Origin of the sequence: Micromonospora sagamiensis, from assembly GCF_014680085.1 — a bacterium.
Lineage (GTDB): Bacteria > Actinomycetota > Actinomycetes > Mycobacteriales > Micromonosporaceae > Micromonospora > Micromonospora inyonensis.
This window is the reverse complement of sequence record NZ_AP023438.1, coordinates 5,555,515-5,611,913: the sequence shown is the minus strand read 5'-3', so window position 1 is coordinate 5,611,913 and position 56,399 is coordinate 5,555,515. Positions and strand designations below refer to the sequence as shown.

54 protein-coding genes and 1 pseudogene (2 of these 55 only partly in view) are annotated in these 56,399 nt (G+C 72.4%); 22 read left to right on the top strand and 33 right to left on the bottom strand.

Annotation, left to right across the window (positions count from 1 at the left end):
• The 5 genes and pseudogenes from tatC to IGA62_RS24760 form a co-directional block, all read right to left on the bottom strand.
• Positions 1–755, bottom strand: partial view of a twin-arginine translocase subunit TatC gene (gene tatC / locus IGA62_RS24780; RefSeq protein ID WP_145818629.1) — the 5' portion only. Its footprint begins 196 nt before the window's first position; only the first 755 of its 951 coding nucleotides appear in the window; its start codon is at positions 753–755; the stop codon falls past the left edge of the window.
• Between the two features lie 18 nt (positions 756–773).
• The gene (gene tatA, locus IGA62_RS24775) at positions 774–1,106 is read right to left on the bottom strand and encodes a Sec-independent protein translocase subunit TatA (RefSeq protein WP_145818630.1); all 333 of its coding nucleotides are present in this window, start codon (positions 1,104–1,106) and stop codon (positions 774–776) included.
• A gap of 201 nt (positions 1,107–1,307) precedes the next feature.
• Entirely contained in the window at positions 1,308–1,556 is a 249-nt protein-coding gene (locus tag IGA62_RS24770; protein WP_091462472.1) for a hypothetical protein, read from the bottom strand.
• Between the two features lie 157 nt (positions 1,557–1,713).
• A pseudogene (locus IGA62_RS24765) lies at positions 1,714–2,721 on the bottom strand (helix-turn-helix transcriptional regulator); the annotation flags it as partial.
• Positions 2,718–3,713: a helix-turn-helix transcriptional regulator gene (locus IGA62_RS24760; protein ID WP_145818631.1), complete on the bottom strand. Its 996-nt coding sequence runs from the start codon at positions 3,711–3,713 to the stop codon at positions 2,718–2,720. The gene IGA62_RS24760 and the pseudogene IGA62_RS24765, both read right to left, overlap by 4 nt.
• Positions 3,714–3,911: 198 nt before the next feature.
• On the opposite strand from IGA62_RS24760, the gene IGA62_RS24755 reads away from it, so the two are divergent.
• Positions 3,912–4,898 (top strand): cation diffusion facilitator family transporter, encoded by a 987-nt coding sequence (locus IGA62_RS24755; RefSeq protein WP_145818632.1) that lies wholly within the window; start codon positions 3,912–3,914, stop codon positions 4,896–4,898.
• Between the two features lie 69 nt (positions 4,899–4,967).
• On the top strand, positions 4,968–6,050 hold the full coding sequence (locus IGA62_RS24750; protein ID WP_145818633.1) for a DUF3866 family protein: 1,083 nt from the start codon (positions 4,968–4,970) through the stop codon (positions 6,048–6,050).
• Positions 6,051–6,196: 146 nt separating this feature from the next.
• Here the strand turns inward: IGA62_RS24750 and IGA62_RS24745 are convergent, their stop codons facing one another.
• Positions 6,197–6,376: a hypothetical protein gene (locus IGA62_RS24745; RefSeq protein WP_145818634.1), complete on the bottom strand. Its 180-nt coding sequence runs from the start codon at positions 6,374–6,376 to the stop codon at positions 6,197–6,199.
• Positions 6,377–6,467: 91 nt separating this feature from the next.
• Positions 6,468–7,826: a Pup--protein ligase gene (pafA, locus tag IGA62_RS24740; protein WP_145818635.1), complete on the bottom strand. Its 1,359-nt coding sequence runs from the start codon at positions 7,824–7,826 to the stop codon at positions 6,468–6,470.
• Positions 7,827–7,993: 167 nt separating this feature from the next.
• Between pafA and rfbB the strand changes: the two genes are divergently transcribed.
• On the top strand, positions 7,994–8,971 hold the full coding sequence (gene rfbB, locus IGA62_RS24735; RefSeq protein ID WP_145818636.1) for a dTDP-glucose 4,6-dehydratase: 978 nt from the start codon (positions 7,994–7,996) through the stop codon (positions 8,969–8,971).
• A 118-nt stretch (positions 8,972–9,089) separates the two neighbouring features.
• Here rfbB and prcA read toward each other — a convergent pair whose 3' ends face one another.
• The 6 genes from prcA to arc form a co-directional block, all read right to left on the bottom strand.
• Positions 9,090–9,938 (bottom strand): proteasome subunit alpha, encoded by an 849-nt coding sequence (gene prcA / locus IGA62_RS24730; RefSeq protein ID WP_145818637.1) that lies wholly within the window; start codon positions 9,936–9,938, stop codon positions 9,090–9,092.
• A gap of 61 nt (positions 9,939–9,999) precedes the next feature.
• Positions 10,000–10,839 carry a proteasome subunit beta gene (gene prcB / locus IGA62_RS24725; RefSeq protein ID WP_145818638.1) on the bottom strand — a complete coding sequence of 280 codons (840 nt, stop codon included), beginning with the start codon at positions 10,837–10,839 and terminating at the stop codon, positions 10,000–10,002.
• Complete coding sequence (locus tag IGA62_RS24720; protein WP_145818639.1) at positions 10,758–11,429, bottom strand: endonuclease VII domain-containing protein; 672 nt, start codon at positions 11,427–11,429, stop codon at positions 10,758–10,760. The genes prcB and IGA62_RS24720 overlap by 82 nt, the downstream gene beginning before the upstream one ends.
• 5 nt (positions 11,430–11,434) lie before the next feature.
• The gene (locus IGA62_RS24715) at positions 11,435–11,650 is read right to left on the bottom strand and encodes a ubiquitin-like protein Pup (protein WP_145818640.1); all 216 of its coding nucleotides are present in this window, start codon (positions 11,648–11,650) and stop codon (positions 11,435–11,437) included.
• 93 nt (positions 11,651–11,743) lie between these two features.
• Entirely contained in the window at positions 11,744–13,261 is a 1,518-nt protein-coding gene (gene dop, locus IGA62_RS24710; RefSeq protein ID WP_145818641.1) for a depupylase/deamidase Dop, read from the bottom strand.
• Positions 13,262–13,435: 174 nt separating this feature from the next.
• Positions 13,436–15,217 (bottom strand): proteasome ATPase, encoded by a 1,782-nt coding sequence (arc, locus tag IGA62_RS24705; RefSeq protein ID WP_145818642.1) that lies wholly within the window; start codon positions 15,215–15,217, stop codon positions 13,436–13,438.
• A gap of 168 nt (positions 15,218–15,385) precedes the next feature.
• Between arc and IGA62_RS24700 the strand changes: the two genes are divergently transcribed.
• A complete protein-coding gene (locus IGA62_RS24700) occupies positions 15,386–15,673 on the top strand; it encodes a ferredoxin (protein WP_145818643.1) in 288 nt (95 codons plus the stop codon).
• 88 nt (positions 15,674–15,761) lie between these two features.
• Here the strand turns inward: IGA62_RS24700 and IGA62_RS24695 are convergent, their stop codons facing one another.
• The 3 genes from IGA62_RS24695 to IGA62_RS24685 are packed head-to-tail and all read right to left on the bottom strand — an operon-like array spanning position 15,762 to position 18,536.
• Positions 15,762–16,334, bottom strand: coding sequence for a hypothetical protein (locus IGA62_RS24695; protein ID WP_091462484.1), 573 nt, complete (start codon positions 16,332–16,334; stop codon positions 15,762–15,764).
• Positions 16,335–16,371: 37 nt separating this feature from the next.
• A complete protein-coding gene (locus tag IGA62_RS24690; protein WP_145818644.1) occupies positions 16,372–17,388 on the bottom strand; it encodes a tRNA (adenine-N1)-methyltransferase in 1,017 nt (338 codons plus the stop codon).
• Positions 17,385–18,536 (bottom strand): M50 family metallopeptidase, encoded by a 1,152-nt coding sequence (locus tag IGA62_RS24685; RefSeq protein WP_145818645.1) that lies wholly within the window; start codon positions 18,534–18,536, stop codon positions 17,385–17,387. The genes IGA62_RS24690 and IGA62_RS24685 overlap by 4 nt, the downstream gene beginning before the upstream one ends.
• 137 nt (positions 18,537–18,673) lie before the next feature.
• On the opposite strand from IGA62_RS24685, the gene IGA62_RS24680 reads away from it, so the two are divergent.
• The 5 genes from IGA62_RS24680 (at position 18,674) to IGA62_RS24660 (ending at position 25,189) form a co-directional block, all read left to right on the top strand.
• On the top strand, positions 18,674–19,591 hold the full coding sequence (locus tag IGA62_RS24680; RefSeq protein ID WP_091462486.1) for a RecB family exonuclease: 918 nt from the start codon (positions 18,674–18,676) through the stop codon (positions 19,589–19,591).
• Between the two features lie 88 nt (positions 19,592–19,679).
• Positions 19,680–20,900: a sensor histidine kinase gene (locus IGA62_RS30660; protein WP_145818646.1), complete on the top strand. Its 1,221-nt coding sequence runs from the start codon at positions 19,680–19,682 to the stop codon at positions 20,898–20,900.
• Complete coding sequence (locus IGA62_RS24670) at positions 20,897–21,577, top strand: response regulator (protein WP_145818647.1); 681 nt, start codon at positions 20,897–20,899, stop codon at positions 21,575–21,577. Before IGA62_RS30660 ends, IGA62_RS24670 begins: the two co-directional genes overlap by 4 nt.
• Positions 21,578–21,869: 292 nt before the next feature.
• On the top strand, positions 21,870–22,640 hold the full coding sequence (locus IGA62_RS24665; RefSeq protein WP_145818648.1) for an ABC transporter ATP-binding protein: 771 nt from the start codon (positions 21,870–21,872) through the stop codon (positions 22,638–22,640).
• Positions 22,640–25,189 (top strand): ABC transporter permease, encoded by a 2,550-nt coding sequence (locus IGA62_RS24660; protein WP_145818649.1) that lies wholly within the window; start codon positions 22,640–22,642, stop codon positions 25,187–25,189. Before IGA62_RS24665 ends, IGA62_RS24660 begins: the two co-directional genes overlap by 1 nt.
• Before the next feature lie 108 nt (positions 25,190–25,297).
• On the opposite strand, the gene IGA62_RS24655 is transcribed toward IGA62_RS24660, so the two are convergent.
• Both IGA62_RS24655 and IGA62_RS24650 read right to left on the bottom strand, forming a co-directional pair.
• Positions 25,298–25,951: an HAD family hydrolase gene (locus IGA62_RS24655; RefSeq protein ID WP_145818650.1), complete on the bottom strand. Its 654-nt coding sequence runs from the start codon at positions 25,949–25,951 to the stop codon at positions 25,298–25,300.
• A 122-nt stretch (positions 25,952–26,073) separates the two neighbouring features.
• Positions 26,074–27,009, bottom strand: coding sequence for a neutral zinc metallopeptidase (locus IGA62_RS24650; RefSeq protein ID WP_145818651.1), 936 nt, complete (start codon positions 27,007–27,009; stop codon positions 26,074–26,076).
• 78 nt (positions 27,010–27,087) lie between these two features.
• Here IGA62_RS24650 and IGA62_RS24645 point away from each other — a divergent pair, with 78 nt between their 5' ends.
• Positions 27,088–27,534, top strand: a complete 447-nt coding sequence (locus tag IGA62_RS24645) for a hypothetical protein (RefSeq protein ID WP_145818652.1) — start codon at positions 27,088–27,090, stop codon at positions 27,532–27,534.
• Positions 27,535–27,635: 101 nt separating this feature from the next.
• On the opposite strand, the gene IGA62_RS24640 is transcribed toward IGA62_RS24645, so the two are convergent.
• The 3 genes from IGA62_RS24640 to metH all read right to left on the bottom strand — a co-directional run bounded on the left by IGA62_RS24640 (position 27,636) and on the right by metH (position 33,933).
• The gene (locus IGA62_RS24640) at positions 27,636–28,334 is read right to left on the bottom strand and encodes a hypothetical protein (protein WP_145818653.1); all 699 of its coding nucleotides are present in this window, start codon (positions 28,332–28,334) and stop codon (positions 27,636–27,638) included.
• Positions 28,319–29,050, bottom strand: coding sequence for a hypothetical protein (locus tag IGA62_RS24635; RefSeq protein WP_145818654.1), 732 nt, complete (start codon positions 29,048–29,050; stop codon positions 28,319–28,321). Before IGA62_RS24635 ends, IGA62_RS24640 begins: the two co-directional genes overlap by 16 nt.
• A 1,379-nt stretch (positions 29,051–30,429) precedes the next feature.
• Positions 30,430–33,933: a methionine synthase gene (metH, locus tag IGA62_RS24630; RefSeq protein WP_145822027.1), complete on the bottom strand. Its 3,504-nt coding sequence runs from the start codon at positions 33,931–33,933 to the stop codon at positions 30,430–30,432.
• Between the two features lie 297 nt (positions 33,934–34,230).
• Here metH and IGA62_RS24625 point away from each other — a divergent pair, with 297 nt between their 5' ends.
• Entirely contained in the window at positions 34,231–35,100 is an 870-nt protein-coding gene (locus IGA62_RS24625; RefSeq protein ID WP_145818655.1) for a PAC2 family protein, read from the top strand.
• A gap of 175 nt (positions 35,101–35,275) precedes the next feature.
• On the opposite strand, the gene IGA62_RS24620 is transcribed toward IGA62_RS24625, so the two are convergent.
• Positions 35,276–35,794, bottom strand: coding sequence for a hypothetical protein (locus IGA62_RS24620; RefSeq protein ID WP_145818656.1), 519 nt, complete (start codon positions 35,792–35,794; stop codon positions 35,276–35,278).
• A gap of 164 nt (positions 35,795–35,958) precedes the next feature.
• Here IGA62_RS24620 and IGA62_RS24615 point away from each other — a divergent pair, with 164 nt between their 5' ends.
• The gene (locus IGA62_RS24615; RefSeq protein WP_145818657.1) at positions 35,959–36,750 is read left to right on the top strand and encodes a GntR family transcriptional regulator; all 792 of its coding nucleotides are present in this window, start codon (positions 35,959–35,961) and stop codon (positions 36,748–36,750) included.
• 50 nt (positions 36,751–36,800) lie between these two features.
• Here the strand turns inward: IGA62_RS24615 and mshC are convergent, their stop codons facing one another.
• The 4 genes from mshC to IGA62_RS24595 all read right to left on the bottom strand — a co-directional run bounded on the left by mshC (position 36,801) and on the right by IGA62_RS24595 (position 40,378).
• The gene (gene mshC / locus IGA62_RS24610; RefSeq protein ID WP_145818658.1) at positions 36,801–38,039 is read right to left on the bottom strand and encodes a cysteine--1-D-myo-inosityl 2-amino-2-deoxy-alpha-D-glucopyranoside ligase; all 1,239 of its coding nucleotides are present in this window, start codon (positions 38,037–38,039) and stop codon (positions 36,801–36,803) included.
• A gap of 125 nt (positions 38,040–38,164) precedes the next feature.
• Positions 38,165–38,983, bottom strand: coding sequence for an SCO1664 family protein (locus tag IGA62_RS24605; protein WP_145818659.1), 819 nt, complete (start codon positions 38,981–38,983; stop codon positions 38,165–38,167).
• Positions 38,980–39,567 (bottom strand): DUF3090 domain-containing protein, encoded by a 588-nt coding sequence (locus IGA62_RS24600; protein ID WP_145818660.1) that lies wholly within the window; start codon positions 39,565–39,567, stop codon positions 38,980–38,982. Before IGA62_RS24600 ends, IGA62_RS24605 begins: the two co-directional genes overlap by 4 nt.
• 106 nt (positions 39,568–39,673) lie before the next feature.
• The gene (locus tag IGA62_RS24595) at positions 39,674–40,378 is read right to left on the bottom strand and encodes a histidine phosphatase family protein (protein ID WP_145818661.1); all 705 of its coding nucleotides are present in this window, start codon (positions 40,376–40,378) and stop codon (positions 39,674–39,676) included.
• 494 nt (positions 40,379–40,872) lie between these two features.
• Here IGA62_RS24595 and IGA62_RS24590 point away from each other — a divergent pair, with 494 nt between their 5' ends.
• Complete coding sequence (locus IGA62_RS24590) at positions 40,873–41,478, top strand: hypothetical protein (protein WP_145818662.1); 606 nt, start codon at positions 40,873–40,875, stop codon at positions 41,476–41,478.
• 60 nt (positions 41,479–41,538) lie between these two features.
• Here IGA62_RS24590 and IGA62_RS24585 read toward each other — a convergent pair whose 3' ends face one another.
• Positions 41,539–42,375 (bottom strand): undecaprenyl-diphosphate phosphatase, encoded by an 837-nt coding sequence (locus IGA62_RS24585; RefSeq protein ID WP_145818663.1) that lies wholly within the window; start codon positions 42,373–42,375, stop codon positions 41,539–41,541.
• On the bottom strand, positions 42,372–43,424 hold the full coding sequence (locus IGA62_RS24580) for an LLM class F420-dependent oxidoreductase (protein WP_145818664.1): 1,053 nt from the start codon (positions 43,422–43,424) through the stop codon (positions 42,372–42,374). The genes IGA62_RS24585 and IGA62_RS24580 overlap by 4 nt, the downstream gene beginning before the upstream one ends.
• Before the next feature lie 181 nt (positions 43,425–43,605).
• On the opposite strand from IGA62_RS24580, the gene IGA62_RS24575 reads away from it, so the two are divergent.
• Together IGA62_RS24575 and IGA62_RS24570 are read left to right on the top strand one after the other, a co-directional pair.
• Positions 43,606–44,574: an aldo/keto reductase gene (locus tag IGA62_RS24575; RefSeq protein ID WP_091462503.1), complete on the top strand. Its 969-nt coding sequence runs from the start codon at positions 43,606–43,608 to the stop codon at positions 44,572–44,574.
• A gap of 132 nt (positions 44,575–44,706) precedes the next feature.
• Entirely contained in the window at positions 44,707–44,898 is a 192-nt protein-coding gene (locus IGA62_RS24570) for a DUF5703 family protein (protein ID WP_088984700.1), read from the top strand.
• Between the two features lie 78 nt (positions 44,899–44,976).
• On the opposite strand, the gene IGA62_RS24565 is transcribed toward IGA62_RS24570, so the two are convergent.
• Together IGA62_RS24565 and IGA62_RS24560 are read right to left on the bottom strand one after the other, a co-directional pair.
• Positions 44,977–45,636, bottom strand: coding sequence for a hypothetical protein (locus IGA62_RS24565; RefSeq protein ID WP_145818665.1), 660 nt, complete (start codon positions 45,634–45,636; stop codon positions 44,977–44,979).
• A 67-nt stretch (positions 45,637–45,703) separates the two neighbouring features.
• Positions 45,704–47,029 (bottom strand): M20/M25/M40 family metallo-hydrolase, encoded by a 1,326-nt coding sequence (locus IGA62_RS24560; protein WP_091462505.1) that lies wholly within the window; start codon positions 47,027–47,029, stop codon positions 45,704–45,706.
• Between the two features lie 214 nt (positions 47,030–47,243).
• Between IGA62_RS24560 and IGA62_RS24555 the strand changes: the two genes are divergently transcribed.
• From IGA62_RS24555 to IGA62_RS24545, 3 genes are all read left to right on the top strand, one after another.
• On the top strand, positions 47,244–47,846 hold the full coding sequence (locus IGA62_RS24555; RefSeq protein WP_145818666.1) for a hemerythrin domain-containing protein: 603 nt from the start codon (positions 47,244–47,246) through the stop codon (positions 47,844–47,846).
• 92 nt (positions 47,847–47,938) lie between these two features.
• Positions 47,939–48,910 carry a LysR family transcriptional regulator gene (locus IGA62_RS24550; protein ID WP_190289208.1) on the top strand — a complete coding sequence of 324 codons (972 nt, stop codon included), beginning with the start codon at positions 47,939–47,941 and terminating at the stop codon, positions 48,908–48,910.
• Between the two features lie 68 nt (positions 48,911–48,978).
• Positions 48,979–49,215 carry a hypothetical protein gene (locus IGA62_RS24545; protein ID WP_145818667.1) on the top strand — a complete coding sequence of 79 codons (237 nt, stop codon included), beginning with the start codon at positions 48,979–48,981 and terminating at the stop codon, positions 49,213–49,215.
• 23 nt (positions 49,216–49,238) lie between these two features.
• On the opposite strand, the gene IGA62_RS24540 is transcribed toward IGA62_RS24545, so the two are convergent.
• The 3 genes from IGA62_RS24540 to IGA62_RS24530 are packed head-to-tail and all read right to left on the bottom strand — an operon-like array spanning position 49,239 to position 52,331.
• On the bottom strand, positions 49,239–49,589 hold the full coding sequence (locus tag IGA62_RS24540; RefSeq protein WP_145818668.1) for a DUF3140 domain-containing protein: 351 nt from the start codon (positions 49,587–49,589) through the stop codon (positions 49,239–49,241).
• A complete protein-coding gene (locus IGA62_RS24535) occupies positions 49,589–49,750 on the bottom strand; it encodes a hypothetical protein (RefSeq protein WP_176738115.1) in 162 nt (53 codons plus the stop codon). The genes IGA62_RS24540 and IGA62_RS24535 overlap by 1 nt, the downstream gene beginning before the upstream one ends.
• A gap of 25 nt (positions 49,751–49,775) precedes the next feature.
• On the bottom strand, positions 49,776–52,331 hold the full coding sequence (locus tag IGA62_RS24530; protein WP_145818669.1) for an ATP-dependent Clp protease ATP-binding subunit: 2,556 nt from the start codon (positions 52,329–52,331) through the stop codon (positions 49,776–49,778).
• Positions 52,332–52,425: 94 nt separating this feature from the next.
• Between IGA62_RS24530 and IGA62_RS24525 the strand changes: the two genes are divergently transcribed.
• The 4 genes from IGA62_RS24525 to IGA62_RS24510 all read left to right on the top strand — a co-directional run.
• Entirely contained in the window at positions 52,426–52,866 is a 441-nt protein-coding gene (locus IGA62_RS24525) for an NYN domain-containing protein (RefSeq protein WP_232625134.1), read from the top strand.
• A gap of 133 nt (positions 52,867–52,999) precedes the next feature.
• Complete coding sequence (locus IGA62_RS24520; protein ID WP_091462511.1) at positions 53,000–53,260, top strand: hypothetical protein; 261 nt, start codon at positions 53,000–53,002, stop codon at positions 53,258–53,260.
• 4 nt (positions 53,261–53,264) lie between these two features.
• The gene (locus IGA62_RS24515) at positions 53,265–54,221 is read left to right on the top strand and encodes a hypothetical protein (protein ID WP_232624761.1); all 957 of its coding nucleotides are present in this window, start codon (positions 53,265–53,267) and stop codon (positions 54,219–54,221) included.
• Positions 54,214–56,399, top strand: the 5' portion of a protein-coding gene (locus tag IGA62_RS24510) for an FtsK/SpoIIIE domain-containing protein (RefSeq protein ID WP_145818670.1). The gene runs 499 nt beyond the window's last position; 2,186 of the gene's 2,685 nt are visible here — the first part of the coding sequence; it begins with the start codon at positions 54,214–54,216; its stop codon lies beyond the right edge, outside the window. The genes IGA62_RS24515 and IGA62_RS24510 overlap by 8 nt, the downstream gene beginning before the upstream one ends.

Here is a 56,399-nt window from a genome sequence, read left to right as displayed (position 1 = left end):
GCGACGCCGACCGCGGCGAAGTAGAGCGCGCAGAGGCAGAGGGCCAACGCGGTCATGCCGAACGGGTCCGGCGTGGGCGTGACGATCGCCGCGAAGGCGAAGAACACGAAGACCGCGATCCGCCACCAGCTGAGCAGCCGACGCGCACTGGCCAGGCCGACGAAGTTGAGCATCAACACGATCAGCGGGAACTCGAACGCCACCCCGAACAGCAGGATCAGGTTGGTGACGAAGGAGACGTACCGGGTGATGTCCAGGGTCGTCTGGATCTCGCTACCCGCGACGTTGAGCAGGAACTCCAGGCCCTTGGCGGTCACCAGGAAGGCCAACGCGGCACCGGCGGCGAAGAGCGGCGCGGCCAGACCGGTGAAGACGTACGCGTACCGCCGCTCGTGCCGGTGCAGGCCGGGAGCGATGAACGCCCACAGCTGGTAGAGCCAGACCGGCGCGGCGATGATCAGACCGACCCAGAGACCGATCTTCAGGTTGACCAGGAAGAGGTCCGCCGGCCCGAGCTGGACGAAGTCGCAGGTCGTCCCGGTGTCCCTGAACTTCGGCAGGTCGCAGTACGGCTTGCGGAGGATGCTCAGGACCGGCCCGGCCAGCCAGAGGCCGAAGCCGAAACCGACCAGGATCGCCAACGACGCCCGGAAGAGCCGGCTCCGCAGTTCGCGGATGTGCTCGACCAGCGTCATCGAGCCGTCGGCGGCCCGTTCGAAGTTGCTCGGACCGCGCTTGCGGAGGCCGAAGCGCACGGTTGTCCGGCCTTCCGGTCAGTTCTCGCGGACGCGCTGCACCGGGTCGACGACCGGAGGCGCGACCGGCTGCTGCGGAGCCTGGTACGGCTGGTTGGCGTACGGCGGCTGCTGCGGCTGCGCGTACGGCGCCTGCTGGGCGGCCTGCGGCGGCAGCGGCTGGTAACCGGCCTGGGCGTCGGCCTTCTCGGCCAGGTCGCGGTCGTCCTCGTGCAGGCTCTTGGTCTCCGCCTTGATGATGCGCAGCGAGCGGCCCAGGGAACGGGCCGCGTCGGGGAGCCGCTTCGCGCCGAAGAGCAGGATCAGCACGACCACGAGTACGGCGATGTGCCACGGTCGGAGGGCACCCATGGGAAGCTCCAGTCGCTCTGTGTGTCGGAGTGGTGTGTCGCAGCCCATCGTACGTGCGCCGAGAGCTTCCGCCACCCGCCGGCCCCGATGGCTGTGGACCCGGCCGGTGAAGTCTCGACCAACCTCCGGTGTCCCGTCAACCGTCCCGGGGAACCGTAACCGCAGCTCGCGACCGGCCGACGAGTGGGCGTCGAGCGAAGATCAACCGCCGCGCCGCGCCTTGATCAGCTCGAGTCGGTGCTGGGTGGTGGCGAGCTGCCGCTGCAACCCCTCGGCCCGCTCCTGGAGCACCTCGGCGGTCGACTGGAGCGTCTCCGCCTGCGCCTGCCGATCCTGCAGGGTCAACGCCGCCCGGCGCAGCCGGGGCAGACGGGCCAGCACCGGCCGGACGGCGAGGGCCAGCACGACCAGCGGGACGAGCACCACCGCGAGCACGATCCACTTCACCACGGCGGTCAGCCTACCGCCCGTCCGGGGCGCCCGCCGGGCCGGCCGAGCCGGACACCCCGGCCACCACTCCCGGTGCGGGAACCGCGACAGCCAGGCCCGACCCGTCGACCACCGGGGTCGGTTTCGCGTGGACGTCGTCGCCGTCGCCGGCGATCGCCCCGGCGGCGGGGCCGGCCGCCTCGTCCACCGGTGGTGTGGCGTACGCGTCGAGGGCGGCGAGCGCCTGGGCGCGCACCTGCTCGGCCAGCTGCGCCGGAGCCACCACGGTCACCTCCGGACCCAACCCGAGCACGAAGCGGCGGGCCCACCCCAGGTCGGTGACGCGCAGCGAGACCAGCCAGTGGTCCCCCTCACCCGCCTCCACCCGCTCACACGGGTAGTACTCGGTGATCCACCGCTCCCGACGGCCGATCCGCAGGGTGATCAGCGGCAGGTCCGCCGACGGGCGGAACACCCCGCCGGTGAGGTCGGACGGACGGGCCTGCGGCGGCACCGCCACCGGCTCGTCCAGCTCGGTGACCGCGTCGATCCGGTCGGCCCGGAACAGCCGGACCGCCTCCGCCCGCCGGCACCACGCCTCCACGTACGCCCGGCCACCCACCATCAGCATCCGCAGCGGGTCGACGATCCGCTCGGTGGTCTCGTCCCGGGCCGCGGTGTAGTAGGTGATCCGCAGCGCCCGGCCGCCCTCCACCGCGGCGCGCAGCGCCTCGACCCGCTCGCTGTCCCCCGGCAGCCGGACCGCCACCGGCGCGCCGACCGTGTCCCCGGCGGCGTTCTCGATCTTGGCGAGAGCCCGCTCGACCGCGTCCCGGTTGGCCACCCCCGGCGTCTCGGCGAGCATCCGCAGGGCCACCACCAGCGCCAACGCCTCGTCCGGCGTCAGCCGCAACGGCCGGTCGATGCCGGCGTCGTAGGTGATGGTCACCCGGTCGCCGTCGAAGGCCATGTCGATCAGGTCACCCGGACCGTAGCCGGGCAACCCGCACACCCAGAGCAGCTCCAGGTCCTCGCGGAGCTGCCGTTCGGTCACCCCGAGGTCCCCCGCCGCCTCGGCGATCTCGATGCCCGGCCGGGCCAGCAGGTACGGCACGAGGTTCAGCAGTCGGGCCAGCCGGTCGGCCGAGGCACGCGAACCGGTCGGGCGGGCGGTGGTACGACTCACCGGACACCTCCGCTCACCGCGACCTCGTCGTGCCGGGCCGCGATCTCCTTCAGTCGCTGGATGACCGCCTCCCGCACCTCCGGCGGGCCCAGCACCCGCACGTCCGGGCCGTACCCGACGAGTTGACCGGCCAACGACTCCGGGTCGGCGTACGGCAGGACCAGCCGGTCCCCGTCCGGCCCGGTGGTGCTCCCGACCGCCCAGCGGCGCAGCCCGGCGGCCCGGCCCGGGGCGACCAGCACGGTGGCCCGACCGGTCCGCTCCACCGGCCCGGACCAGCGGGCGACGTGGCTGATCAGGTCGACCTCCGGCGGGGTGTACGCGCCGGAGCGACCGGTCACCCGGACCGCGCCCACCACCCGGGAGAGCCGGAAGCAGCGGGTGGCCCGTCGGTCCAGGTCGTGGCCGACCACGTACCACCGGCCCCGCCAGCAGACCACGCCCCACGGTTGGAGGCGGCGGGTGGCGGGCGCGTCGCCGTCGGGAGTGCGGTAGTCGAAGCTGACCTCACGCCGGTCCCTGGCGGCGGCGGTCAGCGGCGCGAACGCCGGGTCCACCGTGACCATCGGCTCCAGGCCGAGGGTCGCCTGGGGGTCCACGTCCACACCGGCGGCGCGCAGCTTGGCCAGCCCCGACGAGGCGGCAGCGGCGAGCCCGGCGTGCTGCCACAGTCGTGCCGCGATGCCCACCGCGGCAGCCTCGTCCGGTTCGAGCGGGATGTCGGGCAGCGCGTACTCGCGATGGGCGATCCGGTAACCCGGCTCGGTGTCGAAGACACTGGCGGTGCCGGTCTCCAACGGCACGCCCAGCTCCCGCAGCTCGGCCTTGTCCCGCTCGAACTTGCGCTGGAACGCCTCGTGGTCACGGACGTCGTCCGGATCGTGCTCGTAGCCGGGCACGGTCGCGGCGATCTGCGCGGCGGTGAGGAACCGTCGCGTGGACAGCAGGCAGATCACCAGGTTGACCAGGCGTTCGGTACGGGTCCGCGACACGTGCAAGACGCTAGCAGCCCGGCGTGTGAGGAGACCGCGCACCCACGAGCGCGGCGCGCCACCACCGGCCACCCAACGCGGCGCCCCACCGGGTCCGGTGGTAGCAGGGGACCCCTCCTCATCAAAATGCGGTAGCAGGGGACCCCTGCTACCAGCCGGGGCGGGCGGACGAGCAGCCGCCGGTCATAGGGTGAGCCCATGGCGGAGGCCGCACCGAGGACCGAGAGCGTCGGCACGGTGGTCGTGGCCGGGGCCGCGAACCTCGCCATCGCCGTGGCCAAGCTGATCGCCGGCCTGCTCTCCGGCTCCGCCGCGATGCTCTCCGAGGCCGTCCACTCGGTCGCCGACACCACCACCGAGGTGCTGCTCTACGCCGCGCTGCGCCGGGGCGCGCGCCCCGCCGATCCCCGGCACCCCTTCGGGTACGGCAAGGAGAGCTACGTCTGGGCGCTGCTCGCCGCGCTGTTCACCTTCGTGGCCGGCGCCGGTTTCGCCGTCACCCACGGTGTCACCACCATCCTCGTCCACGAGCACAGCGGCGACTACCTCGCGTCGTACGTCGTGCTCGCCGTCTCGTTCGGCATCGAGTCGGTCTCGCTGGCCCGCGCAGTGCGCCAGGTCCGCCGGGAGTCGCGCCGCTGGCGCACCACCCCGCGCCGCTTCCTGCGGACGACCGCGGACACCACCGTCAAGGCGGTCTTCCTGGAGGACAGCGCCGCGCTCGTCGGGCTGCTGCTGGCCGCCGTCGGCGTGGCCCTGTCCCAACTGACCGGCGACGAGCTGTACGACGGGATCGCCTCGATCCTGATCGGTCTGCTGCTCCTGGTCGTCGCGGCCATCCTGGCGCACAGCAACGTCTCGCTGCTGGTCGGCCGGGCGGTGCCTGGACGGCTCCGCCGCGAGATCGAGGACGAACTCACCGACCTGCCCACCGTGCGGCGCATCGACACCCTGCTCACCATGCAACTCGGCCCGGACGACGTGCTGGTCGCCGCCAAGGTCGACTTCGCCGACGAGGCGACCGGCGCGGACATCGAGGCCGCCGCGGACGAGGCCGAACGGCGACTCATCGGCCGCCACCCCGGAATCCGGTACGTCTTCCTCGACCCGACCCGCTCGCGGCCCGGGTCGAGCGGCGACGCCCGGCACACCCAGGACCCGGGCGGTTCACCGCCCACCACGTGACCAGCGCCGGCACCCGACGGCGGGTACCCGGACGCGCACGGCCGGGTGGGCGCCGATAGCGTGCCGGTCATGGTGCGATGGCGGACGGGGACGGTCACGGCACTGCGACGCCGGTGGCACGGCGCGACGGAACTCGACGTGGTCCTGCCCGACGGGGCCACCATGCGGGCACTGGCCTACCCGGAACTGGTCGGCGAACCCGCGCCCGGCGACCGGGTGCTGCTCAACGCCGGAGCACTGCTGATGGGGCTCGGCACCGGCGGGTACGCGCTCGTCGTCGCCCTGCCCGACCGGCTGCCCGAGGACCCGCCGCAGGCCGCCACCCGCGACGCCGGGCACCTGGTCAAGGCCCGGTACACCCCGCTGCAACCGATCCTGCTCGGCGTCGACGAGGAGGCCTCCCCGCACCACGCGCTGCTCGCCGACGCCGACGACCTGGCCGGCATGCCGGTGGTCACCGCCGACCTGCACTCCGCGCTGCCGGCGATCCTGGCCGGTGTGCACGCCGACGCCCCCGACTGCCGCGTCGCCTACCTGCTCACCGACGGCGGCGCGTTGCCCGCCTGGTTCTCCCGCACCCTCGGCGGGCTGCGCGGGCACCTCGCCGGCACGGTCAGCGTCGGGCAGGCCTTCGGCGGCGACCTGGAGGCCAGCACCCTGCACACCGGGCTGCTGGCCGCCCGGCACGTCCTGCACGCCGACGTCGCCGTGGTCGCCCAGGGCCCGGGGAACCTCGGCACCGGCACCCGGTGGGGCTACTCCGGGGTGGCGGTCGGCGAGGCGGTCAACGCGGTCGCCGTCCTCGGCGGGCGGCCGGTCGGCTCCCTGCGGATCTCCGACGCCGACCCGCGCCCCCGGCACCGGGGCGTGTCCCACCACAGCCTCACCGCGTACGGGCGGGTCGCGCTCGCCCCGGCGGACCTGGTCGTCCCGGACGGCCTCGCCCCCGCCCTGGCCGCCGAGGTGGACACGGCGCTCGCGCCGCTGGCCGCGCGGCACCGGATCGTCCCGGTCGACACCGACGGGTTGGACGCCGCGCTGCGGGCCAGCGTCGTGCCGCTGTCGACGATGGGACGCGGACTGGACGCCGACCACGCGTACTTCCTGGCCGCCGCCGCAGCCGGCCGGCACGCCGCCCGCCTCGCCAGCTGACCCGCGGTACGGGCGCGTCGACCGCGTCCGGTCCCCACGCCGGACGGCTGGTCGCCGCAGGGGAACGGGCCGAGCGGCGGGTCGCCGCAGGGCAACAGGCCGGGTGGCGGGTCGCCGCAGGGCAACGGGCCGGACGGCGGGGCGGCTCAGGCCAGGAACACCAGGGCCAGCCAGCCGCCCACCAGCGCCACCAGGGCGAGAGTGAGCAACCAGGTCGGCACGGTGTACTCGCCGCGCCGATTCCGCGCGATCTCGTCACGGATCTTCTGCCGGCGCCGCTCGGCCCAGTTCAGGCGCTCGCGATCCGGCGGTGAGGAGTTGACCATAACCGGGCAAGCGTACCGGGGTGTCCGACGTGAGGGCCGGGCACCGGGCCGCACCCGCCGGAAGCTGGTACGGCCCGGGACACCCGTCCGGTCACATGCTCGCGATCAGCCGCTCCACCCGCTCGTCGTACGCGCGGAACGGGTCCTTGCAGAGCACCGTGCGCTGCGCCTGGTCGTTGAGCTTCAGGTGCACCCAGTCGACGGTGAAGTCCCGCCGCTTCTCCTGGGCATGGCGGATGAACTCGCCGCGCAGCCGGGCCCGCGTGGTCTGCGGCGGCGTCTCCTTCGCCTCGAAGATCTCCGGGTCGGTGGTCACCCGGTCGACCTGCCCCCGCCGCTCCAGCAGGGCGTAGAGGCCACGGCCACGGCGCAGGTCGTGGTACGCCAGGTCCATCTGCGCGACCCGCGGGTGCGACAGCGGCAGGTCGTGCTTGCGCTGGTACCGCTCGATCAGCCGGAGCTTCGTCACCCAGTCGATCTCCCGGGAGACGGGCTCCAGGTCACCGGTCTCCACCGCGTGCAACACCCGGCCCCACAACTCCACCACCCGCTTGGCGGTCTGGTCGCCGCCACGCCGCTCGACGAACTCCGTCGCCTTGGCGAGGTACTCCTGCTGGATCTCCAGGGCACTGATCTCCTTGCCGGAGGAGAGCCGTACCTTGCGCCGGCCGGTGATGTCGTGCGACACCTCGCGGATCGCCCGGATCGGGTTCTCCAGTGTGAGGTCCCGCATCACCACCCCGGCCTCGATCATCCGCAGCACGATGTCCGCCGAGCCGACCTTCAGCAGGGTCGTGACCTCGTTCATGTTCGAGTCACCGACGATCACGTGCAGCCGGCGGTACCGCTCGGCGTCGGCGTGCGGCTCGTCCCGGGTGTTGATGATCGGCCGACTCCGGGTGGTCGCCGACGAGACCCCCTCCCAGATGTGCTCGGCCCGCTGGGACAGGCAGTAGACCGCCCCGCGCGGAGTCTGGAGCACCTTCCCCGCCCCGCAGATCAGCTGCCGGGTGACCAGGAACGGGATCAGCACATCGGCGAGCCGCCCGAACTCGCCGTGCCGGGAGACCAGGTAGTTCTCGTGGCAGCCGTAGGAATTGCCGGCCGAGTCGGTGTTGTTCTTGAACAGGTAGATCTCGCCCGCGATGCCCTCGTCGTGCAGCCGCTTCTCCGCGTCGACCAGCAGACCCTCCAGGATCCGCTCGCCGGCCCGGTCGTGGGCGACCAGGTCGACCACCGAGTCGCACTCCGGCGTGGCGTACTCCGGGTGCGAACCGACATCGAGGTAGAGACGGGCACCGTTGCGAAGGAAGACGTTGCTCGACCGGCCCCACGACACCACCCGGCGGAAGAGGTAACGCGCGACCTCGTCAGGGGAGAGCCGCCGCTGGCCCCGGTACGTACAGGTGACGCCGTACTCGGTCTCGATACCGAAGATTCGCCGCTCCATGATGAGACATTAGCCCCCCGCGGCCCGGATTGGGCAGCGCTCGACGGCGGCGTTGTCGCACCCGGTCGTCGGGCCGCCACCATCCGCGCCGGTCACCGCCTCTCCGGTCACCCAGTCGGGACCGTCCGGGCCCGCCGGACGACGGTCGCGCGTAGAGTTGGCCAGCCGTGAGGATCCTCGTCACCGGCGGTGCCGGCTTCATCGGTTCGGCCTACGTACGGCGCCTGCTGCGAGGCACCGAACCGGAGGTCACCCCGACCGTCCTGACCGTCCTGGACAGCTTCACCTACGCCGGTACGCGGGGCGCGCTCGCCGCCGTCCGCACCGACCCCCGGCTGCGGGTGGTGCACGGCGACGTCCGGGACGCGGACCTCGTCGACGCCACCGTGGCCGGGCACGACCTGGTCGTGCACTTCGCCGCCGAGTCCCACGTGGACCGTTCCATCGTCGGGGCCGCCCCCTTCGTCAGCACCAACGTGCTCGGCACCCAGACCCTGCTCGACGCGGCGCTGCGGCACCGGGTCGACCGGTTCGTGCAGGTCTCCACCGACGAGGTCTACGGGTCCCTCGACACCGGCTCGTGGACCGAGACCGCACCGCTGGACCCGTCGTCGCCCTACTCCGCCTCCAAGGCGGCGGCGGACCTGCTGGCGCTGGCGTACCACCGCACCCATGGCCTGGACGTGGTGGTCACCCGCGGCTCGAACACCTACGGCCCGTACCAGCACCCGGAGAAGCTGATCCCGCTCTTCGTCACCAACCTCGTCGACGGACAGCCGGTGCCGCTCTACGGCGACGGCCGGAACGTCCGCGACTGGGTGCACGTCGACGACCACTGCCACGGCATCGTCCTGGCGCACCGGCACGGCCGCCCCGGGCGGATCTACCACCTCGCCGGCGGCACCGAACTGACCAACCGGGAACTCACCGGTCGGATCCTCACCGCCTGCGGGGCCGGCTGGGACCGGGTGCGCCAGGTCGCGGACCGCAAGGGCCACGACCTGCGCTACTCGCTCGACACCGCACGCAGCCGCCAGGAACTGGGGTACGCCCCCCGGGTCGACCTGACGGCCGGGCTGACCGCCACCATCGACTGGTACCGCTCGAACCGGGCCTGGTGGCGGCCCTTGAAGCACCGCCCCTGAGCGGACGTCGACACCGCACGCGGATCCGTCCCGCCCGGGACGGGCCGACCGCACGTGCGGGCCGGCAGCCGTCCGGTCAGCCTCTCGGCGACCCGGCCGGCTGCCGACCGTGGGCTACCTACGCCTCGGCCGAGCCGGTCGACTCCCCCGCAGCGGCCTCCGGGGCCTGCCCCTCCAGGTCAGCCGAACCGGCCGAGGTGGTCGGCTTCCCCGCCGGGGCCGACGGCGGCTTCGGCGTCTCCGCACGCGCCGACCCGGCCGGCTCCTCGCCACCGTCGAGCAGCGCGGTCAGCGCGGCCCCGGTGATCCGGCGGAAGGTCCGCCCGACCCGGCTGCGGTCCAGCACCGCCACCTCGAGCTGGTTCGCGGCGATGGTCCGTGCCGCGCCACCCTCGCCACCGACGGTGCCGAGCGCCTTCACCGCGATCTTGACCCCCTCGGCGAGCGACATGTCCGGCCGGTGCTCCGACTTGAGCACACCGGAGATCGCCTCGGCCTGGCCACCCATCGCCATCCGGCCGGGCTCGTCGTTCACCGATCCGTCGTAGGTGAGTCGGTAGAGCTCGTCCTGCTCGGCGGTGGCCCCGACCTCCGCCACGCAGATCTCCACCTCGAACGGCTTCGACTGCTCGGTGAAGATCGCGCCGAGGGTCTGGGCGAAGGCGTTCGCCAGGGCCCGGCCGGTCACGTCCCGCCGGTCGTAGCTGAGGCCGTTCAGGTCGGCCATCCGCACCCCGGCGCGCCGCAGGTTCTCGAACTCGTTGTACCGGCCGACCGCGGCGAAGCCGATCCGGTCGTAGATCTCACTGACCTTGTGCAGGGCGCTGGAGATGTTCTCCGCGACGAAGAGCACCCCGCCCGCATAGCTCAGGACCACCGCGCTGCGGCCCCGGGCGATGCCCTTACGGGCCAGCTCGGAACGGTCGCGCATGATCTGCTCGGGCGAGGCGTAGAACTGCATGGCCACGACGGCGGTTCTCCTTCAGGCGCTGTGCTGACGGCTTCTGGTTACTGCTGACGTGCCGGGGTCAGCCGCCCGGGTTCTCCATCCGGCCCGCCACGACGCTCTCCGCGAGGGCGGCGGTCTCCTCCGCGGTGAGCCGGTGCGTCCCCTCGGCCGTCGCGGTCATCACCACCGGGTAGATCCGGCGGGTCAGGTCCGGGCCACCGGTGGCGGTGTCGTCGTCGGCCGCGTCGTAGAGCGCCTCCACCGCGAGCCGGGTCGCGTCGGCGATGGAGAGACCGGGGCGGAACCGCTTCTTCAGGGCGGAGCGGGCGAAGATCGAACCCGAGCCGATGGCGTCGTACCCGGTCTCCTCGTAGGGGCCGCCGGTGACGTCGAAGCTGAAGATCCGACCGGCGCGGGCGGGATCCGGCGCGGCCAGGTCGAATCCGGCGAAGAGCGGGATCACCGCGAGACCCTGCATGGCCGCGCCCAGGTTGCCGCGGATCATCGCGGCGAGCCGGTTGGCCTTGCCGTCGAGCGAGAGCATCGCGCCCTCGATCTTCTCGTAGTGCTCCAGCTCCACCTGGAACAGTCGCATCAGCTCGATGCCGATGCCCGCGGTGCCGGCGATGCCCACCAACGAGTACGCGTCGGCCGGGTGCACCTTCTCGATGTCCCGTTGGGCGATCAGGTTGCCCATGGTGGCCCGCCGGTCGCCGGCCATCACCACGCCACCCTCGGCCGTGATGGCCACGATGGTCGTCGCGTGCGGCGCCAGGTCGGCGGCCATGCCCGGCGGCAGCGGCCGTCGACCGGGAAGCAGCTCCGGTGCCACCCGACTCAGGAACTGGGTGAAGGAGGACGTCCCCGCGTTGGTGAACACATCTGGTAGACGCCCGGATGGATCAAAACCCGCTGCCACGTGGTTCCTCTCAGGTACGTGATCGCCCCGGCCAGCCGTGACTGGTCGTCACGGAACTGACCAAGACCACCGTTGCAGTTGAAGCAGAGTATCCCGCGTACCCACCCGTTGCGGTGATCGTGGTCCACATGTTGCGGCTCGGAGGCACCGCAGATCGCACAGACCCCGCCCTGCTCGGCCAGAAGCTCGTCGAACTCCTTCTGCCCGATGCCGTACCGCCGCCGCAGGTGGTACTCGCGCGTCCCGCCGTAGAGCCGCTGTGCCGTCTCCTTACCGCGTGCGTTGTGGCACGGCTTGCAGTAGCTGTGCCGGCCACTGGCCTTGGTGGAGGTGGTGGGAAAGTCGTCCAGCGGCTTGATCTGCTCGCAGTCCGGACACCACTTCAGCCCGTCGCCCACCGGCGTCGACGACCTCCGCTGCGGCGCGATGCCGCGCTTACGACGACTCGCCTCCGACCGGGCCGCCGCACACGCCTTGCAGTAGAAGCCGAGGCCGTCGGCCCGACGGCGATTCCGGTGGAACTCGGTGAGAGGTAGCACCCGCCGGCACTGCGGGCACGGCTTGTCCGTCGCGCTCGGCGAATCGGACATATGCCCTATTCTCCGCCTTTCTGGACATAGCCCCTCACGAATTCCTCGGCGTTCTCCTCGAGGACGGAGTCGATCTCGTCGAGCAGGTCGTCGACGTCCTCGGTGATCTCGGCGTGCCGCTCGGCGACCTCCGGGTTGGCCTCGGTGGTGACGTCCTCGATCTCCTCGCCCTGGCGCCCCTTGCCCGACTGGGACTGACCGCCGCTGTCACGAGTAGCCATGTGGTGCCTCCTCCACGATCGCTTGCCAGAAACTTACCTCGCGGGAGCGACGAAAACCGGCCACGCGACCGGCTTTCGTCACCGACCGCCGACTCAGCCGCCGGTCAACGTCTCCAGCAGGTCCTTCGCGCTCTCGCAGCGGTCGAAGAGTTCGCCGACGTGTCGCCGCGTACCCCGCTCGGGCTCCATCATCGGCACCCGCACCAGCGACTCCCGACCGATGTCGAAGATCACCGAGTCCCAGCTCGCCGCGACCACCTCGGAGGGGTACTCGGCCAGGCAGCGTCCCCGGAAGTAGGCCCGGGTGTCCTCCGGCGGCTCGGTCATCGCCGTACGGGTCTCCTCGTCGGTCAGCAGCGTCTTCATCGCGCCACGGGACACCAGCCGGTGGTACAGGCCCTTCTCCGGGCGCACGTCGGAGTACTGGAGGTCGACCAGCTGGAGCTTGTGCGAGCCCCAGCCGAGCTTCTCCCGCTCCCGGTAACCCTCCAGCAGCCGCAGCTTCGCCACCCAGTCCAGCTCGTCGGCGCAGAGCATGACGTCGCGGCCCAGCCGGTCCAGCACGCTCTCCCAACGGGCCAGCACGTCGAGGGTCTGGGCATCGGCGTCGGTGCCGTACCGATCGTCCACGAAGGACCGCACCCGCTCGTAGTACGCCCACTGAAGGTCCAGGGCGGTCAGCCGGCGGCCGTCGCGCAGCCGCATCCGGTGGGTCAGGGACGGGTCGTGGCTGACCGCGCGCAGCTCGCTGACCGGGTCGGCGATGCCCAGGTCCGGGCCGAGGGCCTTCTCCTCGATCATGGTCAGGATCAGGGCGGTGGTGCCGACCTTGAGGTAGGTGGAGATCTCCGAGAGGTTGGCGTCGCCGATGATGACGTGCAGCCGGCGGTACTTGTCGGCGTCGGCGTGCGGCTCGTCCCGGGTGTTGATGATGGGCCGCTTCAGGGTGGTCTCCAGCCCCACCTCGACCTCGAAGAAGTCGGCCCGCTGGGAGATCTGGAAACCGCTCTGCCCGCCGTCCTGGCCGATGCCGACCCGGCCCGCGCCGCAGACGATCTGCCGGGTGACGAAGAACGGCGTCAGGTACGCCACGATGTCGGCGAAGGGCGTCTGCCGGCGCATGAGGTAGTTCTCGTGCGCGCCGTAGCTGGCGCCCTTGTTGTCGGTGTTGTTCTTGTAGAGGTGGATCGGGTGGGTGCCGGGGATGGTGGCCGCCCGGCGGGCCGCCTCGGCCATCACCCGCTCTCCCGCCTTGTCCCAGCGCACCACGTCACGCGGGTTGGTCACCTCGGGGGTGGAGTACTCGGGGTGGGCGTGGTCGACGTAGAGGCGGGCGCCGTTGGTCAGGATGACGTTGGCCAGGCCCAGGTCCTCGTCGGCGAGCGCCTCCGCCGGGTCGTAGGCGGCGCCGGAGTAGGTGAAGCCGCGGGCGTCGCGCAGCGGCGACTCCTCCTCGTAGTCCCAACGCGCCCGGCCGCCCCGGTTGAGCTCCGGGCGTGCTCCGTAGGCGTTGACCACCTGCGACGAGGTGACCATCGGGTTGGCCCCGGCCTGACCGGGAACGGAGATCCCGTACTCGACCTCGGTGCCCATGATCCGTCGTACGCTCATCGACCTACCCGCTTCGCTCGCCAACGTGCTCCGGTGTCACGTTGAGCGTAGTCCGCGTCACCCGGGAAGTGGGCGTGGCGCTTCGCCGGGTTGCGGCGTGGTCGATCTTTCCCGAGCGTCGGCCGGGAACAGCGGGAGCCCGCGGCGTGTCGCGCCGCGGGCTCCCCTGGTCGGTCAGAGGTACTGGCCGGTGTTGCTGGCGGTCTCGATGGACCGGCCGGACTCGGTGCCCTTGCCCCCGGAGACGAGCGTACGGATGTAGACGATCCGCTCGCCCTTCTTGCCGGAGATCCGGGCCCAGTCGTCCGGGTTGGTGGTGTTGGGGAGGTCCTCGTTCTCGCGGAACTCGTCGACGCAGGCGTCGAGGAGGTGCTGGAGCCGGAGCCCCTTGCGCCCGGAGGTGAGGAACTCCTTGATGGCCATCTTCTTGCCCCGGTCGACGATGTTCTGGATCATCGCGCCGGAGTTGAAGTCCTTGAAGTAGAGGACTTCCTTGTCGCCGTTGGCGTAGGTGACCTCGAGGAAGCGGTTCTCCTCGGTCTCCGAGTACATCCGCAGCACGACCGCGTCGATCATGGCCGCGACGGTCGCCTGGGGATCACCGCCGTGCTCGGCCAGGTCGTCCGGGTGCAGCGGCAGCCCGGAGAGGATGTACTTGGAGAAGATGTCCTTGGCCGCCTCGGCGTCCGGACGCTCGATCTTGATCTTCACGTCGAGCCGGCCGGGCCGCAGGATGGCCGGGTCGATCATGTCCTCCCGGTTGGAGGCGCCGATCACGATGACGTTCTCCAGCCCCTCGACGCCGTCGATCTCGCTGAGCAGCTGGGGAACGATGGTGTTCTCCACGTCGGAGGAGACACCGGAGCCCCGGGTCCGGAAGATCGAGTCCATCTCGTCGAAGAACACGATCACCGGGGTGCCCTCGCCGGCCTTCTCCCGCGCCCGCTGGAAGATCAGCCGGATGTGCCGCTCGGTCTCGCCGACGTACTTGTTGAGCAGCTCGGGGCCCTTGATGTTGAGGAAGAAGCTGGTGTGCCGCTCCTTGCCCTCCCGCTCGGCGATCTTCTTCGCCAGCGAGTTGGCCACCGCCTTGGCGATCAGCGTCTTTCCGCAGCCCGGCGGGCCGTAGAGCAGGATGCCCTTCGGCGGACGGAGCTGGTGCTCACGGAACAGGTCGGCGTGCAGGAAGGGCAGTTCCACCGCGTCGCGGATCTGCTCGATCTGCGACTGGAGACCCCCGATGTCGGTGTAGCCGACGTCGGGCACCTCCTCGAGGACCAGTTCCTCGACCTCACTCTTCGGGATCCGCTCGTACGCGTACGCCGAACGGGGCTCGATCATGAGTGAGTCACCGGCCCGGATCGACGAACCGATCAGGGTGTCCGCGAGGTGCACGATCCGCTCTTCGTCGGAGTGCGAGACCACCAGCGCCCGGTCACCCGGCTCGCCGGCGGGGCCCGCCAGCACCTCCTTGAGCATCACGACCTCGCCGACCCGCTCGTAGCCGAACGCGTCGACGATGTTCAACGCGTCGTTGAGCAGGACCTCCTGGCCGCGGCGGAGTTCGTCCGCGTCCAGTGAGGGTGAGACGGCCACCCGGAGCTTGCGACCGCCGGTGAAGATGTCCACCGTGCCGTCGTCGTGCCGGGCCAGGAAGACACCGTAACCGCTGGGCGGCTGCGCCAGCCGGTCGATCTCCTCCTTGAGCGTCACGATCTGCGCGCGAGCCTCCTTGAGGGTGCTCACGAGCCGTTCGTTGTTCTCGGTCAGCCGCGCCAACTGTGCCTGGGTGGCCGCCAGGCGCTCTTCGAGCTGCCGGACGTGTCGGGGGCTCTCGGTCAACTTGCGCCGCACCAGAGCGAGTTCCTCTTGGAGAAACGCGACCTGCGTGGAGAGATCGTGGGCCTCCTTCTCCCACCGTGCGGCGCGCGAATCCGCGTCGTCGCTGCGTGCCACGTCCCACCTCCCCGGGGGGCTTGAACGTTCTGCCCTAACACTAGCCGCTATGAGCCCGATTCGGTCCCACGCAACGCCCTGAACCTTGATCGCCGGGGACGCGGACGAGGTCGGTGGCGGACGTTCGGGTACCGTCGGGGACGGGAGCACGAGCGTGGGGGTGCAGCGATGGCGGAGGTCGCGACCGACCAGTTGCAGGTCTGGGTGGACCAGGACCTGTGTACGGGCGACGGGCTCTGCGTGCAGTACGCACCGGAGGTCTTCGAGTTCGACGTCGACGGCCTGGCGTACGTCAAGGGCATCGACGGCGAGCTGCGGATGGCTCCGGGCGCCCGCGTGGACGTCCCCGCCCACCTGCGCCTCGAGGTGATCGACTCGGCGAACGAGTGCCCTGGCGAGTGCATCCACGTCGTCCGGGACGACGGTGTCGAGGTGGCCGGCCCGGACGCCGACTGACCGGGTCCGGTCGTCGACCGACCGGACCGGCCGTCGAGCCGTTCTCCAGCGGGCCGCGAGTCGGCCTCCGCCGCCCCGCGAGTCGGGGTCAGAGGACCGGACGACCGACCACCGAGGCGACGAGCCGGGCGAACTCCTCCAGGCGGGCGATCTGCCCCGCCCCGCCGTCGTCGAGCGTCTTGCCGAACCGCAGCGCGTCGTGCCGGGGTGCCCCCACCACCTCGTCGCCGGGCGGCGCCTCGTCCATCGAGGTCAGCAGCAGGTAGACGTCGATGCTGTCGACCCGGATCTCGCCGTTGTCGGAGCGGGTGAGACGACGACGGCAGCCGACCTCGGTGACCGTGGAGACCGGCACCACCCGCAGGGACGAGGTCATCGAACCGGGCGGGCCCTCCCCCGGTGGGACGTCCTCGCCGTGCCACAGGATCAGCCGGCTGCCGTCGCAGACGACGACCTCCTGCCACACCCCGTTGACCTCGTTCACGAAGCGTTCCAGGGTGAAGCCCAGCACCGACGCGCCCCGCAGCACCCCGCCGAGCGCGTCCAGCGCCACGTCGGGGTCACGCAGGTAGGCACGCGCCGCCGATTCGAGATCCTGGTACGGCGACCAGTCCGGGAAGACCGCGGGCAGGTCACCGCCGCCGATGCCCGGCCGGCTCATCCCACCGCCTCCCACCGCTCGGGGTTCCCGTCCGCCGTCACGGGGCGTCCGTCTCCTCGCCGGGGACACCGTCCGGGTCGGCCGTCCGGGTCGACGCCAGTCGCGCCGCCTCGGCGTCGCGCAGCAGCTGCCGGCGCTGGACGTACGCCTCGGTGCCCTTGCTGGGCTTGCGTCGCCGGGGCGGCGCGGTGACGCCGGGGGCGAGCTTGCGGGCGGAGACCAGGAACGCGGTGTGCGCGATCATCCGGTGGTCGGGCCGGACGGCGAGCCCTTCGGCGTGCCAGTCGCGCACCAGCGACTCCCAGGCCCGTGGCTCGGTCCAGCCGCCGCGCTCGCGCAGCGCCTCGACCAGTTCGGAGAGCTGCGGGGTGGTGGCCACGTACCCGATCAGGACCCCGCCGGGGACGAGGGCCCGCTCGACCATGTCGAGCATCTCCCACGGGGCGAGCATGTCCAGGATGATCCGGTCGAAGCCGGTCTCCGGGCAGTCGGCGACGTCGCCGACGTGCAGCCGCCACGCCGGGTGCGGACCGTTGAAGAACGCCTCGACGTTGCGGCGGGCGATCTGGGCGAAGTCGTCGCGCATCTCGTAGGAGTGCAGCTCTCCCCCGGTGCCCACGGCCCGCAGCAGCGAGCAGCTCAGCGCGCCGGAACCCGCGCCGGCCTCGAGGACCTTCGCGCCGGGGAAGATGTCGCCCATCGCGACGATCTGCGCCGAGTCCTTCGGGTAGATGACCTGCGCGCCGCGCGGCATGGAGAGCACGTAGTCCGACAGCAGCGGACGCAGGGCGAGGAAGGCGGTGCCGCCGCCGGAGGTGGTCACCACGCTGCCGTCGGGCAGTCCGATCAGCGCGTCGTGTTCGAGGATGCCCCGGTGGGTGTGGAAGGCCTTGCCGGGTTCCAGGGTGACCGTGTGCATGCGCCCCTTCGGGTCGGTGAGCTGGACCCGGTCACCGGGGCGGAAGGGCCCGCGGTGCACGGGGGGCAGCGCCGGCGGGTCGACGGGCGCCGGGGTGCCGTGCTCGGCCGGGAGTGCGGTGGGGTGTGCGGTCACGTGTTCATCTTCCGTTTGGGTTCCAGGAGCTGCGCCAGATCCGCGATGTGCAGAACGCCGACGACATCTTCGCCTGACGTCACGACGTACTGTGCGCCCGGGTGGGTCTGCACGGCCTCCACCACGCGTTCTCCGTCGAGACCGACCGGCAGGGCGGGCACCGTGGCCAGTGACCGGGCCACCTCGTCGACCGCCAGCCAGGGTCGCCGCTCGGGTGGCACCGCCGCGACACGGGCCGGGTCGACCAGGGCGACCGGACGGCCGGCGGGGTCGGTGACGGCGAGCGCGGCGTCCGGCGGCCCGTTCTCGGTCCGACGGCGCTGCGCCTCGGCCAGCGGGGTGCCGCTGGGCACCCCGAGCAGCGGGCGGGCCAACCGGGACAGGTCGATCAGCGGGAACCGACGGCTCATCCGGGCGATCCGGATCGACTGGCCGGCACCCCGCCAGAGGGTCGCGGCGACCAGCAGCACCAGCGGCAGCGCCAGCGGTGCCAGCACGTCCCGCACGGTCAGCAGGGTGACCAGCGCCGCGGTGCCCAGGGCGACCGCCCGCCCGACCCAGCCGGCGATCTCGGTGGCGAGGTGCCGGTCGCGGGTGGCCGACCAGATCGCCGCCCGCAGCGCCCGCCCACCGTCGAGCGGCAGGCCGGGCAGGACGTTGAAGATCGCGACGACGACGTTGCTCACCGCGAGCTGGAAGGCGAGCTGGTGGAGCAGGGTACGGTCCGGCAGGGCGAGGGTGGCGGCCACGGCGGCGACGCCGAGCACCGCCGAGACCGCCGGGCCGGCGAGGGAGATCAGCAGGTCGACCCGGGGCGTCGGGGCGTCCCGTTCCATCTCGGTGTACCCGCCGAGCAGTTCCAGGGTGATCCCCCGCACGCCGATGCCGTACCGCCGGGCGGTCAGGGCGTGTCCGAGTTCGTGCAGCAGCACCGAGCCGAGCAGGGAGACCACGAATCCGACGCCGATGAGGTAGCCGGCGAGCGGGGAGAGGCCGAGCTGGCGGCGGGCGAACACCGCGTACAGGACCGTGACCAGCAGGGCCAGCAGGACCATCGACGTGTTGAGGTGCAGCGGCACCCCGAACACCCGGCCCACGGCCAGGCCGGGACGCCGGGCGGGCCGCCGCGGGCGGGGCTTCTCCTCCATCGGGTCGATGCTACGGACCCGGGCTGTACGTCTGCCCGGGTCGGTCCGGCGCGGCGTCGCCGCCGGCGCTTCGCCACCTCCCCACGTCGGAGCGGCGGGGGTGCCGGTGTCACACCGGTGCCCTAACCTTCCTGGGCATGACGGCGGAACCGGTGACAACGCAGCAGCAGACGGCTCCGGCGCAGGTGCCGCCGACGGTCCGGGCGTCGTTGTCGCCGTCCCGGGCGGCCGACTTCAAGACCTGCCCGCTGCTCTACCGCTTCCGCAGCATCGACCGGCTGCCGGAGCGCCCGTCGGTGGAGCAGGTCCGGGGCACGCTGGTGCACGCGGTGCTGGAGCGGCTGTTCGACCTGCCGGCCGCCGGCCGGACCCCGACCGCCGCCGGTGACCTGGTGGCCCCGCAGTGGGACCGGTTGGTCACCGAGCAGCCGGAGCTGGCCGGTCTCTTCCCCGGCGACGATCCGGCGGCTGTGGCCGAGTTCCTCCGCTCCGCCACCGCCCTGCTGGACGGCTACTTCACCGTCGAGGATCCGCGCCGGCTGGAGCCGGCCGAGCGGGAGAGCCTGATCTCCGCAGTGGTGGACGACGAGTTGCTGATCCGGGGCTACCTCGACCGGCTCGACGTGGCGCCGGACGGCGCGCTGCGGGTGGTCGACTACAAGACCGGTGGCGCGCCGCGCGAGGCGTTCGAGGCCCGGGCGCTGTTCCAGCTCAAGTTCTACGCCCTGGTGCTCTGGCGGACCCGGGGGGTGGTGCCTCGGGTGCTGCGCCTGCTCTACCTGCGCGACGCCGAGGTCTGCGACTACACCCCGGACGCCGAGGAGCTGGAGCGGTTCGAACGCACGGTGGTGGCCCTGTGGCGGGCGATCGAGCAGGCCACCGAGCGGCGGGACTTCCGGCCGAGGCCCAGCCGGCTCTGCGACTGGTGCAGTCACCAGGCGCACTGCCCCACCTTCGGCGGGACGCCGCCGCCCTTCCCGGAGTCGGCCGCGAGCGCCGACCCGCTGCGGGACGCCCGCTCCCGGCCGGCCCCGCCGCCCGGGGCGGACGAGTGAGAGGACGAGCCGTCCTCCTCCACGAGGATGAGGCAGGGTTCACCGTCGGCGACGACCCCCGCGTCCCGGCGGCGGCTAGCGTCGTGGTGTGACCGAGCTCCCCCACTGGCTGCGTCAGCGCCCGCTCACCGCGGATGTGCTGTTCGCCGTCGGCCTGGTGCTGTTGGAGGTCGTGTTCACGCTGCTCACGCCCCGGGAGTTCTGGCCCCGGCAACTGCCGGTGGCGATCGGCTGGAGCGTGCTCTGCGTCGCGCCGGTGGCGGTCCGCCGGATGGCGCCCTGGCTGGCGGTCGGTGCCGCGGTGCTGACCCTGCTCCTGCCGGCACTCCTCGGGTACGCCCCGGCCGCGCAGAGCATCACGTTCGTGGTGCTGACGTACACGATGGCGGCGAACCGTACGATCCGGCCGGCGGTCCTGGCCGCGCTGGCGCTCTGGCTGCCGGTCGCGGCGGTCAACGTGCTCTGGCCGCCGACGGGCGTGTTCGAGGTGAACCCCGCCTCCCTGGTGCTGAACAACCTGCTGGTGGGCCTGGTGTCGTTCTCGGTGGGCCGGGCGGTGCACGCCCGCCGGGCCTCCACCGAGGCGCTCCGGGAGCGGGCCCGGGTGGCGGAGGCGAACCAGCGGTCCCTGGCCGAGCAGGCGGTCGCCGACGAGCGGCGACGCATCGCCCGGGAGCTGCACGACGTGGTGGCCCACCACGTCAGCGTGATGGGGGTGCTCGCCACGGGCGCCCGTCGGGTGCTGCGCCGCGACCCGGACGCCGCCGACGAGGCCATCGCCACCATCGAGGACACCAGCCGGGCCACCCTGCGGGAGATGCGGCGGCTGCTGGACGTGCTGCGCACCGACGAGCCGGCCGCCGAACTGGCCCCGCAGCCCGGCCTGGCCGGCATCGAGTCGCTGGTCGAGCAGGTACGCGAGGCGGGACTGCCGGTGACGCTGACCGTGGAGGGCACCCCCGGCCCGCTGGAGGAGGGGGTGACCCTGACCGTCTACCGGATCGTGCAGGAGGCGCTGACCAACGCGCTCAAGCACGCCGGCCCGGCCACCGCGCAGGTCGCCCTGACCTTCGGCGACGTGTCGCTGGACGTGGAGATCACCGACACCGGCCGGGGCCCCGGGCGTGACGCACCCGACCGGATCGGACACGGGTTGGTCGGTATGCGCGAACGGGTCGGCCTCTACGGTGGGGTTCTGCGCACCGGCCGGCGTCCCGGCGGCGGTTACCGGGTCAGCGCGACGTTACCGATGGACCAGCTCGCCCCCGGCAGGGGCGTGGGCACCCGGCGCGGCAGGAGTGTGGCATGACCGAGGGTACGACGCGGCCGGTGCGGGTGCTGCTCGCCGACGACCAGCCGCTGCTGCGTACCGGCTTCCGGATGGTGCTGGGGGCGGAGGACGACCTGGACATCGTCGCCGAGGCCGGTGACGGTGTCGAGGCGGTGGACCTGTCCCGCCGGCTCCTGCCGGACGTGGTGCTGATGGACATCCGGATGCCCCGGATGGACGGGGTGGCGGCGACCCGCGCGATCGTCGACGCACGGCTGCCGGTGCGGGTGCTGATCCTGACCACCTTCGACCTCGACGAGTACGTGGTGGGGGCGTTGCGCGCCGGGGCCAGCGGTTTCCTCGCCAAGGACGTGCCGGCCGAGGATCTGGTCACCGCGATCCGGACGGTCGCGGCGGGCGAGGCGGTGGTGGCGCCCCGGATCCTCAAGCGGCTGCTGGACCGCTTCGCCGACCTGCTGCCCGACCCGTCGTCCACGCCACCGAAGGCGCTGGGCTCGCTGACCGACCGGGAACGGGAGGTGCTGGTGCAGGTCGCCCGGGGCCTGTCCAACGCCGAGATCGCGCGGGCGTTGTCGGTCAGCGAGACGACGATCAAGACCCATGTCGGGCACGTCCTGACCAAGCTCGGCCTGCGGGACCGGGTGCAGGCGGTGGTGCTGGCGTACGAGTCGGGGCTGGTCCGTCCCCGGGGCTGACCCTCACCGACCCGCTCTCCCGGTTTGCCCGGGTCACGTAGCGTGACGCACGGGAACGGCCCGTTGCGTCGTCTGTCCCGGACGTGACGTCGGCACCCGCCGCCGGCCACGGCCCGGGCGGCGTGACTCAGGGCTGACCCCGAGGACGGATGGGGGCCCACCCGCAGCCGAAAATCCGTTCCTGTTCCGCCTCCGGGCGGACGGATCGGCTCGGCCGGGCACCGAGGATGACACCATGCCGCACCGACCAGCGGGGGCGGTGCGGCGGCAGGAAGCTAATTGAGGGGGAACGGTGACCGTTACGGTGGACCGCCACGCGCAGGTCGCGGCCCGCGCCGATGAGGTGTGGAAGGTGTACGGCAGCGGCGAGGCCCAGGTCCTCGCGTTGCGCGGGGTCAACGTGGAGTTCGAACGTGGCCGCTTCACCGCGATCATGGGCCCGTCCGGTTCGGGCAAGTCGACGTTGATGCACTGCCTGGCCGGGCTGGACACGGTGACCCGGGGCACCGTGTCGATCGGGGACACCACGGTGACCGGGCTGAAGGACGCCGGGCTGACGAAACTCCGCCGCGACCAGGTCGGTTTCATCTTCCAGCAGTTCAACCTGCTGCCGACGCTGACCGCCAAGGAGAACATCCTGCTGCCGCTGTCGATCGCCGGGCGCAAACCCGATCCGGCCTGGTACGACACGGTGATCGACACGGTCGGCCTGCGGGACCGGCTGGACCACCGGCCGAGCCAGCTCTCCGGCGGCCAGCAGCAGCGGGTCGCCTGCGCCCGCGCCCTGGTCTCCCGCCCGGACGTGATCTTCGCCGACGAGCCGACCGGCAACCTGGACTCCCGCTCCGGCGCGGAGGTGCTCCGCTTCCTGCGCGAATCGGTCCGGGAGCACGGGCAGACCATCGTGATGGTCACCCACGACCCGACGGCCGCCGCGTACGCCGACCGGGTGGTTTTCCTCGCCGACGGGCAGATCGTCTCCGAACTGATCGAGCCGACCGCCGACACCGTGCTCGACACCATGAAGAAGCTGGACACCCCGGTGACCGAGGTGAGCAACTGATGTTCCGGGCGACGCTGAAGAGCCTGCTGGCCCGGAAGGTCCGCCTGCTGCTGTCCGGCCTGGCGGTGGTGCTGGGCGTCATGTTCGTCTCCGGCGCGTTCGTGCTCACCGACACCCTCGGCCGCTCGTTCGACGCGATCTTCGCCGACGCGTTCGAGGGAATCGACGTCAACGTCACCACCAAGCCGAAGATCGCGGCTGACGAGACCGAGGGCGAGCAGGTCGCGCCCCCGTTCCCGGCCGCCGTCCTGGAGAAGGTCGACGCGCTGCCCGGGGTGGCCGAGGCCACCGGTGTGGTCGCCGGGCAGGGTGCCCGCCTGATCGGCAGCAACGGCAAGGTGGTGCCCACCGTCGGCCCGCCGCAGCTGGGCGGCAACTGGCTCGGCGAGAGCGACCTGGTGCGGCTGCGCGAGGGACGCGAACCCCGCGCCGACGACGAGATCGTCATCAACGCGGCCCTCGCCGAGGCGGCGAAGGTGTCCGTCGGTGACCGGGTCGGGGTGCTCACCCTCGAACCGAAGCGCGAGTTCACCCTGGTCGGGGTCTTCGGCTACAGCGGCGACCGGGACAGCATCGGTGGCGCGCACGAGGTCATGTTCACCACGCCGGTGGCGCAGCGACTGATGCTCGGCCAGCCCGGCACGTACAGCAGCATCGCCGTCCGCGCCGACGACGGCGTACGCCCCGAGGCGCTGCGCGACGACGTGGCGGGTGTCCTCGGCGCCGAGTACGACGTGAAGACCGGCGAGCAGGCCTCCGAGGCCGCCTCGGCCGGGCTCAAGGAGGGGCTCTCCTTCTTCAACCAGATCCTGCTCGGCTTCGCCGGGGTGGCCCTGCTGGTCGGCACCTTCCTCATCCTCAACACGTTCTCGATCATCGTGGCGCAGCGCACCCGGGAACTGGCCCTGATGCGGGCGATCGGGGCGAGCAGCCGGCAGATCATCGGTTCGGTGGTCCTGGAGGCGATCGCGGTGGGGCTGCTCGCCTCGCTGCTGGGCCTCGCCGCCGGCATCGGTATCGGCGCGCTGCTGGCGTACGTCTTCGGGCAGTTCGCCGGCGGTCTCGCCCTGGCCGGACTGGCCGTGCCCCCGGCGGCGGTGATCAGCTCCTTCGCGGTGGGCATGCTGATCACGCTGGTGGCGGCGCTGCTGCCGGCGCTGCGGGCGTCCCGGATCCCGCCGATCGCGGCGATGCAGGACGTGGCCACCCCGGACCGGCCGCTGACCCGGGTCACCGTCTCCGGCGCGGTGGTCACCACGGTCGGCGCCGTCCTGCTCGCCCTGGGTCTGACCGACAACGCCGGTGGGAACACCCTGGCCGCCATCCTCGGCGGGGTGCTGTTCACCTTCGTCGGGGTGGCGCTGCTCACGCCGCTGATCAGCCGGCCGGTGGTCTCCCTGCTGGGCGCGATCTTCGCCTGGTCCGTGCCGGGCAAGCTGGGCCGGCTCAACTCCGGTCGCAACCCGCGCCGCACCGCCATCACCGCCGCCGCGCTGATGGTCGGCATCGCCCTGGTCACCGGGGTGACCGTGGTGCTCGACTCGGCGAAGTCCACGATCGCCGACCAGACGACGAACACCATCGACGCCGAGCTGACCATCTCCGGGGCGCAGACCGGCCCCCGCCAGCCGACGTTCGATCCGGCAGTGATCGACCAGGCCGCCGCGCTGCCCGGGGTCGGCACCGTCGTCGGGCTGTTCAACGACTTCGCCGAGGTCGACGGCGAGCGGCGCTACGTCAACGCCGCCACCGACCTGGCGGCGGCCGGACGGATCTACCACGCGAAGGCCACCTCCGGCACCCTCGCCACCCTCCGGCCCGACCAGATCGCGTTGAGCGAGCCGGTGGCGCGCAACCGCGGCAAGGCGGTCGGCGACACCCTCACCATCCAGTTCGCGCGGGGTGCCCGACACACCTACACGGTTGCCGCCATCGTGCCCGAGGACCGGCTGCCCGGCTCGTACGTGCTGCCCCGGGAGAGCGCAGCGGACTTCACCGTCCCGCAGCCGTACCTGGCGCTGGTGCAGCTCACCGACGGCACCAGTATCGGGCCGGTGCAGTCCCGGCTGGAGGAACTGGTCGCCGACAGCCCGGAGGTGTCGGTCGCCGACCGGGCCGCCTTCGTCGAGCAGCAGACCGGCCAGTTCGACCAACTCCTCACGATGATCCAGATCCTGCTGGCGCTGGCGATCGTGATCGCCGTGCTCGGGATCGTCAACACGCTGGCCCTGTCGGTGCTGGAACGCACCCGCGAACTCGGCCTGCTGCGGGCGATCGGGCTGCGGCGGTCCCAGACCATGCGGATGATCACCGTCGAGGCGGTGGTGATCTCGGTCTTCGGCGCGCTGCTCGGCGTGGTGGTCGGCTCCGGTCTCGGCGCCGCCGTGGTCCGGGCCCTGGAGGACGAGGGTTTCACCAAGCTGGTTCTGCCCTGGTCGCAGATGGGCGTGTTCCTGGGGCTCGCCGCGCTGATCGGGGTGATCGCCGCGGTCGTCCCGGCGACCCGCGCCGCCCGGATCAACGTCCTCGGCGCGATCGCGCACGACTGACGTGGTGGGTTGGTAGGTAGGAGGGGTCCCCTGTTACCGCTTTTTGAGGAGCAGGGGACCCCTCCTACCACCCGACGAGCAACAGCACGGCAAGCGGGCCGATCAGCGCTACCGGGCGGGTGGGACGGAGCGGAGCAGGGCGGCCAGCACCGCCAGGTCCACGCCGTCGAGGCTCTCCCGCAGGTGCACCCCGTCGACCACCTCAACCGGCACCTCGACCGGCACCGCCAGCACCGCCGCCCCGGCGGCCAACGCGCTGGCCACCCCGGCCGGCGAGTCCTCGATCGCCACGCACCGGTCGATCGGCACGCCGAGCAGCCGCGCCGCCGTCAGATACGGCTCGGGGTGCGGCTTCGTCGCCTCCACCTCGTCGCCACAGACCACCACGTCGAAGCTGTCCCGGCCGAGGGTGTCCAGGGCGATCTCCACCAGCCGCCGGCCACTGGAGGTGACCAGGGCGGTCGGCAGGCCCGCATCGCGGACCGCGCGAAGCAGGTCGGACGCACCGGGACGCCACCGCAGGCCGGTCCGGAACAACTCCACGATCCGGTCGTCGATCCACGCCGCGCTGGCCCGCGGGTCGCGCCACGGTTGCGCCAGGTCGGCGTGCAGGATCTCCATCGAGACGTCCATGCTGGTGCCCACCATGGCGAGCCGGGCCGCCTCGGAGAGCGTGCCCCCGTACTCGACGGCCAGCTCGTAGAGGGCGACGTCCCAGAGTTTCTCACTGTCGACGAGGGTGCCGTCCATGTCGAAGAGCACGGCGGCGGGTGGCTGGCTGCTCAGCGTATCCTCCCTGGGTACGGCGGTCCCGGCGATCCTCGCAGCCCCGCCCGCCGCCGGCGGCACCGGTCCCCGGCGGGGAGACGTGGGTCAACCGCCGGTCAGCCCAGACCGCAGGCGGAGAGGGTCTTCTCGTACCCGTTGAAGAACGCCTGGGTGCGCTGCTCGGCCGAGCCGTGCGAACCCTCGGCGAACCACGGCTGCCCCGACTGGTCACCCACCGCGAGCAGCCCCTCCCGGAACTCCTCCAGGTCACCCTCCTCCAGCGTCAGCACCTTCGCCTCGATGACGCCGCCCAGGTACGCCCCGGCCATGCAGTCGGCCTGGAGTTCCTGCTCGATCGTGTACTGGTAGCGGACGCGTAACCGGGTCTGGATGCCGTGCGCGTACTCGTGGCCGAGCAGGTAGTACAGGAACGCGTCACCGATCTGCCGGAACGCCGCCACCGCCCAGTTCACGTCGTAGGCGATGAAGTCCCCCGCCGAGCAGTACACCGCGTTGTTGCGCGGCAGCGCCTGCCCGCCGCAGGACACCTCGCCCTCCCGCTGGTACGGGATGATCCGCCGGATCGGCCGGAACCGCTCCCCGGAGGCCCGGAACTGCGCCGACCAGTACGTCTCGGCCGAACGGACCGCGTCGTCGATGTCCTTCTTGAACTCCTCGACGTTCGTCGGGGTGTCCGCCCGGGTGGTCCCGTCCTGCGCGGTCGTGCCCGGCTCCGGTGGCCCGCCGTCCCCGCCGTCGGTCACCGGGCCGACCGCGCAGGCCCCCGCCACGACCGCCGCCACCAGCAGCCCACCGATCCGCCCTGTGGAAATACGCTGCACGGTGCCCTCCCCAGCATCGGTGCCACGCCGCCAGCTGTACCCCCCACCCGCCTCGATGATGCACTCCACCGCCCGGAGGGCCCGGCTGTCTCGCGCCTGGGGATCTGGTCCGGAAGAGCAGTCCTGTGCACCCGTACCGGGCCGACGCGATCCAGGTCCAGAACCGGTCTCCAGCGGTGATGGAGGCGGTCTACCCAACCGGCGGGCCATACCGGCTCGGCCGGCTGGCCTCGTGTTCATAGACTCCCGGCTGTGCGAGTACTTCTTGCCATAGCAGGGGCGATCATCGTGCTGGCTGCGGCGGCGGTGGCCGGGGTGCGCTGGATGGCGGCCGGCGAGCCGGTTCCCATCGCGGCGCCGACGGGGGCGTCGACCGTGCTGCCCGAGGGCGGATACACAGTGGTCGTCGACAACCGGACGTCCGAGGTCTTCACCGATCTGCGCAACGATCGCGGTGTTCCGGAGGTGGAAACCTATGCCATGCCGCCCGCCACCACCTGGGATCAGGTCCGGTCCGGGATCGCCGGTCAGCTCGGCGGATGGAAACAGGTCGGGGACTGCGCCGACACGGGCGAGCGGCGGGTCACGTGCTCCTGGTCGGAGCCGACCCGCTGGTGGCCCCGCCTCGTGCGGATCGTCTTCCTCCGGCCGGCCGAGCCGGGTGGCGCCAATTCCTACGTGTGGCCCGACAGCACCTTCCTGGTGATCGGCTCCGCCCGCGGCGCCAACCGTTGACGGCCTGGATGAACGTCTCCTCCTCCGGACGCCGACCGCACCCGATCGACTCACCGACGTCCCGGTGTTCCAGCCGCACTCGCCGGGACTCGGCTGGAGTACTAGGCGCCCTCGCCGCAGTCCCCGACCGGGCTCTCCGCCGGCGCTGCCAGTCGCAACCGGTCGGCGTACGCAGTGACGTCGGCCCCTGTCAGCGTCAGACCACCGTCGCCGAGACGCCAGAACCGCCCGGTCTCCTCGAACTCCAGTACCACGGGGGTGTATCCCAGCCACTGCTCGCGCGCGTCGGCGAAACGCTCACCAACCGGAGAGGCGACCCGCATCGTCCGGACGACACAGGGCGGCACGTCCGCGATCCGGGCCTCGGCGACACGTCCGGACTCCAACGGCACCAGCAGACGCACCCGCCGAAGCGGAACGGGCGAACGGTTCTGCACGTGTACGTCCACACCGGCCGGTTTGACACTGCTGAAGTCGGTGCCGATCGTCGCCCAGAGGGCGACCCGGGAGCTGTACACCCGCCGCTCGCGCTCCTGGTTGACCCGGTTGAGGGCGATCTGCTGCTCGAGGAGGGTCTGCTGGTCGTCCCACGCCTCGGCGGTGTAGACCAGGGCGGTCCCGGACCCGATCAGCGCCAATAGGGAGAGGACCGCACCGACCAGCGCGGCCAGGGTCTGCCGCCGCGTGTACTTCAGATCCTCCTGCTCGTACGGAGAGCAGTCACCGGGACCGTCGTCACGCTTCGGGACGTACAACCCGGACGACGTACGCTGCCACTCGCGTCTCACCAGGTCGGGCATGACCGGACGAACTCGGTAGTCGTGACGTTCTCGTACACGTACCGGCCGGCCGAATCGACCTGCGACAGCCGCCGCCGGACGAGTCCGTACCGCTGCGCCTTGAGGCGCTGCACGTCGCCCTCGCTCAACCGGGAACGCATGCCAGGGCTCGGGCAGAGCGCGGTGGTGACCCGGAAGGGACCGTTCCGACGCCGCACGAGCTGGCTTCGGCTCTCCCCGCCGACCGAGTAGTCGATCGCGATGTCGAACTCGTACGCGAACCTGACCCCGCTCATGTCCATCTGAACGGTGGCCTGGTCCGTCGGCTCAACCTCGATCACGTCGTTGGTGAAGTACGGCTCGGTGCTGATCTCCCCGCTCGCGCTCCTGGTGTGGGCGACCGGTGCCGCGGCGTCCAGCGAGTAGACCAGGTCCACCAACCCACCGCCTTCGTTGCCCTCCAGGAACAGCAGGCCCTCGGGTGGACACACGATCCGCTTGTTGACGACCCGGATGTCGTGGATCGTGAGCCAGTTGGACCGACGGTTGTACAACGACAACTCGATGACGGCCCCGTCGTGGGAGAACGCGCCACCCTCGTCGAAGGCCCGAGCGAAGGAATCCGACGTGTCGGACGCCTCGGCGTCGCCGGTGAACTCCGGAAAGGACTTCACGGAGGCCGCCGGCAGCGCGATGTCCCACCCCGGACCGCCGCCCTGCTGACGGAGGATCCTCACCTTGAGGTCGCTTCCTCCGCCCTTCGCCGGGTTCGACAGCACACCGGCCTCGCAACGCTCGGGCGGACTCCCCGAAGCCGCCGGGGACCCGCCGGCCACCGAAGCCGACGAAGACGGGCTGCGCGACGGGGACGGCGCACCGGCACCACACGCCGCAGTCAGGACAGCGGACAGCGTGGTGGCCAACGTCGCGCGTCCGAGGGGAAGAACCCGCATCGACCACATCCTAGTGCGCGTCCGACCCGTCCCATCCGGCCTGTCGCGGTCCGGACACGCGGCCGAGGCCGTCACGCCGGCACCTTCCGCCCCTGTTGCCTGCCGGACCTACCTGGCGTTGAACTGGTTCCGGGTGCCAGGCGAACCGGTCAAAGGACACCGATCGACACTCTGAGCTGTGCAAACGTTAGGCATCGATCGCCGGTGGGCATCATCGGTCAGCGTTCCACAGCCTGGTGACGGCCTGGCTCCTCGCGCCCCCGGCGACCGAGACGGCCTGCTCATCTGGCTGAAAGGCGGCTTACCTGCTGAACCGATCCGGCAGCATCCCGGCTCGTCCGCGAGTGTCCGCCGTGATCGTCAACCAGGTTGTGACGCACCGACTCCGGGCCGATCCGAACAAGCGCCTACCATCCAGCCTCGCGGTGGAGGGTTTGTTCTGGGCCGTAGCGATCGCTCTACGGGCTGCTCGGTTGCCTCGCTCCCCGGGCCGTCCTTGCGGCATTGGCTACCGGGCTCAAGAGGTGACCACGGATAGGGTCAGACTTGCAGCGGTACTTGATGTAATCTCCCGCGACCTGCGCCGGGCTGCTCGGCAGGCCGGTTACGCCCAACCCCGGGCTCGAATCACTGGTGGCTGGTCGCTGACGCTTCACCCTGTCTGGTGCCCCGTAATCGCCCCAAGTCCGAGGACCGGAACCTCTTCCAGCGGCGGAAGCTCGCCCCGGCCGTCGCTCCACCTACACCACCCAGTATCGCCTCGTTGAAGGGCCCTGGCTGCTCGATGTATCCCAAGGCCACCGCGAGTCCGGTCCCTGCCGTGATCACGCCCATGATCAGTGAGGCGACGCAAAGGACAAGGCGGCCACGCATCTGACCAGTAGAGCAGAGCTCCACAACCCTCGCTTGTAAGTTCTGGGCGCTCCGTCTGGAGGATCCATCCACGTACGCGACCTCGGGCGAAGGTTCGGGTTCGGCCGCTGCCGGCTGTCCTTGTCCCAGCTCATTGCTGTCACCGTTGCTGTCGACAGCGACAGGAGACGCCAGGCGTGGCTGACCGATCGACGCCGCCTTCGGTCACGACCCGGAGCACCCCGACGGCCCGACCACGGCCTAGACGGGTGCCCGGGCAGTGTTTGCGCAGCTCAGACAGGGTTACGACGTCACTTGGCGTTGAAGTAGTTCGCCTCCGGGTGGTGCACCACGATCGCGTCGGTCGCCTGCTCCGGCTCCAACTGGAACTCCTCCGACAACCGCACCCCGATCCGTTCCGCCCCGAGCAGCTCCACGATCTTGGCCCGGTCCTCCAGGTCCGGGCAGGCCGGGTAGCCGAACGCGTACCGGCAACCCCGGTAGTCGCTGCGCAGCAGCCCGGCCAGGTCCGCCGGGTCGTCGTCGGCGACGGTACGCCCCGACGGCAGCGTCAGCTCGGACCGCACCCGCCGGTGCCAGTACTCGGCGAGGGCCTCGGTGAGCTGCACGGAGAGCCCGTGCACCTCCAGGTAGTCGCGGTACTCGTTGCGGGCGAACATCTTCGCCGTGTACTCGCTGATCGGCTGGCCGACGGTGACCAACTGCAACGCCACCACGTCCAACTGGTCGCCGTGCGGCTTGAAGAAGTCGGCCAGGCAGAGCCGCCGCTCCTGCCGCTGCCGGGGGAACGAGAACCGGGCCCGCTCGCTGTGGCCGTTCTCGTCCAGCACCACCAGGTCGTTGCCCTCGGCGTAGGCCGGGAAGTACCCGTACACCACCGCCGCCTCGAGGACCTTGTCGGCGGTCAGCCGGTCCAGCCAGTACCGCAGCCGGGGCCGCCCCTCGGTCTCCACCAACTCCTCGTACGACGGCCCGTCGCCGCCCCGGGAACCACGCAGCCCCCACTGGCCGAGGAACGTCGCCCGCTCGTCGAGCAGCGCCGCGTACTCGGCCAGCGGCAGGCCCTTGACCACCCGGGTGCCGAAGAACGGCGGGGCGGGCACCTCCACGTCGGTCGCCACGTCCGAGCGGACCGAGGCGTCGTCCAACTCCGGCAGCGACTCGGTGACCATCGCCCGCTGCCGCTCGCGGCGCGCCCGCCGGGCCGCCAGCGCCGCCTCCCGCTCCGGATCCACCACCGGCGCGCCACCGCGCTTGGCCGTCATCACCCGGTCCATCAGGGCCAGCCCCTCGAACGCGTCCCGGGCGTAGTACACGTCGCCGGGGAACATCGCCCGCAGGTCGTCCTCGACGTAGGCGCGGGTCAGCGCCGCGCCGCCCAGCAGCACCGGCCACCGCTCGGCCACGCCGCGGGCGGCCATCTCGGCGAGGTTCTCCTTCATGATGACGGTGCTCTTGACCAGCAGGCCGGACATGCCGATCGCGTCCGCCCGGTGCTGCTCGGCGGCCTCCAGGATCGCGTTGACCGGCTGCTTGATGCCGATGTTCACGACCTCGTAGCCGTTGTTCGACAGGATGATGTCGACCAGGTTCTTGCCGATGTCGTGCACGTCGCCCTTGACCGTGGCCAGCACGATCCGGCCCTTGCCGCCGTCGTCGGCCTTCTCCATGTGCGGTTCGAGGTACGCCACCGCGGTCTTCATCACCTCGGCGGACTGGAGCACGAACGGCAACTGCATCTGGCCGGAGCCGAACAGCTCACCGACCACCTTCATGCCGTCCAGCAGGATGTCGTTGATGATCAACAGGGGCGCCGTGCCGGCGGCCATCGCCGCCTCGAGGTCAGCCTCCAGGCCGTTGCGCTCGCCGTCGATGATCCGGCGCTTGAGCCGCTCCTCCAACGGCAGCGCGGCCAACTCCTCCGCCCGGGTCGCCCGCGCGGAGGCGGCGTCCACACCCTCGAAGAGGTCGATGAAACGCTGGAGCGGGTCGTACCCCTCACGACGGCGGTCGTAGACCATGTCGAGGGCGACCTCGCGCTGCTCCGCCGGGATCTTCGTCATCGGCAGGATCTTGCTGGCGTGCACGATCGCGCTGGTCAGCCCGGCCTCCACGCACTCGTGCAGGAAGACCGAGTTGAGCACCTGCCGGGCGGCCGGGTTCAGTCCGAAGGAGACGTTCGAGACGCCCAGAGTGAAGTTGATCCCCGGGTACCGCCGGGTGATCTCCCGGATCGCCTCGATGGTCTCGATCGCGTCGCGGCGGGTCTCCTCCTGGCCGGTGGAGATCGGGAAGGTCAGCGTGTCGACCATGATGTCCGGCAGCCGCATGCCCCAGCGGCCGGTCAGGTCGTCGATGATGCGGGAGGCGATGCGGACCTTGTCCGCCGCGGTGCGGGCCTGCCCCTCCTCGTCGATGCACATCACCACCACCGCGGCGCCGTGCTCCCTGATCACCGGCATCACCCGACCGAAGCGGGACTCCGGCCCGTCACCGTCCTCGTAGTTGACCGAATTGACCACGCACCGGCCGCCGAGCATCTCCAGCCCGGCCTCGATCACCTGCGGCTCGGTCGAGTCCAGCATGATCGGCAGGGTGGAGGCCGTGGCGAACCGCCCGGCCAGCTCCCGCATGTCCTGCGTACCGTCCCGGCCGACATAGTCCACACACAGGTCGAGCAGGTGCGAGCCGTCCCGGGCCTGACCCCGGGCGATCTCCACACAGGACTGCCAGTCCCCGGCGAGCATCGCCTCGCGGAACGCCTTGGAACCGTTGGCGTTGGTCCGCTCCCCCACCATCAGCACCGTGGCGTCCTGGGCGAAGGGCACGTTGTGGTAGATCGAGGAGACCCCCGGCTCCTGCACCGGCTGCCGGGGCGCAGGCCGGACGCCGTGCAGCCGCTCGGAGACCACCCGGATGTGCTCCGGCGTGGTGCCGCAGCAGCCACCGACGAGCGAGACGCCGTACTCGGTGACGAACCGCTCCAGCGCGTCGGCCAGCTCCTGCGGGGTGAGCGGGTAGACCGCCCCGTCGGCGGTCAGCTGGGGCAGGCCCGCGTTCGGCATCACCGACAGCGGCACCCGGGCGTGCTGGGAGAGGTAGCGCAGGTGCTCGCTCATCTCCGCCGGGCCGGTGGCGCAGTTCAGCCCGATCAGGTCGATGCCCAGCGGCTCCAGGGCGGTCAGCGCCGCACCGATCTCACTGCCCAGCAGCATCGTGCCGGTGGTCTCGACGGTGACGTGGCAGATCAGCGGTACCGTCGTCCCGGCCTCGGCCATCGCCCGACGGGAGCCGACCACGGCCGCCTTGACCTGCAACAGGTCCTGGCTGGTCTCCACGATCAGCGCGTCCGCACCACCGGCGATCAGACCGGCGGCGTTCTGCTGGTACGCGTCCCGCAACGTCGCGTACGCCGCGTGCCCCAGGGTCGGCAGCTTGGTGCCGGGCCCGATGGAACCGAGCACGAACCGGGGACGCTCCGGCGTGCTCCACGCGTCGGCCGCCTCCCGGGCGATCCGCGCGCCGGCCTCGGACAGCTCCCAGATGCGGTGCTGGATGTCGTACTCGCCGAGGTTCGCGAGGTTCGCACCGAAGGTGTTCGTCTCGACGCAGTCACTTCCGGCGGCGAGGTAGGCCTCGTGGACCGACCGCACCACGTCCGGCCTGGTCACGTTGAGGATCTCGTTGCAGCCTTCGTAGCTCTCGAAGTCGTCGAGAGTCAGGTCGGCCGCCTGGAGCATCGTCCCCATCGCGCCGTCGGCGACGAGGATCCGGTCTGACAGCGCATTCAGCAACGAGGTCCGCACACGTTCAGGTTAGTGCGGAATCTCGCGTCGTGGTGGAGCGGTACTCGTCGCTCCCACATTCTGCCGGAGACCGCCCGCACGGTCCGGCCCCGCACGGCCACCGACCGCATCCGGTACGCCGGGACGACCGGCCCGGGCCACCGACCGGCGCGGCCGACGGGCCGCATGCGGCGCCGGGACGTAGGCTGGCGACGTGAGGGACAACAGGGACGCCACCGCGCGGGGCCACCGCACCACCGTCCGTGGTGCCGGCGTCGGCCGGAACGAGCAGGGTGAGGTGACGGCGTGACCGAGTTCGACGGGCTGCCGGTGCTGCGCTCTCCGGTGGCCATCGCCGCCTTCGAGGGCTGGAACGACGCCGCGGACGCCTCCACCGCCGCGGTGGAGCACCTGGAGCAGGTCTGGCAGGCCCGTCAGGTCACCGAGATCGACCCGGAGGACTTCTACGACTTCCAGGTCAGCCGGCCGACGGTCACCATGGCCGACGGGGCCACCCGACGGGTCGAGTGGCCCACCACCCGGTTCATGGTGGCCAGCCCGGAGGGGACCGAACGGGACGTGGTGCTGATCCGGGGCATCGAGCCGAGCATGCGGTGGCGCACCTTCTGCGAGCAGGTGCTGGAGCTGTGCCACAGCCTGGAGGTCGAGCGGGTGGTGCTGCTCGGCGCGCTGCTGGCCGACGTTCCGTACACCCGGCCCCTGCCGATCAGCGGCAGCGCCTCGGACGCCGAGGCCGCCCAGCGCTACCAGCTCACCCCCACCCGGTACGACGGCCCGACCGGCATCGTCGGGGTGCTCCACGACGCCTGCACGCGGGCCGAGGTGGACGCGGTCTCGTTCTGGGTGCACGTGCCGCACTACGCCAACAACCCGCCCTGCCCGAAGGCCACCCTCGCCCTGCTGCACCGGGTCGAGGAGGTGCTCGACCTGCCGGTGCCCATGGCCGACCTGGCCGAGGAGGCCGCCGAGTGGGAGCAGCGGGTGCGCAGCGCCGCCGAGCAGGACGCCGAACTCGGTGAGTACGTCCGGGAGTTGGAGGAGCGGGTCGGCGACGCCGGCATCACCCCGCTGACCGGGGACGAGATCGCCCAGGAGTTCGAGAAGTACCTGCGTCGCCGGGGTGGTTCCGCCGGTCCCACCGCCGGGTCCTGGTAACCCCGGCACGCCGGCCCTCGGGGCCGCCGGATCGTCGCGGTCCGCCCTTCCGGCGTGTGGAGGCGGCTGGTGCAGCGGCCGGCGGGTCGCCCGGTCCCGGGACCGGGCGACCCGCCGTGGTCGTCGGTGGGCGGGGCCGACTCAGGTCCGCCGGCTCGCCCTGGTCAGCGACCGGTCACTTCAGGAACCACTCGTTGGTCTCGCGGTCGGTGCGCCCGTCGGTGTAGTCGGTGTAGATCCACACCCGCAGGAACGTCTGCCCGTGCCAGACCTCGGTGCGGGCCCAGACGTCCTTCGTCGCCCAACTGTGGTGGTACAACGCCCGCACCCATCCGTCGCCCATCGCCGTGGTGGTCCGCCAGCCCCAGTCACAGGCGGTCGGGCTGCACGCGCCGAACGGGCGGATGTCGAGCGTCGACGGCGGTCGGGTGCAGACCCCGGTCTCCGCGTCGCAGACCACCGTGTCGCTACAGGTGAAACGGATCTCCACCCGCACCACGCCGGAACTGGCGGCGTCGATGTTGGACCAGTTGCCCGTGATGGCGGGGGTGGAGCAGAGAGCCTGGGCCGGCGCTGCGGTGGTGACGTTGGCCACCACGGTCAGTCCCAGCGTCAGCGTCACGGCCGCGAGGATCGTCGCGACGATGCGGGTCAGCGGGCTGCGCCGGATCGCGCGTTCTCGGACAGCTGTCATCTCGTGCCGCCTTTTCGTCGATGAGGTGAATTGAGCGACACGGTAGGTGGCCCTCGCCACCTCGCCGTCCCTTTTGTCGGCTGCGCGATGGCGGAGGGGGTAGCCGTGACCACCCCGTGTAGGGCATCCTAGGAACCTAGCTGTCAATCGGTGGGAGGAAGGCCGTGCAGATCAACCCGGGAGCCGCCGAGTTCCCGCACCGCCAGATCGCCGACCAACTGAAGGCCCGGGTCCGGCGCGGCGACTGGGCACCGGGCGAGCGGCTGCCGTCCATCCCGGCCATCGCCGAGATGTTCGGGGTGGCGAAGCAGACCGTCCAGCGCGCCGTCGACCAGCTGCGGGTCGAGGGGGTCCTGATCACCAAACCCGGCTCGGGTACGTACGTCCGGGGCACCCGGCGGCGACTCAACCGGCTCTCCCGGGGCCGGTACGGCGGCTTCCGCGGCTATCACACCGACCTCGCCGCCCGGTACCGGCAGCAGCTGGTCGGAGTGGGACGCGCCCCCGCCCCGCCCGAGGTCGCCGACGCCTTCGGCGTGCCGGACGGCACCGAACTGCTCGTCCGGCGGCACCTGGTGCGCACCGAGGAGTCCCCGGTCGAGGTCGGCGCGTCCTGGTTCCTGCCGGCCGACACCGCCGGCACCTCCCTGGAGCGGGCCGAGGCGTTCGGCCGCCCGCTCTACCAGGAGGCGGAGGAGGCCATCGGCCGGCGGTACGTCACCGCCACCGACACGATCAGCGCCCGCCAGCCCAGCCGGGAGGAGGCGGAGACCCTCCAGATCCGGCCGGACACGCCGGTGCTGCACCTGCTGCACGTGGCGTACGACGGCGCGCGCAAGCCGATCGAGGTGGCGCAGGCCACCTGGCCGGGGCCGATGACCACGCTGACCGAGGAGTACCGGGTCCCCGGCCCGACGCCGGAACCCGACCCGGACCCGGGCCTCGTGCTCGGCTGACCGCCGGCCGGCCACCGCACACGGCGGCGGTGACCGTCCGGGTCAGTGGCTCAGAGGCGGATACCGAGCAGGGCGTCCACCGTCGTGGCGACCAGTGCCGGGGCGTCCGGGTCGTCCGCGGCGCCGGCCAGCGTCTCCTCGGCCCACCGGTCGACCAGCGCCAACGCGCCCGGGGTGTCCAGGTCGTCGGCGAGGCGTCGGCGTACCCCGGCCAGCAGCGCCACCCCGGACGGCCCGGCGGGGGCGACGGCGGCGCGCCGCCAGCGGGCCAGGCGCTCCCCGGCGGCGGTGAGCAGGTCGTCGGTCCAGGACCGGTCACTGCGGTAGTGCCCGGTCATCAGGGCCAGCCGCACCGCCATCGGGTCGACCCGGTCGGCCCGCAGCCGGGACACGAAGACCAGGTTGCCCCGGGACTTGGACATCTTCTCGCCGTCCAGGCCGATCATGCCGGCGTGCACGTAGTGGCTGGCGAACGGGGCCTGGCCGGTGAGCCGCTCGGCGTGCGCCGCCGAGCACTCGTGGTGCGGGAAGACCAGGTCGTTGCCGCCGCCCTGGACGTCGATCCGGTCACCGAGCAGGTTCAGGGCGATCACCGCGCACTCGATGTGCCAGCCGGGACGCCCCGGCCCCAGGTCGCCGCCCGGCCACGACGGCTCGTCGGGGCGCTCGCCGCGCCACAGCAGCGGGTCGAGGGGGTCGCGCTTGCCGGGGCGCTGCGGGTCGCCACCCCGCTCCGGGAAGATCTCCAGCATCTCCTCGCGGGAGAGGTTGGACTCGTAGCCGAACCGGGGCGTCGCGGCGATGTCGAAGTAGACGTCCCCGGTGCCGTCGTCGAGCCGGTACGCCGCGCCGTCCTTGAGCAGCAGCAGCACCCGGTCGGCGATGTCCGGGATCGACTCGACCGCGCCGACGTAGTGCGCCGGCGGGATGATCCGCAGCGCCTCCATGTCCTCGCGGAACAGGGCCGTCTCCCGCATGGCCAGGACCTTCCAGTCCTCGCCGTCGCGCTCGGCCCGCTCCAGCAGCGGATCGTCGATGTCGGTGACGTTCTGCACGTACCGGACCTCGCGGCCGGCGTCCCGCCACATCCGCTGGACGAGGTCGAACGTGATCATGGTCGCGGCGTGTCCGAGGTGGGTGGCGTCGTACGGTGTGATGCCGCAGACGTACATGGTCGCCGTACCCTCCGGATCACTCCGGTGTGCACCGCGACGCGCCGAGTCGAACAACGTCAGCGGCTCGCCCCTGCCCGGCAGCCGCGGCACCTCGTGCCCCGCCCATGACTCCATGCCCGCCAGCCTAACGAGCGTTACGACGGCGGGGACGCCCCGCGTTGGTGATCAACCCGACAGGCTCCCGGTGGGGTCGGGCCGGCGCGCTGAGGACGTGCCCGCGTCCGGAAAGGTCCCGCAGCTCAGATGGGGGGCCAGGGCACTGCGGGCCAGTCCTGCGACGGCAGGGGGAAACGGCCGGACTCCCGCAACGCGTCGATCCGGGCGGCGAGCCGGCGGATCTCGGTCAGCGTCAGGTGCGCGGCCAGGTCCTCGCCGAGCGGGCCGTCGACCTGGCCGGCGAGCGCGTCGAGCATCCGCACCGCGTCCTCCGGCAGCGGCCGGCCCGACCAGCCCCAGAGCACCGTGCGCAGCTTCTCGTCGACGTGGAAGGTCACCCCGTGGTCCACGCCGTGGATCCGGTCGTCCGGGCCGACCAGCACGTGCCCGCCCTTGCGGTCGGCGTTGTTGAGCACCGCGTCCAGCACCGCCAGCCGGGCCAGGCGCGGATCGTCGGCGTGCGCCAGCGCGTACGGCGTGCCGTCGTCGTCCCGGGCGGCGGCGATCGGGAACCAGCGCGGCGGCACCGTGTCCGCCGGCACGAACCCGACGAGTGGTTCGGCGTCGGACGGCTCGTCGATCCAGAGCTGACACGAGCCGGGGCCGAACGGCCCGTCCCGCAGCACCGTCGGCGGGACCAGGTCCCAGCCGGTGGCCCGGGAGACCAGGTACGCGGCGACCTCCCGGTCGGCGAGCGTGCCGTCCGGGAAGTCCCAGAGCGGGCGCTCGCCGCGGATCGGCTTGTAGACGCAGCGGACGGTCACCCCGTCCAGGGTGAGCGTGCCGCGCAGGGTGGTGTTGGAGGCGTCCACGAGCCGCCCCTCCAGGGCGAACTCACCCTCGCGGAGGAGCCGCAGTGCGGCGCTTTCCTCCTCGGAGGGCCGGGTGTCCGACAAGGTCACCGGTGGTAGCCGTTGTGCCGGGGGCAGAGGTGACCGGCGGGGTCGAGCGGCTGGCCGCAGAGCGGGCAGGGCTGCCGCCCGGCGTTGACCACCCGCCGGGCGCGTTCGATGAACCGGCGGGTCTCCTGCGGGGTCAGCCGCACCCGGAGCCGGTCCAGGTCCTCGTCCGGTTCGACCACGTCGTCGTCATCGTCATCGGCGTCGTCGTCCTCATCCAGCTCGACCTCGACCTCCGTCTCGCCCGCGGCGATCGCCTCGATCACCACGGTCGACGTGTCGACGTCGAACGCCAGGCCCAGGGTGCCGACCCGGAACTCCTCGTCCACCGGCGTGTCCAACGGGTCGTTGTCGGCCACACCGGTGGCCGGCAGCTCGGGCAGCTCGACGCCGAAGCGCCGCTGCGCCTCGGTGAGGAGTTCCTCCAGCTTCTCGGCCAGCAGGGAAACCTGGACCTTCTCCAGCGCGACACTGACCACCCGGCCAGCGCCGCGCGCCTGGAGGAAGAACGTCCGCTCCCCCGGCGGCCCCACGGTCCCAGCGACGAACCGCTCCGGCGGTTCGAAGGCGTGCACCTGGTGGGTCATACCCACGACCCTATCCGGCCGTGGGAACGGGCGTGCACCCCACCGACCCAGAATGGTCGTCCGGACCGACGGCTCGGCGTGCCGGCCGCCACCGGGCCGGAGGCGGTCACCGGCCGGCTCCCGCGCCCCCGCCCACCACGGCGTCCGAATCCGCCGCCCGGGAGGTACGGCGTCGCCGTTTGCGGGGCGCGGGGACGAGCCCGGCCAGGTCGCCGCCGGTGTCGTTGAGCCGCAGCAGGAACGGTCGGGTCGGGGTGTACCGGATCGCGGTCACCGACGCGGGGTCGGCGACGATCCGCTGGAACAGGTCCAGGTGCACGCCGAGCGCGTCCGCCACGATGGCCTTGATCACATCGCCGTGGCTGCACGCCAACCAGACCGCCTCCGGGCCGTGCTCGGCGGTGAGCCGGGCGTCCCAGGAGCGCACCGCCGCGACCGCGCGGGCCGCCATCGCGGCCATCGCCTCGCCCCCGGGGAACACCGCCGCGCTCGGGTGCTGCTGCACCACCGGCCAGAGGGGGTCCTTGGCCAGCTTCTTGAGCGGCTGTCCCTCCCACTCGCCGTATCCGCACTCGATCAATCCGTCCTCGACGGCCGGGGACGCCTCGGGCAGGGCCAGTTCCAGGGTCTGCCGGCAACGGACCAGAGGGCTGGTCACCACGGCGGCCAGCGGCAGGGCACGCAGCCGCTCGCCGACCGCGCGGGCCTGCGCCCGACCCGTCTCGTCCAGTTCGACCGGTTGCCGACCGGCCAGCCCTCCGTCGGCGTTCGCCGTCGTCCGGCCGTGTCGTAGAAGCAGAAGGGTCGCCACGCGACCACCCTATGGCCTGACGTCACCGGAGCACCCGCATGCGGGGTTCACCCCGGGCGGGGCCGGGCCCGCGTGGGGTTCACCCCGGGCGGGGCCGGGCTGGGCCCGCGTGCGGGAGTGGCGGTGGCGACATACGTGGCCTGCGTGGTCTGACCGTTTCCACGCCGTGGCCGGGCGTCCGGTTCGGGGGATATCGGGTGGTTCGCGCCCAGGGAATGGTGGGGGTGGGCGGGTGGTTGTACCGGGTCGACGGCCGAGGAGCCGCCCCGCTGCTGGTGGGGCTGGTATGCGGGCCCGGTCGGTGGAATGCCGGCGGGTGGCGGGTCGTTGTACATGGTTCACCGGCGTGGACGGGCGGCAGTTGAGCTTTCCGCCGGTGGTGAGTCTTTCCCCCTTGTTGTGTGGCGGGTGCCGTGACGGTGCTCGTACCCCCTGGCACTGTGTTGTTTCCCCCTGGGGTGCCGGGGTGTCGACCCCCTGATGGGAGTTCCCCCATGAACACGTTGAATCTGTCGATGCTGCGTAAGGGTGTGCTGGGTGTGGCCGGTGTGGCGTTCGCCGCCGGTGTGGTCGCCGGTCCGGTCGCCGCGGCGACGGTGGAGTCCCCGGCGCAGGCCGCTACTCCGGTGGCGGTGGCGGTGCAGGGCGACAAGCCCGACACGGGCAGGTTGATGCCGCATGGTGTGCGGGGTGAGCAGTCCCGGATCCCTCTGGATGCCGAGCAGACCGGCAACGTGAAGGCGATCATCGCGGCGACGAAGAAGGCCGGGATGGACGAGCGGGCCGCCGTGGTCGCGATCGCCACGAGCCTGCAGGAGTCGAAGCTGGAGAACCTGGGTCATCTGGGTGACCGCAACGACCACGACTCGCAGGGTCTGTTCCAGCAGCGCCCGTCGAGTGGGTGGGGCACGGTCGAGCAGATCACCGACCCCGAGTACTCCACGACGGCGTTCCTGAAGGGTCTGAAGCAGGTCGACGGGTGGCAGGACATGCCCCTGACGAAGGCCGCCCAGACCGTGCAGGTGTCGGCGTACCCGGACCACTACGCCCAGTGGGAGACCCAGGCCGCCGACCTGGTCGCCGAGCACTGGACCAGCTGACCCACACGTTGGGCCGGCACCCCGAACCCGGGGTGCCGGCCCACACGCGTCCCCGCCGGATCAGGTGGCCGAGATGGTGCCGGTCATCAGCAGCGCCAGCACGAGGGTGCCGAGGGCCACCCGGTAGAGGACGAACACGTACAGGGTGTGGTGCGCGACGTAGCGGAGCAACCAGGCGATCGCCGCGTACCCGATGGCGAAGGCGATCACGGTCGCCACCACCATCTGGGCCACGCTGGGGACCGAGGTCCCGGGTGCGGCCGGCTCGAAGACGTCACCCAGGCTGAACACGCCGGACATCACCACGGCCGGGATGGCCAGCAGGAACGAGTAGCGGGCCGCCGCCTCCCGGGTCAGGTTGAGCAACAGGCCGGCGGTGAGCGTACCGCCGGACCGGGAGACCCCCGGGATCAGCGCCATCGCCTGGGCGAAGCCCATCACGACACCGTCGGACATCCGGAAGTTCGCCAGGGTGCGGGTCTGCCGGCCCCAGTACTCGGCGAAGGCGAGCACGAACGCGAAGACGATGAGCGTGGTGGCCACCAGCCAGAGATTGCGCGCGGCGGTCTGGATCTGGTCCTTGAACAGGAAACCGAAGGCGCCGATCGGGATCGAGCCGACGATCACGTACCAGCCCATCCGGTAGTCGAGGCTGGAGCGGACCGACCTGTCGCGGATGCCGACCAGCCAGACCCGGGTGATCCGCCAGATGTCCTTGGCGAAGTAGATCAGCACGGCCGCCTCGGTGCCGAGCTGGGTCACCGCCGTGAACGACGCCCCGGCGTCCCGCTCGAAGAAGATCGCCGACGTGATCCGCAGGTGGCCGGACGAGCTGACCGGAAGAAACTCGGTGAGACCCTGGACGATGCCGAGAACGATCGCCTCGATCCAGCTCACTCGCCCACTCCCGCGAGTTCCAGCGCCTCGGCGCAGGTACGCAGGGTCTGCACCCCGCTCTCCCGGTCGGCGACGAAGAGGGTCAGCGACAGGGTGGTGACGCCGGCGGCGGCGTACTCGCGCATCCGCTCGGCGATGCGCTCCTTTCCGCCGAGCAGCGAGGTGCGGTCGATGAACTCCGTCGGCACCGCGGCGGCGGCGTCCCGCTGCCGCTTGGCGAGGTAGAGATCCTGCACCTCGCGGGCCGCGTCGCCGTAGCCCATCCGGGTGGCGAGCTGGTTGTAGAAGTTCTGCTGGCGGCTGCCCATGCCGCCGACGTAGAGCGCGGCGTAGAAGCGGACCAGCTCGGCACAGGCGGCGACGTCGTCACCGACCACCACCGGCACCGACGGTACGACGTCGAAGCCGGCCAGCTCCTTGCCGGCCTTCGCCCGGCCGGCGCGTACCGCCGCGAGCTGTTCCTCGGCGTACTCCGGCGCGTAGAAGACGGCCAGCCAGCCGTCGGCGATCTCCCCGGCCAGTTCCAGGTTCTTCGGGCCCACGGCGGCGAGGTAGATCGGGATGTGCTCGCGCGGCGGGCGGAAGCCGAGCCGGAGCGCCTTGCCGGGGCCGTCGGGCAGCGGGAGTGTGTAGTGGTCGCCGTCGTAGGCGACCTCCTTCCGGCCGATGGCGAGCTTGACGATGTCGACGTACTCGCGGGTCCGGGCGAGGGGCTTGGCGAACCGGACGCCGTGCCACCCCTCCGAGACCTGCGGGCCGGAGACCCCCAGGCCGAGCCGGAACCGGCCACCGGACAACGCGTCGATGGTGGCCGCGGTCATCGCGGTCGCCGCCGGGGTCCGCGCCGGGATCTGCATCACCGCGCTGCCCACGTCGATCCGTTCGGTCTGCCCGGCAATCCACGCCAGCATGCTCGGCGAGTCGGAGCCGTAGGCCTCCGCCGTCCACACCACCGAATAGCCGAGCCGGTCCGCCTCCTGGGCCAGAGCCAGGTGGTCTGCCGGCGTGCTCCACGCCGTCTGGTATCCGAGGCTGAGCCCGAGTCGCATGGTCCTCCCCCATCCCGCACCACGAGTCGCACCAGGTTACGCAATGCCGGCAACGGGACCGACCACCGCCTCGCTCCCATGGGAGCGCGCCCGGACGTACCCGGCACGCATGGCCGGGACGGTCGGAGAGTTGACGGAGGCGAGGATGTCGGTGCGCGCCGGTTCGAAATAAGGTTCATTCATGCAACAGCGACCGCTCGGCCGAAGCGGGCTGGCGGTTTCCCGGCTCGCGCTCGGCACCATGACCTGGGGTCGGGACACCGACGCCGACGATGCGGCCGCCCAACTGAAGGGCTACCTCGACGCGGGCGGCAACCTGGTCGACACCGCCGACGTCTACGGCGACGGGGACGCCGAGTCGGTGATCGGTTCGCTGCTGGGCACCCTCGTGCCCCGCGACGACCTGCTCATCGCGACCAAGGCCGGTCTGCGGCCGGGCACCCGCCGCCGGGACGGATCCCGGGGGCACCTGCTACGGACGTTGGACGCCTCGCTGCGCCGGCTCGGCACCGACCACGTCGACCTGTGGCAGGTGCACGGATACGACCCGGACACCCCACTGGAGGAGACGCTGTCGGCGCTCGACCACGCGGTCACCAGCGGGCGGGTCCGGTACGTGGGGGTGTCGAACTTCTCCGGCTGGCAGACCGCCCGGGCCGCCGCGTGGCAGGCGGCCTACCCCGGCCGCGCGCCGGTGGTCGCCGCGCAGGTCGAGTACTCGCTGCTGGAGCGGGGGGTCGAACGGGAGGTACTGCCGGCCTGCGCCGCCATGGGGCTCGGGGTGCTGCCCTGGTCGCCACTGGGCCGGGGGGTGCTCACCGGTAAGTACCGGCACGGCCGTCCGGCCGACTCGCGCGCCACCTCGTCGCACTTCGCTCCGTTCGTCGCGCCCTACCTGGAGCCGCGCTGCTCCAGCATCGTGGAGGCGGTGGCCACCGCCGCCGGCGGGCTCGGCGTGTCACCGCTGGAGGTGGCGCTGGCCTGGGTCCGGGACCGGCCCGGCGTGGTCGCGCCGATCCTCGGCGCGCGGACCGTCGGTCAGCTGCTCGGCGCGTTGCAGGTCGATCGGATCACCCTGCCGGAGGAGATCACCACGGCGCTCGACGACGTCTCGGCGGTCGAGGTCGGCTACCCGGAACGCGCCGGCTGACCGCCCCGGCCGGCCCGTCGGGCCAGGTCACCGGCCCGGCCGCGCAGGTGCCGTGGACGCGGCACCCGGCACGGTGGCGCGGCTGACCCGACGGGGTGGCGCCACGTCGCCGGGCTGGGCAGCATAGGCGGCATGGACTACGAGTACGCGCCGCTGCGGCTACCGCCGAACGTCGACCGGGTGACCGCCGCGGTGCAGCTGGCGATCCAGGCCGAGTACGCCGGCTGGGAGCTGGCCCGGGTACGGCTGTACCGGGACGGCACCCGGCAGGTGGTACTGCGTCGCCGTCGGGTCAACCAGCCACAGCCGGGCCTGTCCTACTGACGGCGCCGCCGACGGCGGACCCGTCCCGCACCGACGCCACGGGCCGTTCGGCTCGGCCCGTGGCGTCCGACGGGGCACTCAGTGCGTGTGCCCCAGTTCGTCCTCGTCCAGGTCGAGGAAGGGGTGTTCGTCGAGCCGGCCGACCAGGCGGTCGTCGGCAGCCGGCTGGAAGGGGCCGACCGGGTCGTCGTCGTCGAACGACTCCAGGTCGACCGGGGTGCCCACCTCGCTGACCATCACCACCCCGTCGAGCGGCTCCAGCTCGGGAACGTCCAGCGCGCTGAGCGAGCCGTCGCCGCTCTGCAGCAGCTCCAGCACCGCCTCGCCGACGCCCTCGACCGGGGCCGGCTCGTCGTCGGCCGGGGTGCCCTCCCGACGGGCCACCTCCGCGGCACGGATCAGCGCCGACACGCTCGGCACCCGGAAGTCGCGGCGCTGACGTACGGAGATCACCTGCGGGTGCGGGTCGGTGGGCTCGGCGCCCTCGCCGTCCGGGCCGAAGTGCGCGTCGGCCTCGTTCGGGTCGATCGACTCCACGTCCCACGGAGTGACCTCGCCGAAGGCGTCGAGGAGCTGCTCGTCGTAGGCGAAGGAGGCGTTGTTCAACTCGACGTACGCCTGCCAGACGTCGTCGTCGTCGACCCGGCCCTGGGCGGCGCGGACCGCGGCCAGGTGCCGGCGGGCCGCGTCGATCACCCGCTCGAGGGCAGCGTCCAGCTCAACGTGCTGGTCGGTCATGTGAGGAAGTCCCTTTCGCGATGGGGGGAAGAAGCCGTACCGGTGGCGCGTCGCGGCGCGGTGCCGGTCAGCAGGTGCGGAGGAACCGGTCGAGAACCCGCACGCCGAACTGTAGTCCGTCCACCGGAACCCGCTCGTCGATGCCGTGGAAGAGCGCGGAGAAATTCAGGTCGGGCGGCAGCCGGAGCGGGGCGAACCCGAAGCAGCGGATGCCGAGCTGGGCGAACGCCTTGGCGTCGGTGCCGCCGGAGAGCATGTACGGCACCGGCCGGGCCCCCGGGTCCTCGGCGCGCAGCGCGGCGGACATCGCCTCCACCAGCGCCCCGTCGAAGGTGGTCTCCAGGGCGGGCTGGCGCTGGATGTACTCGATGTCGATGCCCGGGCCGACCAGCTCGCGCAGCTGCTGTTCCAGCATCTCGGACTGGCCGGGCAGGCTGCGGCAGTCGATGGTGGCGGTGGCCCGGCCGGGGATGACGTTGTCCTTGTAGCCGGCGGCCAGCCGGGTCGGGTTGGCGGTGCTGCGGACGGTGGCGCCGATGATGTTGGCGATCGGGCCCAGCCGGGCGATCGCGGTCTCCGGGTCGTCCGGGTCGAGCTCGACGCCGAGCACCTCGGAGACCGCCTCCAGGAACGCCCGGACGGTCGGGGTGACGGTCAGCGGGAAACGGTGTCGACCGATCCGGGCGACCGCCTCGGCGAGCGCCGTGACCGCGTTGTCGTCGTGCACGAACGAGCCGTGCCCGGGACGCCCCTTGGCGTGCAGCCGCAGCCAGTCGATGCCCTTCTCGGCGGTCTCGATGAGGTAGAGCCGGGTGGCGTCGTCCACGGTGTAGGAGAAGCCCCCGACCTCGCCGACCGCCTCGGTGCAGCCGTCGAAGAGGTCCCGGTGGCGCTCGGCCAGGAAGTGCGCGCCGTAGTCGCTGCCCGCCTCCTCGTCGGCGGTGTAGCACAGCACGATGTCCCGGGGCGGCCGGACGCCGGTGCGCTGCCAGTGGCGGACCACGGCCAGCACCATCGCGTCGAAGTCCTTCATGTCGATCGCGCCGCGCCCCCACAGGTACCCGTCGCGGATCTCGCCGGAGAAGGGGTGCACCGACCACTCGTCGGCGTCGGCGGGGACGACGTCGAGGTGGCCGTGCACCAGCAGGGCGCCCCGCCCCGGGTCGGCGCCGGGGATCCGGGCGACCAGGTTGGCCCGGCCGGGGGCCGACTCCAGCAGGGTGGCGTCGACGCCGACCTCGGCCAGCTTCTCCGCGACGTACTCGGCCGCCTGCCGCTCGCCGGCGCTGGTGGCGTTGTCGCCGGTGTTGGTGGTGTCGATCCGCAGCAGGTCACGGCAGAGTGCCACGACCTCGTCGGTGGGCTCGGGCACGGCGGGTACGGGGTCGGTCATGGCGTTCTTCTTACCAGCCGCACCGCGCCCGCCACGAGACCCGTACGCGTCAGTGGGCCGGCCGTGAGCGGCGCGGGGCCGTCCACCCGCTCCCGTTTCGGAGGCGGGCCGGTTTCGGACGGCTGCCGGTCGGGTACCGCCGCTGGCGTCCCGTACCGCCCGGCGTCGGCGCCGCTCGCCGCCGGTCGGGTCCGCTCCGTGCGAGGAGGCACCCATGAGCGTCCCGCTGCCGCCGTTGCCGCCCGCCGAGGGTGACGAAGGGTACCGTCCCGGCGGCCGGAGCGTGGTCGACGTCGTCGACGAGGAACACCGGCGGCTCACCGCGCTGGTCGAGGAGCTGGCCGACCCGGCCACGGACGCCGACCGGCGACGCGCGGTGGCCGACGTGTTCACCGCCGAGGTGTCCCGGCACCTCTCCGGCGAGGAGCAGTACCTCTACCCGGCGCTGCGCGGCGCGCTGCCCGACGGCGCGGAACTGGCCGACCGCGACGTCGAGACCGACACGGCCCTGCGGCGGGCCGTCCGGGCGGCCGACCCGGAACACGCCGCCGACGTACGCCGCCGCTGGCGGCAGCACGTGGCGGCGGTGGAGCCGGCCCTGGGCCGGCTGCGCGGGGTGGCCACCGAGGAGGAGCTGATCCGGCTCGGCAACCGGTTCGCCATCGCCGAGGAGGCGGCCCCGACCCGTCCGCATTCCGGGACGCCGACCGCTCCACCGTGGAACCGGATCGTCGAGCCGGCGGTCGGGGTGGTCGACAAGATCCGCGACGCGGTCACCGGCCGCCCGACATATCCGGCCGACCTCGACCGGGATTGACCAGGCCCACTGCCCAGGTTCCGCCATCCATCGGAACTCTTCGAAACACGAAAGGTCTTCCGGAAGTCCCGACTCGGTCATACCGTCACGTCATGAACCTGGAGTTGCGACATCTCAGGGTGGTCTGCGCGATCGCGGAGACCGGCAGCGTGACCAAGGCGGCCTCGACCCTCGGACTGGCACAACCGGCGCTCACCGCGCAGCTCCAGCGCATCGAGCGGGCGCTCGGCGGTGCGTTGTTCGACCGCGACCGGCGCGGCGCCCGGCCGACCGCGCTGGGCGAGCTGGTGCTGGCCCGGGCCCGGGTGCTGCTGCCGGCGATGAAGGGCCTCCAGGACGAGGCGGCCCGGTTGGCCAGTGCCGGGGACGCGTTGAGCCGGTACCGGTTCGGCGGGGTGAACAGTCCGATCCTGGGCCGGCTGGTGCACCGCATCGCCGCCGAGCAGCCCGCCGCGCCGATCAGCACGTACGCCTCGTGGTCGGTCGACGAGCTGTCCCAGTTGGTCTTCAACGGCAGGCTGGACTACGTGCTGACCGGGGTGTGCGGCGACGCCGCGCCGTCGGCGGAGTTCGGGCTGAGCTGGCGGGAGGTGGCCGTCGACCCGGTCTTCGTGCTGCTGCCCGAGTCCCACCCGCTCGCCGACGGCGACGAGGTCCCGCTGGAGAAGCTGCGGCGCGAGCAGTGGGTGGCCGCGCCCGGCGACGGCTGCTTCGGCGACTGCTTCGCCGCCGCGTGCGCACGCGCCGGCTTCACCCCCCGCAAGGTGTACGAGACGGACGTGCGCGTCTGCATGGACCTGGTCGAGGCGGGCGTGGCGGTGGCGCTGTGCCAGGCCACCTTCCGGCCGGTGCCCGGCCTGGTGACCCGCCGGCTGGCCGGCAACCCGCTGCGCTGGCGGTTGCTGCTGGGCTGGCACCCGGAGTCCCCGGCGGCCCGGTTCGCCAAGGGGGTGCTGGCGACGGCGACGGCCGCGTACACCGACGCCCTCGCGCCGCACCCGGCGTACCTGGAGTGGCTGCTGGACAACCCCGAGTTCGGGGCGCGGCAGCGCACTCCGGTGTAGGCCGGGGTCGGGGCGGCGGAAGCCGGGCCGCCGGGTGCGAAGTCGCGGCGAACGGGTACAGGGTGGACATGACCGACACTGACCGCCCCGGCGACGACCGGGAGACCGCCCGCCGGGCCGCCGCCGCGCACACCGTCGCCGCCCGTGACGTGGAGTCGTTCCTGCGCACCCTGCCGGCCACCCCCGGTCCGGAGCACGTCGCCGAGTACGCCACCCTGCTCAGTCGCGAGGAGCGCGCCCGCGCCGACCGGCAGGCCGCGGTGGACGCGCTCGGCCTGACCGTGGCCAGCATCGAACCGGAGTGAACCCGGGTTGACCGGGGCCGTGGTCAGCGCTCCGCGAGCGGGTCGTGTCCCAGGTCGAGCAGGGCGTGCCGCCACCCGTCGTCGGCGTTGCCGCCGGCCGGCCGGTCCGAGGTCAGGGCGTCGATCCGGGCCACGGCGTCCTGCATGACCCGGATGTCCTCCCCGGTGAGGTCCACCTTGCGCTTGCGGAGCACGGCGAGGATGTGCCGGCCCGGCTCGGGCAGGTCCAGGTCGGGGTTCGGGCCGAACGCCTCCTCCCCCGAGCCACGGGTGAGCAGCCACTGCCGCAACTGCTCCGAGGGCATGTTCACCCGCGCGTGGAAGTCGTCCCAGAGCACTTCCACGTCCGCGTCGACTCGCGTCTCGCGTGCCATCACGCCTCCTCTGCAGGGCCGGGATCGGCCGGTCGCACGTTCTCCGGCAGGGCCGCGGGCCCCTCCGGCGGCACCTGGACCCGGGTCGGGTTCGCCGTCGGTGGAGCCTCGATGCGTTCGGTGGGCTCCACGTCGTCCTGGCTCTCCTCGGGCTCGCTCACCGGCGGCCTCCGTTCGTCGGGACGGTCATCGGGGATGGGTGGTCGTCGCCGGCCGGTACCCGCCCCGCTCGCCGGCGGCCACGTCGAAGGCGAGCTCACCGTCCCGGGCGTCCACGGTCACCCGCTGGCCGGGTGAGATGTCCCCCTCGAGCAGCATCCGGGACAGCCGGTTGTCCAGCTCGCGCTGGATCGTCCGGCGCAGCGGACGGGCCCCGAACTCGGGCTGGTGACCCTGCTCGGCGAGCCAGTCGACGCCCGCCTCGGTGACGTCGACGGTGATGTCCTGCGCGTGCAGCCGGCGCCGGGTCTCCTCCAGCAGCAGGCCGGTGATCTGCCGCAACTGCTCCGCCTCGAGCCGGCGGAAGACGATGATCTCGTCGATCCGGTTGAGGAACTCCGGACGGAAGTTCTCCTGGAGCCGGCGCATCAGCCGCTCGCGCAGTTCGTCCGTCTCCTGCGGGGTGCCGGGTTCCCCGGCACCGAAGCCGACGCTGCGGCTGGCCCCGGTGATCAGCTCCGAGCCGAGGTTGCTGGTCATGATCAGCACGGTGTTCCGGAAGTTCACCGTCCGGCCCTGGCTGTCGGTGAGCCGGCCGTCGTCGAGCACCTGGAGCAGGATGTTGAACACGTCCGGGTGCGCCTTCTCGATCTCGTCGAGCAGCACCACCGCGTACGGGCGACGCCGGACGGCCTCGGTGAGCTGGCCGGCCTCCTCGTACCCGACGTAGCCGGGGGGCGCGCCGACCAGCCGGCTGACCATGTGCCGTTCCCCGAACTCGCTCATGTCCAGCCGGACCATCCGGTCGGCGTCGCCGAACAGCGCCTCCGCCAGGGCCCGGCCCAGCTCGGTCTTGCCGACGCCGGTGGGACCGAGGAAGAGGAAGCTGCCCATCGGCCGGTCCGGATCGGCCAGCCCGGTCCGGGAGCGGCGGACCGCCTCGGCGACCGCGTTCACCGCGTCTTCCTGGCCGACCACCCGTTCGTGCAGGTGCCCCTCCAGGCGCAGCAGCCGGTCCCGTTCCTCCTCGGTGAGCTGGTTGACCGGGATACCGGTGGCCCGGGAGACCACCTCGGCGATCTCCGCCGGCCCGACCTCGGGCACCTGCGGGGCGTCCGTCTCGCCCCTGGCCGCCCTGATCTGTTCCTCGATCTCCTGCAGCCGGTCCCGCAGCGCGGAGGCGCGCTCGTACTGCTCGTCGGCGACCGCCTGCTCCTTGTCCCGGCGCACCTCGTCGAGCTGGCGTTCCAGCTCCCGCACGTCCGCCGCCGGTGTCCGGGTCCGCAGCCGCACCCGCGCGCCGGCCTGGTCGATCAGGTCGATCGCCTTGTCCGGCAGGTAGCGGTCGGTGACGTACCGGTCGGCGAGTTCGGCGGCGGCGACCAGCGACTCGTCGGTGAACCGGACCTGGTGGTGGGCCTCGTACCGGTCGCGCAGGCCACGCAGGATGGCGACGGTGTCCTCGACGGTGGGCTCCGGCACGAGCACCGGCTGGAAGCGGCGGGCCAGCGCGGCGTCCTTCTCGATGCTGCGCCGGTACTCGTCCAGCGTGGTCGCGCCGATGACCCGCAGCTCGCCCCGGGCCAGCGCGGGCTTGAGCATGTTGGAGGCGTCCATGCCCCCCTCGCTGCCGGCCCCACCGGCCCCGACCAGGGTGTGGATCTCGTCCAGGAAGATGATCAACTCGTCGCGGTGGGCGCGGATCTCGTCGATCACCTTCTTCAGCCGTTCCTCGAAGTCGCCCCGGTAGCGGGTGCCGGCGACCAGTCCGGCCAGGTCGAGCTGGATGACCCGCTTGCCGATCAGCGTCTGCGGCACGTCGCCGTCGCAGATCCGCTCGGCCAGCCCCTCGACGATCGCGGTCTTGCCGACGCCGGCCTCGCCGATCAGCACCGGGTTGTTCTTGGTACGGCGGGAGAGGATCTCCACGGCCTGCTCGATCTCGTCGCCGCGGCCGATCACCGGGTCGATCCGGTCGGCCTTGGCGAGGTCGGTCAGGTCCTGGCCGTACTGGTCCAGGGTCGGTGTGCCCCGGTCCGGTCGTGCGCCACTCATCGGTCCCCGCTCCGTCCCCGCCGCCTGCAGGGACTCCGGTTGGATCCGCCCGGCCGCCAGCATCCGCCCGGCCGGCGACTCCGGGTTGAGCGGCAGGGCCATGAGGATGTGTTCGGGGCCGATGTAGTTCGCCCCGATCGCCCGGGCGAGCTGGTGGGCGTCGAGCAGCGCCCGCTTGGCCGCCGGGGTGAGGGAGAGGTTCGGCGGCACCTCGCCGCCGGGCGCCCCGTCGCCCCGGCCGCCGAGCGCGTTGAGCAGGGTGTCCGGATCCGCACCGGCCCGGTTCATCAGGTCGCGTAGCGCCTGGCGTTGCAGGGCCGCCCAGAGCAGGTGGTCGGTGTCCAGGTCGTTGCTACGCCGCTGGGCCGCGCGGCGGGCGGCGTCGGCCAGCAACTCCCGCGCGTCGGCGGTCATCAGACGGGTGATGTCGACCCGGTGCGCGGGTCGGCCACCGCCCTCCCCCCGGCCGAAGTAGCGGGCCAGGAACTCGTCCCACGGGTCGGCGCCGAAGTCAGCGGGTCCCCACATGAGCAGTCCTCCCGAGATCGGCGGCGACAGGATCGACACGCAGGGCTACCCGAGGGTGGCCCCGACAAACGCGTCCGGATGGCAGGGTGGGGACATGGAGACGACCCCGCTGCTGATCGTGGACGCCGCCAACGTCGTCGGGAGCCGCCCCGACGGTTGGTGGCGGGACCGGGTCGGCGCGACCACCCGGCTGCGGGACCGGCTGGTGCCGGTGGGCGGTCGGGGCGTACCGCCGGAACTGCCGGCGCCGGCCGAGGTGGTGCTGGTGGTCGAGGGGGTCGCGCGGGACGTACCGGCCACCGAGGGGGTGCGGGTGGTGTCCGCCGCCGGGTCGGGCGACGACGCGATCGTGGAACTGGTGGGCGCCGAGACCGGACGCCGACGGCTGGTGGTGACCGCGGACCGGGTGCTACGGGAACGGGTCCGGGCACTGGGCGCGGAGGTGTACGGACCCCGCTGGCTGCGCGGCGAGCGTGACACGCCGGGACGCGCCCCCGCCGTGCCCGGGTCACCGGATCCGACCCGGCCGGCCTGACCGTGGTCGAACCCGGCCGGCCCTGACCGGCGGCAAGCGGACAGCGGGGCGGTAACACCCACAGGGCGGATGTTCTCTCCCACACCGGAATAGGCTCTAATGGAGTCCTCCCCGCCCCCCAGGAGGTTTCACCGTGGCGAGCGTCGCCGAGCTCAAGGCCGCCATCGATGTCGCGCTCCAGCAGATCGGTGAAGGTCAGACAGCGGTGCAGGCAGCCGGTGAGAAGCTGGCCGAGGCACAGCAGACCCTCGCCGGCGCGCTGGAGGGCAGCGGGCACGAGACCGTCGAGGCCGCGCAGGCCTCGCTGACCCAGGCCAGCCAGGAGTTGGAGGAGTGTCTCGCCGCGACGCTGGTCGCGGTGGAACAGGCGCAGCTCTACGTCTCGACGCTCTGAGCCCATGTCGATCATCGAGGACATCGGAGCCCAGGTCCGCGCCGCCTCCGACGAGCTGCCGCTGGCGCCGCTGGCCCAGGCACTGGAGAAGTTCGCCCTGGCCGCCGAGCGGCTGCGCTGGGTCCGGCAGGAGTCGTCGAACCCGATGGGGGTGCCGGAGCTGTCCGCCGCCGTGGAGCACGCCGAATCCGCCGGGCACGCCCTGCGGGTGGCGCAGGAGCAGCTCGCCAGCTATCTGGCCGCCATCGGCCTCGGGGCGGACGGCGCCCCGGCGGCGAAGCCGCAGCCCCGCCAGCCGGCGCACGACGCGCCCCGGGACGCCGCACCGCCGGACGGGGACCCGGCCGGGGAACCGACTCCCGCCCCGGCGGTGCGCCGCTGGTGGGCGGTGCGGGTGGCGGAGCTGACCGGCGGCTCGGAGGGCGAGCCGGCCGGTCCGGACGAGCAGGTGGCCGACTCCCGGGAACTGCTGCGCCGGGTGGTCGGCGGGGTGAAGGCCGGCGACCGGACCCGACTGCACACCGAGTTGCGCCGGGCGCACGCCGACGTCGGTCTGGGCCTGGCGACGGTGACGCCGCCACTGCTGCGGGAGCTGGCCAGCGACCTGCTGGGACACCCGCCCAAGGCCACCGACCTGCCGAAACTGCGCAACGAGCTGGACGGTCGGGTGCGTGACCTGCTGCCCGGCCTGCCGCCGCCGGTGCTGGAGACCGTGCTGACCCGGGTCTGCCGGATGCCCCCGCCCCGGCAGCGCTCCGACGACGAGCAGCCGCACCCGGCCGACCCGGCGGTCACCGCCGGGGTGGTGACCGGACTGCTGCTGGCCCGGCTCGGCCGGGACCTGCCGCCCGAGCGGCCCGACGACGAGCGGCCACCGGCCGGATCCGACCGGGACGCGGGCGCGCCGCCGCCCCGGGCGGCCACCGACCCCACACGCGGCAGGACCGGTCCGCATGGCTGACCGTCGAGCCCAGTTGGTGGGGCGCGTCCGGGGGCTGCTCTCCGAGGCGTTGGGCTCGGCCCGGGGCCGGCTGTCCGCCGCGCGGGGCGAGCTGGACGCCGGGCAGGACCGGTTGGCACGGGTGCGGCGGGCCGCCGCGACGGTGCCGCAACGGGTCGGCACCGAACGGGACCGCCGGCTCGCCGAGATCGACTCCCGGTACACCGCACGGATCGCGGAGCTGGCCCGGCTGGCCGCTGCCGCCGCCGAGCGGGAGGCCCCGGGTGCGGCGTCGGCCGACTGGGCGCGGTGGACGCCCACCCCGGCCGGACGGGCCGAACCGCCCGGCGCGGTCCGGATCGGCACCGTCCGGATCCCCGGTGCGGAACCGGTGCCGGCGCTGGTGCCGCTGCTGGACGCCGGGCACGTCCACCTCTCCGGCGACCACAGCCCCGGCGGCGACGCGGTGGTCTCGGCGCTGCTGCTGCGCAGCATCGGCCGGGCCGAGCCGGGCACGGTCCGGCTGATCGGGTACGACCCGGAGCACCTCGGCGGCGGCCTGGCCGGGTTCGCCCCGCTCGGCACCGCCGGGCTGCTCACCTTCGTCGGCCCGGGTGGACTGGCGCGGTTGCTGGACGACCTGGTGGAGCAGATCCGCCGGATCAACGAGACCGTGCTGGCCGGGGAGCACTCCTCCCTGCGGGAACTGGCCTTGGCGACCGGGCGGCGGCCGGAGCCGTGGCGGGTGGCCGTGCTGCTCGGCGGGGACGAACTGTCCCGGCACGAGCGCGGCCAGCTCGACCGGGTGGTCCGGACCGGGGCGGCCTGCGGGGTGCACCTGGTGGTCCGGGGCATCCCACTGCCGGACGACCCGACCGTGCAGCGGGTCCTGGTCGCCCCCGGCGACGTCCGCATCGGCGGGCCGACCGGCCTGCCGGTCCGCCTCGACCCCCCGCCCCCGGCGCCCCTGGTCACCGAGACGTGCCGGCAGGTGGCCGGCACGGTCGCCGCCGGACCGGCCCCGACCCCGTTCACCGAGCTGCTCCCGCCGCCGGAGCAGATGTGGAAGGAGGACTCGTCGACCGCCCTGGTCGCGCCGATCGGCGAGGGGCCCAGTGGCCGCCCGGTGCTGCTGACCCTCGGCGACTACCCGCCGCACGCCCTGATCGGCGGTCCCTCCGGCACCGGCAAGACCAACCTGATCTTCGCCTGGATCGGGGCCCTGGCCTCCCGCTACTCCCCCGCCGAGCTGGAGTTCTACCTGCTCGACTTCAAGGAGGGGGTGTCCTTCGCCCGGTTCGCGCAGGGGCGGCGGGACCCGAGCTGGCTGCCGCACATGCGCCTGGTCGGGATCAACGTCAACACCGACCGGGAGTTCGGCCTGGCCCTGCTGCGCTTCCTCGCCGAGGAGCTGCGCCGCCGGGCCGACGCCGCCAAGCAGCACGAGGTCACCAAGCTCTCCGAGCTGCGGGCGGTCGACCCGACCGGGCACTGGCCCCGGATCGTGGCGGTGGTCGACGAGTTCCAGATGCTGCTCGCCGGCCGGGACGTGGTCGCCCGGGAGGCCGCCGACCTGCTGGAGGACCTGGCCCGGCGGGGCCGCTCGCAGGGCATCCACCTGGTGCTCGCCTCACAGGACGTGCGCGGCATCGAGGCGCTGTGGGGCCGTCCCGCGCTGGTCGCCCAGTTCACCCTCCGGATCGCGCTGCCGAAGGCGCTGCGCATCCTCGCCGAGCGCAACGACGCCGCCCAGTCCCTGCCCCGGCACCACGCGGTGATCAACGCGGAGTCCGGCATGGTGGAGGGCAACCAGGTGGCCCGTATCCCGTCGGCCAGCGAGTGGGAGACCTGGAGCGAACTCCAGCACCGGCTGTGGCGGATGCGCCCGCCGGACGCCGCCCCGGCCCGCCTCTTCGACGGCGACGCGATCCCCCGGCTCGCCGACGCCCCCGACCACCGCGCCCTGACCCCGGCCCGGCAGCCGGGCGGGCCACGCGGCCCGGTCGCCCTGCTCGGAGAGATCATCGACGTGCAGGCCCGCTCGGCGGCGCTGCGGCTGCCCCGGGCACCCGGACGGAACCTGGCGGTGCTGGGCACCCGGGTCGACGAGGCGTGCGCGGTGCTCGACGCGGCCGGGCGGTCGCTGGCCCGCCAGCACGAACCCGGCTCGGCCCGGTTCTCCATCGCCTGTCTCGACCC

Bases quoted from the DNA above. Each gene is read 5' to 3' on its own strand.
- mshC (WP_145818658.1), bottom strand. From the start codon at position 38,039: ATGGAGTCATGGGCGGGGCACGAGGTGCCGCGGCTGCCGGGCAGGGGC.
- IGA62_RS24575 (WP_091462503.1), top strand. From the start codon at position 43,606: ATGCAACAGCGACCGCTCGGCCGAAGCGGGCTGGCGGTTTCCCGGCTC.
- IGA62_RS24680 (WP_091462486.1), top strand. From the start codon at position 18,674: ATGACGGCGGAACCGGTGACAACGCAGCAGCAGACGGCTCCGGCGCAG.
- IGA62_RS24750 (WP_145818633.1), top strand. From the start codon at position 4,968: ATGGTGCGATGGCGGACGGGGACGGTCACGGCACTGCGACGCCGGTGG.
- IGA62_RS24600 (WP_145818660.1), bottom strand. From the start codon at position 39,567: ATGACCCACCAGGTGCACGCCTTCGAACCGCCGGAGCGGTTCGTCGCT.
- IGA62_RS24545 (WP_145818667.1), top strand. From the start codon at position 48,979: ATGACCGACACTGACCGCCCCGGCGACGACCGGGAGACCGCCCGCCGG.
- IGA62_RS24515 (WP_232624761.1), top strand. From the start codon at position 53,265: ATGTCGATCATCGAGGACATCGGAGCCCAGGTCCGCGCCGCCTCCGAC.
- IGA62_RS24755 (WP_145818632.1), top strand. From the start codon at position 3,912: ATGGCGGAGGCCGCACCGAGGACCGAGAGCGTCGGCACGGTGGTCGTG.
- IGA62_RS24620 (WP_145818656.1), bottom strand. From the start codon at position 35,794: ATGACAGCTGTCCGAGAACGCGCGATCCGGCGCAGCCCGCTGACCCGC.
- IGA62_RS24650 (WP_145818651.1), bottom strand. From the start codon at position 27,009: ATGGCCCGCCGGTTGGGTAGACCGCCTCCATCACCGCTGGAGACCGGT.
- IGA62_RS24590 (WP_145818662.1), top strand. From the start codon at position 40,873: ATGAACACGTTGAATCTGTCGATGCTGCGTAAGGGTGTGCTGGGTGTG.
- IGA62_RS24525 (WP_232625134.1), top strand. From the start codon at position 52,426: ATGGAGACGACCCCGCTGCTGATCGTGGACGCCGCCAACGTCGTCGGG.
- IGA62_RS24700 (WP_145818643.1), top strand. From the start codon at position 15,386: ATGGCGGAGGTCGCGACCGACCAGTTGCAGGTCTGGGTGGACCAGGAC.
- IGA62_RS24640 (WP_145818653.1), bottom strand. From the start codon at position 28,334: ATGCCCGACCTGGTGAGACGCGAGTGGCAGCGTACGTCGTCCGGGTTG.
- IGA62_RS24670 (WP_145818647.1), top strand. From the start codon at position 20,897: ATGACCGAGGGTACGACGCGGCCGGTGCGGGTGCTGCTCGCCGACGAC.
- tatA (WP_145818630.1), bottom strand. From the start codon at position 1,106: ATGGGTGCCCTCCGACCGTGGCACATCGCCGTACTCGTGGTCGTGCTG.
- IGA62_RS24530 (WP_145818669.1), bottom strand. From the start codon at position 52,331: ATGTGGGGACCCGCTGACTTCGGCGCCGACCCGTGGGACGAGTTCCTG.
- IGA62_RS24570 (WP_088984700.1), top strand. From the start codon at position 44,707: ATGGACTACGAGTACGCGCCGCTGCGGCTACCGCCGAACGTCGACCGG.
- IGA62_RS24715 (WP_145818640.1), bottom strand. From the start codon at position 11,650: ATGGCTACTCGTGACAGCGGCGGTCAGTCCCAGTCGGGCAAGGGGCGC.
- IGA62_RS24550 (WP_190289208.1), top strand. From the start codon at position 47,939: ATGAACCTGGAGTTGCGACATCTCAGGGTGGTCTGCGCGATCGCGGAG.
- IGA62_RS24685 (WP_145818645.1), bottom strand. From the start codon at position 18,536: ATGGAGGAGAAGCCCCGCCCGCGGCGGCCCGCCCGGCGTCCCGGCCTG.
- dop (WP_145818641.1), bottom strand. From the start codon at position 13,261: ATGAGCGTACGACGGATCATGGGCACCGAGGTCGAGTACGGGATCTCC.
- IGA62_RS24540 (WP_145818668.1), bottom strand. From the start codon at position 49,589: ATGGCACGCGAGACGCGAGTCGACGCGGACGTGGAAGTGCTCTGGGAC.
- IGA62_RS24660 (WP_145818649.1), top strand. From the start codon at position 22,640: ATGTTCCGGGCGACGCTGAAGAGCCTGCTGGCCCGGAAGGTCCGCCTG.
- IGA62_RS24560 (WP_091462505.1), bottom strand. From the start codon at position 47,029: ATGACCGACCCCGTACCCGCCGTGCCCGAGCCCACCGACGAGGTCGTG.
- IGA62_RS24745 (WP_145818634.1), bottom strand. From the start codon at position 6,376: ATGGTCAACTCCTCACCGCCGGATCGCGAGCGCCTGAACTGGGCCGAG.
- IGA62_RS24720 (WP_145818639.1), bottom strand. From the start codon at position 11,429: ATGTCCGATTCGCCGAGCGCGACGGACAAGCCGTGCCCGCAGTGCCGG.
- pafA (WP_145818635.1), bottom strand. From the start codon at position 7,826: ATGGAGCGGCGAATCTTCGGTATCGAGACCGAGTACGGCGTCACCTGT.
- IGA62_RS24565 (WP_145818665.1), bottom strand. From the start codon at position 45,636: ATGACCGACCAGCACGTTGAGCTGGACGCTGCCCTCGAGCGGGTGATC.
- IGA62_RS24580 (WP_145818664.1), bottom strand. From the start codon at position 43,424: ATGCGACTCGGGCTCAGCCTCGGATACCAGACGGCGTGGAGCACGCCG.
- IGA62_RS24695 (WP_091462484.1), bottom strand. From the start codon at position 16,334: ATGAGCCGGCCGGGCATCGGCGGCGGTGACCTGCCCGCGGTCTTCCCG.
- IGA62_RS24555 (WP_145818666.1), top strand. From the start codon at position 47,244: ATGAGCGTCCCGCTGCCGCCGTTGCCGCCCGCCGAGGGTGACGAAGGG.